The sequence below is a fragment of the Mucilaginibacter corticis genome, from assembly GCF_007558865.1.
GTDB classification, from domain to species: domain Bacteria; phylum Bacteroidota; class Bacteroidia; order Sphingobacteriales; family Sphingobacteriaceae; genus Mucilaginibacter; species Mucilaginibacter corticis.
In genome coordinates, this window is record NZ_VLPK01000004.1 from 288,239 (window position 1) to 345,909 (window position 57,671).

54 protein-coding genes (2 of these 54 running past the window's edge) are annotated in these 57,671 nt (G+C 42.4%); 22 read left to right on the forward strand and 32 right to left on the reverse strand.

Annotation, left to right across the window (positions count from 1 at the left end):
- Positions 1-1,241: the 3' portion of a PAS domain-containing sensor histidine kinase gene (locus FO440_RS19915; RefSeq protein ID WP_144250054.1), read on the forward strand. 418 nt of this gene lie to the left of the window's left edge; only the last 1,241 of its 1,659 coding nucleotides appear in the window; its start codon lies beyond the left edge, outside the window; it ends in the stop codon at positions 1,239-1,241.
- Positions 1,242-1,313: 72 nt separating this feature from the next.
- On the opposite strand, the gene FO440_RS19920 is transcribed toward FO440_RS19915, so the two are convergent.
- The 6 genes from FO440_RS19920 to FO440_RS19940 all read right to left on the reverse strand — a co-directional run bounded on the left by FO440_RS19920 (position 1,314) and on the right by FO440_RS19940 (position 7,432).
- Positions 1,314-4,343, reverse strand: coding sequence for a glycosyltransferase family 117 protein (locus FO440_RS19920; protein ID WP_144250055.1), 3,030 nt, complete (start codon positions 4,341-4,343; stop codon positions 1,314-1,316).
- A gap of 256 nt (positions 4,344-4,599) precedes the next feature.
- Complete coding sequence (locus tag FO440_RS19925) at positions 4,600-4,812, reverse strand: hypothetical protein (protein ID WP_144250056.1); 213 nt, start codon at positions 4,810-4,812, stop codon at positions 4,600-4,602.
- A 44-nt stretch (positions 4,813-4,856) separates the two neighbouring features.
- Positions 4,857-6,122, reverse strand: coding sequence for a metallophosphoesterase (locus tag FO440_RS19930; protein WP_144250057.1), 1,266 nt, complete (start codon positions 6,120-6,122; stop codon positions 4,857-4,859).
- 112 nt (positions 6,123-6,234) lie between these two features.
- Entirely contained in the window at positions 6,235-6,402 is a 168-nt protein-coding gene (locus FO440_RS24550; protein WP_186292728.1) for a hypothetical protein, read from the reverse strand.
- 51 nt (positions 6,403-6,453) lie between these two features.
- On the reverse strand, positions 6,454-7,092 hold the full coding sequence (locus tag FO440_RS19935; protein ID WP_144250058.1) for a Pr6Pr family membrane protein: 639 nt from the start codon (positions 7,090-7,092) through the stop codon (positions 6,454-6,456).
- Between the two features lies 1 nt (position 7,093).
- Positions 7,094-7,432 carry an MmcQ/YjbR family DNA-binding protein gene (locus FO440_RS19940; RefSeq protein WP_144250059.1) on the reverse strand — a complete coding sequence of 113 codons (339 nt, stop codon included), beginning with the start codon at positions 7,430-7,432 and terminating at the stop codon, positions 7,094-7,096.
- Positions 7,433-7,530: 98 nt separating this feature from the next.
- On the opposite strand from FO440_RS19940, the gene FO440_RS19945 reads away from it, so the two are divergent.
- Positions 7,531-8,304: an enoyl-CoA hydratase/isomerase family protein gene (locus tag FO440_RS19945; protein WP_144250060.1), complete on the forward strand. Its 774-nt coding sequence runs from the start codon at positions 7,531-7,533 to the stop codon at positions 8,302-8,304.
- 38 nt (positions 8,305-8,342) lie between these two features.
- On the opposite strand, the gene FO440_RS19950 is transcribed toward FO440_RS19945, so the two are convergent.
- From FO440_RS19950 to FO440_RS19980, 7 genes are all read right to left on the reverse strand, one after another.
- Positions 8,343-8,618 (reverse strand): hypothetical protein, encoded by a 276-nt coding sequence (locus FO440_RS19950; protein ID WP_144250061.1) that lies wholly within the window; start codon positions 8,616-8,618, stop codon positions 8,343-8,345.
- A gap of 233 nt (positions 8,619-8,851) precedes the next feature.
- The gene (locus FO440_RS19955) at positions 8,852-9,049 is read right to left on the reverse strand and encodes a hypothetical protein (RefSeq protein ID WP_144250062.1); all 198 of its coding nucleotides are present in this window, start codon (positions 9,047-9,049) and stop codon (positions 8,852-8,854) included.
- Positions 9,050-9,292: 243 nt separating this feature from the next.
- Positions 9,293-10,132, reverse strand: coding sequence for an endonuclease/exonuclease/phosphatase family protein (locus FO440_RS19960; protein WP_144250063.1), 840 nt, complete (start codon positions 10,130-10,132; stop codon positions 9,293-9,295).
- 278 nt (positions 10,133-10,410) lie between these two features.
- Positions 10,411-10,704: a chaperone modulator CbpM gene (locus FO440_RS19965; protein ID WP_144250064.1), complete on the reverse strand. Its 294-nt coding sequence runs from the start codon at positions 10,702-10,704 to the stop codon at positions 10,411-10,413.
- Positions 10,705-10,721: 17 nt separating this feature from the next.
- Positions 10,722-11,615 (reverse strand): DnaJ C-terminal domain-containing protein, encoded by an 894-nt coding sequence (locus FO440_RS19970; protein WP_144250065.1) that lies wholly within the window; start codon positions 11,613-11,615, stop codon positions 10,722-10,724.
- A 190-nt stretch (positions 11,616-11,805) separates the two neighbouring features.
- Positions 11,806-12,027 carry a PspC domain-containing protein gene (locus tag FO440_RS19975; protein WP_144250066.1) on the reverse strand — a complete coding sequence of 74 codons (222 nt, stop codon included), beginning with the start codon at positions 12,025-12,027 and terminating at the stop codon, positions 11,806-11,808.
- 5 nt (positions 12,028-12,032) lie between these two features.
- On the reverse strand, positions 12,033-13,319 hold the full coding sequence (locus tag FO440_RS19980) for a DUF2851 family protein (RefSeq protein ID WP_144250067.1): 1,287 nt from the start codon (positions 13,317-13,319) through the stop codon (positions 12,033-12,035).
- Between the two features lie 175 nt (positions 13,320-13,494).
- Here FO440_RS19980 and FO440_RS19985 point away from each other — a divergent pair, with 175 nt between their 5' ends.
- Positions 13,495-14,778 (forward strand): MFS transporter, encoded by a 1,284-nt coding sequence (locus FO440_RS19985; protein WP_144250068.1) that lies wholly within the window; start codon positions 13,495-13,497, stop codon positions 14,776-14,778.
- A gap of 234 nt (positions 14,779-15,012) precedes the next feature.
- On the opposite strand, the gene FO440_RS19990 is transcribed toward FO440_RS19985, so the two are convergent.
- From FO440_RS19990 to FO440_RS20015, 6 genes are all read right to left on the reverse strand, one after another.
- Positions 15,013-15,714, reverse strand: a complete 702-nt coding sequence (locus FO440_RS19990) for a DUF1345 domain-containing protein (RefSeq protein WP_144250069.1) — start codon at positions 15,712-15,714, stop codon at positions 15,013-15,015.
- A gap of 81 nt (positions 15,715-15,795) precedes the next feature.
- Entirely contained in the window at positions 15,796-15,996 is a 201-nt protein-coding gene (locus FO440_RS19995) for a YwbE family protein (protein WP_144250070.1), read from the reverse strand.
- A 4-nt stretch (positions 15,997-16,000) separates the two neighbouring features.
- Positions 16,001-17,335: an argininosuccinate lyase gene (argH, locus tag FO440_RS20000; protein WP_144250071.1), complete on the reverse strand. Its 1,335-nt coding sequence runs from the start codon at positions 17,333-17,335 to the stop codon at positions 16,001-16,003.
- Between the two features lie 60 nt (positions 17,336-17,395).
- The gene (locus tag FO440_RS20005) at positions 17,396-19,525 is read right to left on the reverse strand and encodes a hypothetical protein (protein WP_144250072.1); all 2,130 of its coding nucleotides are present in this window, start codon (positions 19,523-19,525) and stop codon (positions 17,396-17,398) included.
- A gap of 171 nt (positions 19,526-19,696) precedes the next feature.
- On the reverse strand, positions 19,697-20,761 hold the full coding sequence (locus FO440_RS20010) for a M20 family metallo-hydrolase (RefSeq protein ID WP_144250073.1): 1,065 nt from the start codon (positions 20,759-20,761) through the stop codon (positions 19,697-19,699).
- Between the two features lie 164 nt (positions 20,762-20,925).
- Positions 20,926-21,843, reverse strand: coding sequence for a DUF72 domain-containing protein (locus tag FO440_RS20015; protein WP_144250074.1), 918 nt, complete (start codon positions 21,841-21,843; stop codon positions 20,926-20,928).
- A 98-nt stretch (positions 21,844-21,941) separates the two neighbouring features.
- On the opposite strand from FO440_RS20015, the gene FO440_RS20020 reads away from it, so the two are divergent.
- On the forward strand, positions 21,942-22,889 hold the full coding sequence (locus FO440_RS20020; protein WP_144250075.1) for a bifunctional helix-turn-helix transcriptional regulator/GNAT family N-acetyltransferase: 948 nt from the start codon (positions 21,942-21,944) through the stop codon (positions 22,887-22,889).
- Between the two features lie 98 nt (positions 22,890-22,987).
- On the opposite strand, the gene FO440_RS20025 is transcribed toward FO440_RS20020, so the two are convergent.
- The 3 genes from FO440_RS20025 to FO440_RS20035 form a co-directional block, all read right to left on the reverse strand.
- On the reverse strand, positions 22,988-23,752 hold the full coding sequence (locus FO440_RS20025; protein ID WP_144250076.1) for an SDR family oxidoreductase: 765 nt from the start codon (positions 23,750-23,752) through the stop codon (positions 22,988-22,990).
- A gap of 92 nt (positions 23,753-23,844) precedes the next feature.
- The gene (locus tag FO440_RS20030; protein WP_144250077.1) at positions 23,845-24,240 is read right to left on the reverse strand and encodes a helix-turn-helix domain-containing protein; all 396 of its coding nucleotides are present in this window, start codon (positions 24,238-24,240) and stop codon (positions 23,845-23,847) included.
- Positions 24,241-24,252: 12 nt separating this feature from the next.
- Complete coding sequence (locus tag FO440_RS20035) at positions 24,253-25,872, reverse strand: amidase (RefSeq protein WP_144250078.1); 1,620 nt, start codon at positions 25,870-25,872, stop codon at positions 24,253-24,255.
- 166 nt (positions 25,873-26,038) lie between these two features.
- Between FO440_RS20035 and FO440_RS20040 the strand changes: the two genes are divergently transcribed.
- Positions 26,039-26,461 (forward strand): hypothetical protein, encoded by a 423-nt coding sequence (locus FO440_RS20040; protein ID WP_144250079.1) that lies wholly within the window; start codon positions 26,039-26,041, stop codon positions 26,459-26,461.
- Positions 26,462-26,463: 2 nt separating this feature from the next.
- Here the strand turns inward: FO440_RS20040 and FO440_RS20045 are convergent, their stop codons facing one another.
- The 5 genes from FO440_RS20045 to FO440_RS20065 all read right to left on the reverse strand — a co-directional run bounded on the left by FO440_RS20045 (position 26,464) and on the right by FO440_RS20065 (position 30,765).
- Positions 26,464-26,883 carry a BLUF domain-containing protein gene (locus FO440_RS20045; RefSeq protein WP_144250080.1) on the reverse strand — a complete coding sequence of 140 codons (420 nt, stop codon included), beginning with the start codon at positions 26,881-26,883 and terminating at the stop codon, positions 26,464-26,466.
- Between the two features lie 94 nt (positions 26,884-26,977).
- Positions 26,978-27,739, reverse strand: a complete 762-nt coding sequence (locus FO440_RS20050; protein WP_144250081.1) for an MBL fold metallo-hydrolase — start codon at positions 27,737-27,739, stop codon at positions 26,978-26,980.
- Positions 27,736-28,008 (reverse strand): hypothetical protein, encoded by a 273-nt coding sequence (locus FO440_RS20055; protein ID WP_144250082.1) that lies wholly within the window; start codon positions 28,006-28,008, stop codon positions 27,736-27,738. The genes FO440_RS20050 and FO440_RS20055 overlap by 4 nt, the downstream gene beginning before the upstream one ends.
- Positions 28,009-28,252: 244 nt before the next feature.
- Positions 28,253-29,017: a toxin-antitoxin system YwqK family antitoxin gene (locus FO440_RS20060; RefSeq protein WP_144250083.1), complete on the reverse strand. Its 765-nt coding sequence runs from the start codon at positions 29,015-29,017 to the stop codon at positions 28,253-28,255.
- Positions 29,018-29,094: 77 nt separating this feature from the next.
- Positions 29,095-30,765, reverse strand: coding sequence for an alpha-amylase family protein (locus FO440_RS20065; RefSeq protein ID WP_144250084.1), 1,671 nt, complete (start codon positions 30,763-30,765; stop codon positions 29,095-29,097).
- A gap of 261 nt (positions 30,766-31,026) precedes the next feature.
- On the opposite strand from FO440_RS20065, the gene FO440_RS20070 reads away from it, so the two are divergent.
- From FO440_RS20070 to FO440_RS20080, 3 genes are all read left to right on the forward strand, one after another.
- Positions 31,027-32,511 (forward strand): xylulokinase, encoded by a 1,485-nt coding sequence (locus FO440_RS20070; RefSeq protein WP_144250085.1) that lies wholly within the window; start codon positions 31,027-31,029, stop codon positions 32,509-32,511.
- 29 nt (positions 32,512-32,540) lie between these two features.
- On the forward strand, positions 32,541-33,872 hold the full coding sequence (gene xylA / locus FO440_RS20075) for a xylose isomerase (RefSeq protein ID WP_144250086.1): 1,332 nt from the start codon (positions 32,541-32,543) through the stop codon (positions 33,870-33,872).
- A gap of 405 nt (positions 33,873-34,277) precedes the next feature.
- On the forward strand, positions 34,278-35,093 hold the full coding sequence (locus FO440_RS20080; protein ID WP_144250087.1) for an LCP family protein: 816 nt from the start codon (positions 34,278-34,280) through the stop codon (positions 35,091-35,093).
- A gap of 32 nt (positions 35,094-35,125) precedes the next feature.
- Here FO440_RS20080 and FO440_RS20085 read toward each other — a convergent pair whose 3' ends face one another.
- On the reverse strand, positions 35,126-35,599 hold the full coding sequence (locus FO440_RS20085) for a hypothetical protein (RefSeq protein WP_144250088.1): 474 nt from the start codon (positions 35,597-35,599) through the stop codon (positions 35,126-35,128).
- 135 nt (positions 35,600-35,734) lie between these two features.
- Here FO440_RS20085 and FO440_RS20090 point away from each other — a divergent pair, with 135 nt between their 5' ends.
- From FO440_RS20090 to FO440_RS20100, 3 genes are all read left to right on the forward strand, one after another.
- Positions 35,735-37,174: a phytoene desaturase family protein gene (locus FO440_RS20090; protein ID WP_144250089.1), complete on the forward strand. Its 1,440-nt coding sequence runs from the start codon at positions 35,735-35,737 to the stop codon at positions 37,172-37,174.
- 161 nt (positions 37,175-37,335) lie between these two features.
- Positions 37,336-38,439 carry a hypothetical protein gene (locus tag FO440_RS20095; protein WP_186292729.1) on the forward strand — a complete coding sequence of 368 codons (1,104 nt, stop codon included), beginning with the start codon at positions 37,336-37,338 and terminating at the stop codon, positions 38,437-38,439.
- On the forward strand, positions 38,436-38,645 hold the full coding sequence (locus tag FO440_RS20100; RefSeq protein WP_144250091.1) for a hypothetical protein: 210 nt from the start codon (positions 38,436-38,438) through the stop codon (positions 38,643-38,645). Before FO440_RS20095 ends, FO440_RS20100 begins: the two co-directional genes overlap by 4 nt.
- A 101-nt stretch (positions 38,646-38,746) precedes the next feature.
- Here FO440_RS20100 and FO440_RS20105 read toward each other — a convergent pair whose 3' ends face one another.
- The 3 genes from FO440_RS20105 to FO440_RS24925 form a co-directional block, all read right to left on the reverse strand.
- Positions 38,747-41,434 (reverse strand): family 78 glycoside hydrolase catalytic domain, encoded by a 2,688-nt coding sequence (locus FO440_RS20105; RefSeq protein WP_144250092.1) that lies wholly within the window; start codon positions 41,432-41,434, stop codon positions 38,747-38,749.
- An 86-nt stretch (positions 41,435-41,520) separates the two neighbouring features.
- Entirely contained in the window at positions 41,521-41,802 is a 282-nt protein-coding gene (locus FO440_RS24920; RefSeq protein ID WP_246104279.1) for a YdeI/OmpD-associated family protein, read from the reverse strand.
- Positions 41,775-42,002, reverse strand: a complete 228-nt coding sequence (locus FO440_RS24925; RefSeq protein WP_246104280.1) for a DUF1905 domain-containing protein — start codon at positions 42,000-42,002, stop codon at positions 41,775-41,777. The genes FO440_RS24920 and FO440_RS24925 overlap by 28 nt, the downstream gene beginning before the upstream one ends.
- Before the next feature lie 513 nt (positions 42,003-42,515).
- Here FO440_RS24925 and FO440_RS20115 point away from each other — a divergent pair.
- Complete coding sequence (locus FO440_RS20115; RefSeq protein ID WP_144250093.1) at positions 42,516-45,143, forward strand: outer membrane beta-barrel protein; 2,628 nt, start codon at positions 42,516-42,518, stop codon at positions 45,141-45,143.
- Positions 45,144-45,439: 296 nt separating this feature from the next.
- Here the strand turns inward: FO440_RS20115 and FO440_RS20120 are convergent, their stop codons facing one another.
- The gene (locus tag FO440_RS20120) at positions 45,440-46,222 is read right to left on the reverse strand and encodes an RMD1 family protein (protein WP_144250094.1); all 783 of its coding nucleotides are present in this window, start codon (positions 46,220-46,222) and stop codon (positions 45,440-45,442) included.
- Between the two features lie 396 nt (positions 46,223-46,618).
- On the opposite strand from FO440_RS20120, the gene FO440_RS20125 reads away from it, so the two are divergent.
- The 10 genes from FO440_RS20125 to FO440_RS20170 form a co-directional block, all read left to right on the forward strand.
- Positions 46,619-46,804, forward strand: a complete 186-nt coding sequence (locus tag FO440_RS20125) for a hypothetical protein (RefSeq protein ID WP_144250095.1) — start codon at positions 46,619-46,621, stop codon at positions 46,802-46,804.
- Positions 46,782-46,979 carry a hypothetical protein gene (locus FO440_RS20130; RefSeq protein ID WP_144250096.1) on the forward strand — a complete coding sequence of 66 codons (198 nt, stop codon included), beginning with the start codon at positions 46,782-46,784 and terminating at the stop codon, positions 46,977-46,979. The genes FO440_RS20125 and FO440_RS20130 overlap by 23 nt, the downstream gene beginning before the upstream one ends.
- Complete coding sequence (locus tag FO440_RS20135; protein WP_246104281.1) at positions 46,963-47,931, forward strand: sterol desaturase family protein; 969 nt, start codon at positions 46,963-46,965, stop codon at positions 47,929-47,931. Before FO440_RS20130 ends, FO440_RS20135 begins: the two co-directional genes overlap by 17 nt.
- A 122-nt stretch (positions 47,932-48,053) precedes the next feature.
- Positions 48,054-49,226, forward strand: coding sequence for a formylglycine-generating enzyme family protein (locus tag FO440_RS20140; RefSeq protein ID WP_144250097.1), 1,173 nt, complete (start codon positions 48,054-48,056; stop codon positions 49,224-49,226).
- Between the two features lie 458 nt (positions 49,227-49,684).
- The gene (locus tag FO440_RS20145; protein ID WP_144250098.1) at positions 49,685-52,828 is read left to right on the forward strand and encodes a SusC/RagA family TonB-linked outer membrane protein; all 3,144 of its coding nucleotides are present in this window, start codon (positions 49,685-49,687) and stop codon (positions 52,826-52,828) included.
- Between the two features lie 28 nt (positions 52,829-52,856).
- Positions 52,857-54,452: a RagB/SusD family nutrient uptake outer membrane protein gene (locus FO440_RS20150; RefSeq protein ID WP_144250099.1), complete on the forward strand. Its 1,596-nt coding sequence runs from the start codon at positions 52,857-52,859 to the stop codon at positions 54,450-54,452.
- A 15-nt stretch (positions 54,453-54,467) separates the two neighbouring features.
- Positions 54,468-54,944 carry a hypothetical protein gene (locus FO440_RS20155; protein WP_144250100.1) on the forward strand — a complete coding sequence of 159 codons (477 nt, stop codon included), beginning with the start codon at positions 54,468-54,470 and terminating at the stop codon, positions 54,942-54,944.
- A gap of 37 nt (positions 54,945-54,981) precedes the next feature.
- On the forward strand, positions 54,982-56,829 hold the full coding sequence (locus tag FO440_RS20160; protein ID WP_144250101.1) for an arylsulfatase: 1,848 nt from the start codon (positions 54,982-54,984) through the stop codon (positions 56,827-56,829).
- Positions 56,830-56,858: 29 nt separating this feature from the next.
- Positions 56,859-57,599 carry a rhodanese-like domain-containing protein gene (locus tag FO440_RS20165; protein WP_144250102.1) on the forward strand — a complete coding sequence of 247 codons (741 nt, stop codon included), beginning with the start codon at positions 56,859-56,861 and terminating at the stop codon, positions 57,597-57,599.
- A 62-nt stretch (positions 57,600-57,661) separates the two neighbouring features.
- Positions 57,662-57,671: the start of an arylsulfatase gene (locus FO440_RS20170; RefSeq protein WP_144250103.1), read on the forward strand. 1,571 nt of this gene lie beyond the right edge of the window; 10 of the gene's 1,581 nt are visible here — the first part of the coding sequence; the start codon lies at positions 57,662-57,664; its stop codon lies off the right edge, out of view.

Consider the following 57,671-nt stretch of genomic DNA (forward strand, 5'->3'; position numbering starts at 1 on the left):
CGGTAAGTTGCCTTTTATCATGCAATACACTTGAGCTGGACGAAGGCCTTGCGCTTAGCCTGATCCTTACCGATCTTACCACACAAAAAGATGCCGAGCGAGAGCTTAAGGTACGTAATGAGCAACTGGCCGAGGCACAAAGCGCTACAGAAAAATTAAACGACGAGCTTGAGGATACGGTACGTGACAGGACCGTAGATCTCTTGATTAGCCGTGAGCACTTTAAACTGCTGGCCAACAATATCCCGCAAATGACCTGGACACACCTGCCTGATGGTAAGGTTAATTTTTATAACCAACGGTGGTATGATTATACCGGGCTTGTTTTAGAAGAAGAAGGGTATAACAGGGAGCAAATTATCCATCCCGAAGATTACCCGTTAACAATGGAAAAATTTACTGCGTCATTAAAAACGGGTGGTGTATTTGAGGTAGAGAACCGTTATTTGCGTGCCGACGGAGTTTACCGATGGCATTTAAACCGCGCTGTACCGTTACGGGATGAAACCGGTAAAATACAGTTTTGGGTTGGTACTGCTACGGATATTGAGGAGCAGAAACAACAAATGGAAAAAAAGGATGAGTTTATAGGCATAGCCAGCCATGAACTAAAAACGCCTTTAACCAGCTTAAAAGGATACCTGCAGCTGATCAGTCATAAAAAAGATGAATTGCCGGGCGGTGTTAAACAATATATCGATAAAGCTATCATGTCATTAAACAAACTGCAACGGTTGGTTAATGATTTGCTTGATGTAAGCAAGATCCAGGCCGGCAGGTTAGAGTACGGTTTGCAACCGGTTAATTTAACCGAAGCTGTAATTACGTGGACAGAAAATGCAAGACACGTTTATCCTAATTATAATTTTGAATGCAATGTAGCCGATGGCCTGCTGATTAACGGTAATGATGAGCGGCTTGAACAGGTTTTAATGAACCTGATCAGTAACGCGGTAAAATACTCGCCTGCAAATAATCATGTGATAATTACCGCATCAAAACTCAACAACGATGTGCGTGTTGCAGTAACCGATCATGGTATTGGTTTATCGCCAGAACAAAGGGAGCGTATCTTTGAGCGCTTTTATCGGGTAGAGGATAAAAAATATATGTCCAGCGGGTTAGGTATGGGTTTATACATTTCTAAAGAGATCATTGCTAATCACCACGGCGGAATCGGCGTTTACAGCGAATTGGGCAAAGGATCCACCTTTTATTTTGACTTGCCTTTAGCAGGATAATAAACGGTAAAAACAGCATAAAAAAGGCGATCCATTAGGATCGCCTTTTTTGTTTCCTTATTATTTGCTTTACTATTTGTTGCTAAACAGCGGGGCAAACTTGGTGCTGTAATCTTTAATTTCTGCTTCAAGCTTGTTGTATAACGCTGTTTGATGATAGGTCTTGGCATCATCAGACAGGGAATAAATTAACTGGATGCCGCTTTGTACATCGCGCGAGCTAAACATATTGGTGTTGTTTTGCAACTGGTAATAGCAGTAATCTAATTGGTCTTTAACAAAGTCGTTGATGCTATTAGTGTACTTGGTAGCCAGCTTAATATCATTCAGTTTATAAGCCGCGTGCGCCATGAAGAATTTGCTGCCGGTAATACGCATATCAACAGACAGATCCGGCAATACTTCTTCATATTTATGCAGCACATTTAAAGCAAGATCGTTATGTCCCTCGTCTATCAGGGTTTGTATCAGGTCAAGGAAAGTGGTTATCATAACCGGGTAGAACATCGTAGTCGACTCATGGTCAAGATATTTTGCAGTTTTGATCTGGCCAAATTTAAACTTGTTCATCAGGTTGTTATACATTACCATGCTGTTAACTTTTTCTGACTGATCTTTAGCAGCAGTATCAACTTTTAACGGCATCAGGTGGTACACAAATCCTTCTTTGTATAAGTAAGGCTGTAAGCCTATCAGGTTTTCATTACCAACGGTTATGGCAAAACATATAGGCCTTTTCCAGTTGTTGTGTGCCAATATATCCAGCATCGCCAGGTTATCTTTCATGATGTAGTTTGAAGTGAATTTCCACTTCATGGTATCAGCTATTAAGCTTACTTTACTTGCAGGTACCACGTTGTTTTTTATCACATCGTCATGATTAACCGTGATCTTGAAGTTTTTGGTAGGCAAATAATTGCTTGACTCGCCGCTTTGGTAAGTTACCATAGTACGCGGATCATCTGACGAAATAAAGTCAAATACGTCTTTTACTTCAACAGAACCGGGGATCTTAGCGTCTTTGTAGAATATACCGTCACGCACGCCATCCTTGTATTTATCAAAAGGCATGGTAATAGGCAAAGCATCAGCATCATTCATTTTGCGCTGCATCTGGCGGATATACCAATCGCCTGTAAATAAGCTCAGGTTAACTATCCGCACGTCAGGGCGTATATTTTCAACTTCCTGGTCATACCACACACAATAGGTGTCATTATCGCCATACGTAAATAAAATAGCGTTTGGCGGGCACGACATCAGGTAGTTATAAGCCATATCGTGCGCCATCATTTTTGTCGAGCGGTCATGCGCTTTCCATTCTTCTGCGGCCAATACCGTAGGCACAGTAAGCAGGCAGATAAGTGTTGCGGTGTACGCAGCTGTTTTAGCGTTTATTTTCTTTCTTAATATTTCTGCCAGTGCAATAACGCCCAAACCTATCCATATAGCAAAGGCATAGAACGAACCTACATAGGAGTAATCTCTTTCACGCGGTTGTACCGACGGCTGGTTAACATACACCACAATAGCCAGACCGGTGAAGAACCACAGTAAAGCCACGATCAAAGCATCTCGCTTTTTCTGTTGGAAATGATACCATAAACCCAATAAGCCTAATATTAATGGTAATGCAAATAATGGGGTATAGGTGCGGTCGTTAAGCAAAGTTTTAGGCAGGTGTTTGGTGCCGTCTAAAATACCGGTGGTCCAGTCGCCGTCGGCATAGCCTTTAAAGCCGCCTGTTTGCTGCTGCCCATCCATATCATTCACACGGCCTGCAAAATTCCACAAGAAGTACCTTATGTACATCTGATAGCTTTGCCAGCTTAAAAAGAATTTAATGTTATCTACAAAGGTAGGCGCGTCAGTCTCGCCCATTTGCAGCCATTGGCGGTAAAATTGCGGGTCCTGGCCTTCGGTACTATACACACGCGGGAAAAAGGTGGTATGGTCATACACATAATTTTGCTTTTTACCGGTTATTTCATACTTGGTAGCGCCTTTACGATATAAAGTAGCACCATCTGTCTGGTCAATAACTTTCGCGTCAAAATAAGGGCCTGTTAACAACGGTGTTTCGCCATATTGGATCCGGTTTAAATAACCGTTTAAGGTAAACGCGTTGTCAGGGTGCGAGTTATCAAGATTAGTATTAGCGGTTGCGCGGATAGGGATATAAACGAATGAGCTGTAACCAAAATAGATGAACGCTACGCATAAAAACGCCAGGTTTAATACAGGTTTACTGCTTTTAATACTGTAAACAATACCCCCAACCAAAAAGCCGATCAATAGCAGGAAGAAGAATATCGAGCCCGTTCCAAAGCCCATTCCCAGTGTATTTACAAAGAATAAGTCGAAGTAAGCAGATAGCTGTATGGTCCACTGGCGGATGCCGAACTGTACCAATACCAGTATTACCAAACTCACTAAAAATGCCAGTAAAGCGCTTTTAACGGTAATTGTTTTAGCCCTGCGGAAATAGTAAACCAACGATATAGCCGGTATAGTTAATAAGTTAAGCAAGTGAATACCTATTGATAAACCAATTACGTAGGCTATAAATATCAGCCATTTGTCGGCTCCGGGTTCGTCGGCGTGAGCGTCCCATTTCAGGATTGCCCAGAACACGATAGACGTACATAAGGCAGATAAAGCGAATACGATGGTTTCTACAGCCGAGAACCAGAAAGTATCTGTATAAGTAAATGCCAAAGCGCCAACCAAACCGGCACCCATGATCAGTATGGTGCGTGTTTTATCGTTTTCATCCTCGGTTGCGGGTACCAGCTTCTTAGCCAAAGCGGTAATAGTCCAGAATAAAAACATAATGGTAGCGCCACTTGCCAGTGCCGAACCCATATTGGTGAAATAAGGTACTTTGGCATTGTTGCCGAATGAAAGCAGGGAGAAAAATTTACCCAGCATTGCAAACAATGGATAACCCGGTTGGTGTGCTACCTGTAACCTGAAAGCGCACGAAATAAATTCGCCGCAATCCCAAAAACTTACGGAAGGCTCTAAAGTTAAAATATAGGTGATAGAAGCTATAACAAAGCAAAGCCAGCCTAAAAGGTTATTGATTTTTTTGTATTGCATGGATATTAGTAAAATTTATTCAACCAGTAAATATCAGTATTTTATATATGATTTTTAAAATACCGATAGTGCATTAACATCTTTTAACATTAAATGATCATCAAAATATCATTTGCCGCAAAGATGATAAAATTACTTTAAGGTTTATAACCTATTAAAAACCTTTGTTGAAACTTTAAGCAGGTGTGTAAAAAAGAAACGGATACCTCAGAAAAAAGATATCCGTTTCATGAAACAGCGAGTGAAAATTATGTTGTCAGATCCTGATGATCCTGGTTTCCTTTTTTTGCGCTTCTTCTTTATGAGGCGCCAGCATTGGTAATAATTTTATAATGCTTATCAATGTGCCGCCAATCAGTGCTATAGCCTTAAAACCAAAATGTACAAAAGGTTTCATTACTTCCCAGTTATGTTTCCAGGTGCCTGCACGGTTTTGTGTGGTGTTATATTTTACTGGGTGATTTGCCATGGTTTTGTTTATTTAAACAAAACAAGCTATAATCGGGCCAATTATTAGGCTACTTTCTTTTTGAGAGTTATTACCGTAATTTCCGGCCAGATGCCTAACCTGCCCGAGAAAGCCAGGAAACCAAAGCCGCGGTTTACGTACAGGTAGCGGTCCTGCTCATTAGCCAAGCCGGCCCAGTCGAGATAGCGGTATTGCACCGGGCTCCACCTGAAACCCGCTGTTTCAACCCCAAATTGCGCACCATGGGTATGGCCCGAAAGTGTTAAATGGATATTCGCCGGGTTATGACGCACCTGCTCTTCCCAGTGAGTAGGATCATGCGATAACAATATTTTGAAAGCTTTGGGATCGACACCTTTAAGCGCCTTGTCAAGATCGCCCACCTTAATAAACCCACGCCCCCAGTTTTGTACGCCTATCAACGAGATCTTCTGGCCGTTCTTTTCCAGCTCCAGGTTTTCATCCAACAGCAAACGGTAACCCAGATCTTTATGGTGTTGCTTTAGCTTATCCAGATTTGCGGCTTTTTCAGCCTCGCTGTCCCATTGTATGTAATCGCCATAGTCGTGGTTGCCCAGGATAGAGAACTGCCCGTATGGCGCACGTAGCTTGCTGAAATTGGGAATAAACTTTTCTATCTCCCAGGCAGCATTATTTACCAGGTCGCCGGTAAAGACAAACAGGTCGCTTTTTTGTGATTGCGCCAAGTCTATACCGCGTTGCATGGCATCCACATTGTCAAAACTGCCTGAATGGATGTCTGATAGCTGTGTAATGGTAAACCCGTCAAAAGCATCGGGCAGATCGGTATAATATATGGTTTGGCGGTGCACTTTGTAATCATACTTACCCCTGAACATGGCATAGAAAAAGCCGAAGAAAGGAAAGGCCGCTATCAACACCGCCAGCTCGCTGATAAACTTGCGCCGCGACGGAAAGTAACCCTGGCTAACAGAATCCTTATGCTTATTTATCGCGTTAACTATCCCGACTGCCCCGCGGCCCAGATCGCCCAGTAACAGTACCAATACAAAAAACAGCTTGGTAATAAAAAAGGTAAGAAACAGGCTCAACATCCACTCGTGGAAAGGTGTCATTCCCTTGGCGGTACTAAAACTGCCAAACCCTATCAGGAAAAGTGCTGTAACGCCAATAGATATAATGAGATAGCCGTATATAACGGCCCACCGCGCGCGTTGCGATTGCCAGTCGTTGGTCAATGTTTTAAGGCCGGCAAAAACGTACCAGTCAAATAATAACGTTATGCCTGCAATTACCAGAAAAATAGTCAGGAAGCCGCCTCTGTGCATTTATGATTGAATTAAAATTGCAATTTATAAAAGGAAAGATAATTGGTAAGTAAAAATTTAGGCCCTATATCAAATGCAAAACCCCGTTAAATTTAACAGGGTTTTGTAATGATTAGTGATTATCGTAGTGGTGATCGTCGTGATGGTCATCATGGTGATCATTATGCCAGTTTGGATCATTCCTGTGCATCCGGCGTTCGCGGTACTCAACTGAGCAACTTGAAAGAGCTACCGAGGTAAATAATAACAGGGTAACCAGTTTTATTACATGCTTTTTCATGGTATCTGAGATTTATATACCATATATTATAAAGACCGTGCCAAACCGCAATTATGTTTGTTTTTTAGAAAGCCGGCTTATACCGATATATATCAGCCCGATAGCCAAAAACGTCAATAGTAAAAAGAAAAAGTTAACCGCTATTTGCCCGAGGTTAAGCTTTGTGCCGTCAATAAAACTATATGGATAATACCCTGTGATAACCCCGCGGGCAATAATGAAGATAAAATAGATAAGCGGATATATCAGCCAGCTAAACGCCTTGCTCCATGCTAACTTACCTTTGTCGACAAATATCAGCCAGAATAAAACAAAGAGGGGCGGGCTTAGGGTATGCAATATCTCATCGCAGAATTTGAATAACCCGTGTTGCGTGTGTTGCCTGCGCAGTACAATTTGGTACACTAAACATACAATGGTAATGTACAGTGTCAAGGCGCTTAATACGGATAGCTTTGAAAAAAAACTTCCCCATTTTGATGCCGGCCAAAGCAGTAATACGGTAAGCGCCAATGCTATCAGCAGGTTGTTTTGTATGGTAAAGTAACTTAGTAATTGTACAATAGCCCCGCCAAAAGTTCGGCCCTGCGACATATATTTTTCTGTGGAGATATAAAATTGAACACATAAGCCAATCCAGGTCATTATTGCCAGTATGGCCATGTAAATAGCTTTGGTGTTATTTTTCATATTATTTCTTTGGCGATCTTTTCTTGGGCTTGTCCATTACCGCTTGCCAGCCCTGAGTGATGGCGTCCTGCAGCATGTCTTCGCGCATTTTATTTAACTCAAATAATGTGCAGCCCTGCAGGCCCCATTTGTTGGGTACAGGATAAATAATGGCCGGATCAAAAGCGCAAAATACCGACTGGTCGATAAGCGAAAGCTTTACCATCATCCGCTCATCTGTTACCCACAAAGTTGCAAAAGTGCGGCCGTTAGCCCTGAAGGCGGGGCGGCCAACGTGGTCATACTCTTCCGTCCCCGGCAGGGATAAAGCAAATTGTCTGGCGGTTTCTATGGTTACCATATAATTGATTACCAGCTAAATTATTAAATTATACCATTTAAAATTGCAGGTAAGTTAAATACTTCTGATATTGTTTAAATCTACATAATACCAATACTATGCCCGATAACCAGGACGGAAATATAAGCCTTACGTACTCAGACGCAGGAGTTGCCACCATCAGTTTTTACCACCCGGCCCAAAACTCGTTGCCTGCTGTGTTGCTGGATGCTTTGGCGAAAAAGATCGATCAGGCGGGCCAAAATAGCCAAACCAGGGTTATCATTTTAAAAAGTGAAGGCGACCGTACCTTTTGCGCCGGCGCCAGTTTTGATGAGTTATTACAGATCAAAGATAAAGAGGCTGGCAAAACGTTTTTTTCAGGATTTGCCCGGGTGATCAATGCCTGCCGCAAATCGCCAAAAATTATTATTGCCCGCGTGCAAGGCAAGGCTGTAGGTGGGGGAGTCGGGCTTGCTGCTGCCGTCGATTATTGCCTGGCTACGGGGACGGCATCTATAAAGCTGAGCGAACTGGCGATCGGTATCGGCCCGTTTGTGATCTCACCGGCGGTAACGCGCAAAATAGGCTTAGCCGCGTTTTCGCAGCTGACCATCCGTACGACAGATTTTCAAACCGCGCAATGGGCGAAAGAAAAAGGCTTGTATAACGAGGTTTATAACACCGCCACCGAAATGGACGAAGCACTTGACGCACTATCGCAAAAACTGGCCGCTTATCACCAGGATGCGCTGACCGGCTTGAAGCAAATATTGTGGGAAGGCACAGCTAACTGGGATGAGCTTTTAGAAGAGCGTGCAGCCTTAAGCGGTGAACTTGTTCTGTCAGAATTTACGCAGCAGGCCTTGCAGGATTTTTTGAATAAGAAATAATTAAACAAGAAACCCCGCAATTGCGGGGTTTCTTGTTTTTAATGCCTGTAATATCTTGGATGATAGTAAGCATGGCGATAATATGGTCTGCCATAATATCCACGGTGATAATAAACCGGGCGATAAGCCGGCCTAACGATTACATGCCTGTAAACTACCGGGCGTTCGTAATATACTTCGTGATATACCGGTGGTGGGGCTACGTACACCGGCGGCGGTGTACCAATGCTTACACCAATATGTACCTGTGCGCTTGCAGCCTGGAAACCGCAGGCTAATATGAGTGTTGCTATTGCTAATTTTATAGTTTTCATAATCATAATATTTAATAACCTGTTTTGTTATTGCTGATAATAAGACAATAGCCATGCCACAGGGTTTAACTATTTTGCAGATTATGATGTAATTGATTGATAATTAGCTTTAAAAAATAATAGTGAGGATTTGCGGTTTATTGATGGAAAAGTGTGTAATAACAAATACATAAAGCATGATTTCTGTAAATAATATGCCACAAAAAAGCCCCGCATAGCGGGGCTTTTTCTTATTAGTAATGTCTTCTAACTATTACCTCTCTGTGATGGTGCCTATAGTAATTGTGCCTGTATGGGCGGTGTGCCACGATCACCTCGCGGTGAACAGGGTGGTGTACAACTACTACTCTGCGTGGCGGCGGAGGCGGTGTACCAATGTGAACACCTACTCTTACTTGTGCGTGTGCTGCCTGGAATGTAAAGGCTAACATTAATGCTGCTATTGTCAGTTTTAAAGCTTTCATGATAATTATATATAAACAGTTTTATTGTTGCTGTTCATGTAATTAAGACAATAGCCGTGCCAGTAGGTTTAATAGAGTGCGGATTTGCCGGGTATTGCTATTATTAATAGCGCATAATTGCAAGCATTATAGGTAGTTAGCAATTGTAACGAATATGATAGACTTACCAAGCCTTTAAGACTTGGTAAATCTGTTTAAATAAATGTCTGCTTAATGCTCCATTATTGCCACCACCGGGTAATGATCTGAAGGCAGCCTGCCGTTGAACGAGTTGGTTAATATGGCATAGCGTTTAACGTTAAAATCTTTGGTCACAAAAATATGGTCTATCCGGCTGTCGGTTTTGGTATTGATGTCAAAAGCATTAAATGAACCATTGGTGGCCAGCTTTACCGGGGCAAGGTGATAACAATCCTGCAAAACGCCGGTGCTTAGTACTTCTTTATAACTCTCATTATACTGGTCAACGTTAAAATCGCCGGTGAAAATGGTGGCGCTGTTGCCGGCCATTTCTTTTATTTTCTTCAACACCAGTGTCGCGCTTTGTTTACGGGCTACAACGCCTATGTGGTCCATGTGCAGATTAAAAAAGTAAAATTTGAAGCCCGTTTTTATTTCTTCAAACTGGGCCCAGGTACAAATACGTGGCAATACTGCATCCCAACCCTTGTTTGGCCGGTCTGTGATGGTCGACAGCCAGAAATTACCCTGTTTTAAGATCTTAAACCGTGATGTTTTATAAAAAATAGCCGAATGCTCACCGGCTTCTTTGCCGTCGTCGCGGCCTATGCCTATCCATTTGTATCCCGGCAGGCTATCGGCCAGGTTATTCAGCATGTGGAAAAGCCCTTCCTGGGTGCCAAAGATATCCAGGTCATTAAACTTAACTATTTTAGCAATCACCGGGTAACGTAAACGCCAGCCGTTGCCTTTAACAGAGTCTTCCTGGTTATCATACCGCAGGTTATAAGTGGCTATGTTAAATTGCTGTCCATAACTTTTGGCGCTTAATATAAAGCACGCAATGGCGATGTAAATAATTTTTTTCATAGATCTATTTTGGTGCGATAAATATATAAAAACCTTATTTATTATCTGTTTGATGACGAAAGGCTTAATAAAGAGATAATGTAGATAAGTCGAAATTTAAGTTTTGGTGACGCAATTTCCGATAGCTATCGGAATGATATTGTTACATTTTGTTTTACCGATTTTTATCAAAATGCTAATTTTAAGAGCACTAACTCAAAATCTTGTTTCACATGTTTCATCTGTTACACACTCGCGTGAAACAAGCGCCCTCAATTGCTTTCCCAAAATGTATTGGTTCAATCCCCGTGCGATTTAAGCTCATTTTTTAACAGGCGCATTTCTTCCTGGATATCTTCCATGCGTTTTAATAAATGCGTAATGGCTTCAATACCTGCAACGTTAATATCAAGCTCATTATGCAGCCTGATCATACGTTCAAGTTTATATACATCGTCGTCGGCAATGTATGGGGTTTCGTTAACAACGGTAATTTGTATCAGACCTGCTTCCTGCAGGTCGGCAATGAAAGAGCTTTCTAATTGATGATAAATGCAGAAATCGGTTGCTGTTATTAAATGCTTTGTGCTCATAACAATTTAATTTATGCTCATGACCGGGCCAGTTCTTCAAATAGTTTCTTTTGTTTATCGGTAAGGTTTACAGGTAATTGCAAGTCGTAGGTGATATACAAATCGCCAAACTCGCCATCTTTTTTGTACACCGGCAAACCCTTGCCTTTAAGTTTAACCTTGGTGCCATTCTGGGTTTCGGGCTTTACCTTCACTTTTACCTTGCCGTTTAAAGTATCGGCAGTAATTTCGCCGCCTAATATGGCGGTGTAAATGTCAAGCTTGGCATTGCTGTAAAGATCGGCGCCTTTTCTTTTAAACTTAGGGTCGTCGGCTACAAAAATTTTAATGTAAAGATCGCCGGCCGGCCCGTTATTACCGCCTGCGCCACCATGGCCTTTAATTTTTATGGATTGCCCGTTCTCAACCCCCGCGGGTATAGTAATGCGGATGTTCTTTCCGTTTACGGCAAGCGTTTGTTTATGAGTTTCGCCGGCCTCTTTTAAATTAAGGTGTAGTTCGGTACTGTAATCCTGACCGCGGTACCTGGCCTGACGCGCCTGGCCGGCTGCGCCGCCAAACATCGACCTGAAAAAATCAGAAAAATCACTGCCGCCGTCAAATCCTTCAAAATCAAACGACTGCCCGCCACCCCCATAGCTGCGCTGACGACCTTGCTGCTGGCGAGCCTGCTCATAAGCCTCGCCATGCTGCCAGTTCTCGCCATATTGATCGTACTTTTTACGCTTTTCAGGGTCGCTTAAAACCTCGTTAGCCTCATTCAGCTGCTGGAACTTTTTCTTTGCTTCCTCGTCGTTAGGGTTAAGATCCGGGTGATATTTACGGGCAAGTTTACGATAGGCAGCTTTAATATCTTTTTCGGTAGCTGTTTTGGTAACGCCTAAAATCTGGTAGTAATCAATAAATGCCATGGTAATATGCTTGTAACGACGTTGTAAGTACGTTTATAATAAACTTCAAAAATAAGAGATTGGTTTTAATTTAAAGATATACGGGCTGTCATTTCGATACGAGGAACGAGTGAGAAACCTTATACAAGCGATCAGTTGTATTACGTTTAAAATTTCTCGCGATGCTAAAGGAAATGACAGTTACTAAATTCTAAAAATCCGAAGCCCGGGTGCGGCAGCGTTTAATGTAGTTACGCAGATCAAGTACTATACCCGCAAAAAAGTAAACTATCAGCGGGAAACCTACCGAAAGGAATGAGGTGTAGATAAAGAAAAGCCTGATCTTTGAAATAGAAATATTAAAGCGCTCGCCTAAGTAGGTGCAAACCCCGAAAGAGTACCGTTCAAAAAAGGTGAGCAATCTTTGTAGCATATTTTTCAGGCTAACTTTAGTATCTTATTACCAACGCTGCATTGCAGGCATTTCTTATAATTACAATAATAGTTTTTTAATTCCAATAATGCCTGCGTTTCAAACGCTGAATTTGCTTTTACGCCCAGGTCATTAAAATCAGCAATGATATTATTGTGTTCGCCGGGCAAGTTCTCCAGTAATTTTAAGCTGCGGTCAATAAAATACTGCTGCTGGTTGTACTTGCCATAACTAAACAAAAATAAGGCTAAAGTGTTTAATAACAAAAGATCGGCAGATGCAGGACCCATGTTTTTCGACGTGGGTTTTGAGGGCTTATCAAACTGGTAATGTTCGTCCCAATAAGCGTTTACCTTAATATCTGTAAACAGCTTTTGCAGGCTTTTAACATCTTTAATGTCCAATATTTTTGAAAATAGGTGATTTGAGTTTACCACCAATGCCGCAAACTGCGCCAGCCTCACTGTAGGGAAATTTAAAGGGCGCATCCGCATAAACTTCCACAGGTGGTTATCAATTGGTGTAAGGCTAAACTTCTTTCTTAAAAACTCGTATTCGGTTTTTAATTTCTTCGGATATTCATCTGTAAAGTCGCCGCTTAAAAACCCTGCTTGGCCAAATATCAGCGTCTCAATTTGCAACGGGTTGTTTTTATGCTTGGCGAGGATATTTTGCGGCAATGATTTTGCCATCAGCTCAAAAGGTACAGCGTTTGTTTTAAACCCGAAGTTGGCAGCCAAAAACTGGTAAAAGGTTTCTTCCCAATCGCCGCGGTTAACTTCGAGCGCGGCGATCACGGCGGTCGACTTCTTTTCTAACCGCTCTATCAATATGCGGGTAAACCAGGTTCGTAAGGTAAAATCATCCAGCTTGCCAATGCTTGCTTCGCAGGGGATAACTGTTTGGTTACCATAAATTAGTTTATGATAGCGGTTATACAGTTCATCCGGGATACGTTCCTTTAGCTCGAGCGTAGGGATGTGGCGGCCGTTTGCTAATGTAACAGGCTCGTCGTCGCGGTAAACCACGTGCAGGATCACGTTGTTGTAAGCCTTGTCGTTGGTATGGTTATGCTTTGCCCAGTCGGACGATAAAAGGTGCAACTCTACGTTGCCTGCCCAGGTGGTATCGCCAATTTTTATGCGGGCGTTACCAAAGTCAGGCCCCGAATCGGTATTGTGCATCCCGGCCGATTGGATCTCAATATTTTCACCGCCGGTAGTTTGCAAATTGTCCCTGTCAAACAGGCGGAACTTCCAGATATAATGCAAAAAGTCTTCGGTAAAAAGCATGAATAAAGATATAAAAAATGTTCATTTCGATTTCAGGAAAGAGTGAGAAATCTTGTACATAGAGAAATGTAGTCTACCTGTATCTGTATAGATTTCTCCCGTTGGTCGAAATGACATTTTTATTTAATCACATTCTGCTATATTTAAAAATCCTATAAAACATAAACAACCAATTATGCATCAACAAAATACCACCCACCGCATCAAATCCATCATAGGTGGCTCGTTAGGCAATTTGGTTGAGTGGTATGACTGGTACGTATACACTGCTTTTTCACTTTATTTTTCTGCAGCGTTTTTTCCTAAAAGCAGCGAGGTGGTGCAGTTGCTCAATACCTCAGGCATATTTGCTATAGGGTTTTTAATGCGGCCAATTGGTGGCTGGTTATTTGGTACCTATGCCGACAGGAACGGACGTAAAACCGCGCTTACCTTATCGGTAACGCTAATGAGCGTAGGCTCATTGCTTATTGCCATTATCCCGGGTTACAAGCAGATAGGCATTGCCGCCCCGGTTATTTTATTACTGGCCCGCATGATACAGGGACTAAGCGTAGGCGGCGAGTATGGTACAAGCGCTACTTATTTAAGCGAAATAGCTACGCAAAAACACCGCGGGTTTTATTCAAGCTTTCAGTATGTAACCCTTATTGCCGGGCAGTTGATAGCCCTGGGCGTATTGATATTACTGCAACGTGTTTTTTTAACCGAAGCACAATTACACTCCTGGGGCTGGCGAATACCGTTTGGGGTGGGAGCAGTATTAGCCGTTACGGTAATGTACCTGCGGCGTAGTTTGCAGGAGTCGGTAACGGTAGCCCAGGACGAAAAAGCACGTTCGTCGCGCGGTACGTTAAAAGCATTGGCACAACACCCCAAGGCGGTATTAACAGTATTTGGCTTAACGTTAGGCGGCACGGTGGCATTTTATACTTTCACAACCTATATGCAAAAGTTTTTGGTGATCACATCCGGGTTTTCAAAAGCTACGGCGACGCTTTTGTCGACACTAACTTTAATTGTATTTATGTTGCTGCAACCGTTATTCGGTTTACTGTCAGACAAGATCGGCCGCAAACCATTGCTCATCGGTTTTGGTATCTGCGGCTCGCTGGCTACCGTACCCATACTTGTACTGTTGGGTAATACAAAAGATGTGTGGACGGCTTTCGGACTGATCATGTGCGCATTGATCATTGTAAGCGGCTATACTTCCATAAACGCAGTAGTAAAGGCCGAATTGTTCCCGGCCAATGTGCGCGCTTTAGGCGTAGGTTTCCCGTACGGTGTAGCAGTATCTTTATTTGGCGGCACAGCCGAACCACTGGCCCTATCCTTTAAAAGTGCCGGCCACCAGGAATGGTTTTACTGGTATGTTACCGGTTGCATTTTGGTATCGCTCATTATTTATGCAACGATGAGAGATACAAGGAAACACTCAAAGATAGAGGCCTCTTAAAGTTTTGAATAAGGTGATTCACACTTAGTGATTCACTCCTTTAAAAAGGATCAAAGATGACTGTTTTTGAGTTGTTTGATTATCAATAAGATAAATAGATTTAAACTATAAAAAACCTGACTTTTAGTGGTGATTCAAAGTGATTCACTCAATTTGTTAAGTTGTTTATTTACAATAAATTGAGTTAAAAAGGTGATTCATATTATAAATTGAATCACTTGCACGTTCAAAACGCTATATCATACTCGACACGATATTGATGCTCAAAGCAACGATAGCGGTGTTGAATGCAAACGATATGAGCCCGTGCATCCATGCCAGGCGGCGAATATGCCTGTCAGAGATCTCGACGTCTGATACCTGGAAAGTCATACCGATCACAAACGAGAAGTACACAAAGTCAAGGTAATCAGGTTCCTTTTCTTCGGGGAATTCAAGGCCGCCTACGGGTGTTTTCTGGCCATCGTCGGTATCGGTATCATAATACATATGCGCGTAGCGCATGGTAAACAGCGTATGCACCAGCCACCACGATACGATAACCGATGTCATGGCAAGCACGATATGCCCCGACACGTCAGCCTCGGGCAAACCTTTTGATGATTTGAGTAAAAAGAGTATGGCACCCAGGCTGATCACCGATGCCGCTATAACAAACAGGAATATCAATAAACGGCTCGAATCTTGAAGTTTGGCTATTTTGCGGATCTCACGCGGGTGGGCATTCAGTATGATGACCCAGTCCATTACAATCACAGCAAGGGCGAACGCCACCCAAGTGATCAATGAAACCGCCGGCCAGGTAAAGTGTGTACGTGCAATCAAAAAAGCTATCAGCGCCACACCAAACGAGATATAAACCCTAAAGTTCGCGTCGAATTTAAAGAAGGCGTTATTGGGTAGTCCGATGATCTTAGGTAATGTTTTCCTGGCCATTTTGGGGTAGTGTCGTTGCTATAAATTTAAAGCATTCAGCTTTATGCATTCTGCTTTTAGCTTAAATAATGGCAATATACGCTATTCCTCTTCAATAATCTCGGCGACGCGGCCTATTTGCCCATCTTCTAATCTCACTTTAATCCCCCGTGAGTGAAACGCCGAACTGGTTAGCAAATCTTTTACAAACCCACGCGTTAACTTGCCGCTGCGCTGGTCTTTTTTCAGGATGATATCAACCTCAAGGCCTGGATAGATGTCTTTTCTGTTTTGTCCGTTCATAGGTCTATTTTACCAACTTAGCTACAGCCCATGCTACCGCATCAAACTTAAAGCTGCCTATTAGTCGGGTCATGTTGTCAACAATAAATTCATTACCCAGGTTACCAATGCTGCCCTCGTGGGTATGGTTGACAGTTTTGTCAGGATTAAACTCGCCTTTTTCAATAGCCAGGCCAACTTGTTTGTAGGCGTCGCGGAAAGGTGTGCCGCTTAACACCATTCGGTTAACTTCTTCCACGCTAAATAGGTAGGCATATTTAGGGTCGTTTAAAATATCCTGGTTTACGGTAATGTTTTGCAACATAAACGTTGCCATATGCAGACAGTTTTTTAATTCTGTAAACGCCGGAAACAACAGTTCTTTTAACAATTGCAGTTCACGGTGATAACCAGATGGCAGGTTGGTGGTCATCATGGCGACATCGTTAGGTAATGCCTGTAAACGGTTGCATTTGCCACGCATAATCTCCCAAACGTCAGGGTTCTTTTTATGCGGCATAATGCTGCTGCCGGTAGTTAGGGTATCCGGGTAACTCACAAACGCGAAGTTTTGGCTCAGGTATAATGCCTGGTCCATTGCCATTTTTGCCAGTGTAGCGGCAATAGATGATAGTGCCTGGGCAATGATACGTTCTGTTTTGCCACGGCCCATTTGCGCGTAAACTACATTATAGTTCAGGCTCTCAAAACCTAACAATTCGGTAGTCATGGTACGGTTTAACGGGAACGAAGAGCCATATCCCGCAGCCGAACCTAATGGGTTTTTATTGGTGATCTTATAAGCAGCCAACACAAGTTCCAAATCGTCGGCAAGGCTTTCGGCATAAGCGCCAAACCATAACCCGAACGATGACGGCATCGCCACCTGTAAATGGGTATAGCCTGGCAATAAAGTGTCTTTATGTTTTTCGCTTAACTCAATAAGCTGGTTAAAAAGCTTTTCTGTTTCTTCAACAACCTGCTGCAACTCATGCCTGAAAAACAGTTTCAGGTCAACCAGAACCTGGTCGTTACGTGAGCGGCCGCTATGGATCTTTTTACCTGCATCGCCTATACGCTGGGTAAGTAGCATTTCAACCTGCGAGTGCACATCTTCTACTCCCGGCTCAATGGTGAAATTACCTTTTTCAATATCGGTATAAATGTTCTTAAGCTCACGTTGCACCAGTTCAAGGTCCCCGGCGCTCATCAAGCCTATGCTTTGCAGCATTTGCGTATGCGCCAACGAACCCAATACATCAAATGCTGCCATTTGTGCATCAAATTCGGTATCTCGGCCAACGGTAAAATTCTCTACCAGTTCATTAACATTTGTGGTTTTTTGCCAAAGCTTGCTCATGCTGCAAATATGAGAAATATTTACTGATGAGACATAACGGATGTATAAGCTTTAGCAAGATTACAAGGCCCGTTTAAGTCCTTCCCATTTTATCACCCATTGACCATCTTTCGGAAAACCGGGAGCGTTGCCGGCAGGCGCGCCATCCCAACCTGCGGCCATCATAGCGACAGCGTATAACAACCCGCCATCGCCGGGAAAATAGGGGAACGGACCGCCGCCGCCTACTAAACCATGCTCTTCCAGGTCAAAGCTTTTATAGTTGAGCAGGTATTCTATCGCTTTATCGCCGTGGCCCAAACGTGCGGCGCACATGGCCAGCATCGGGAAATCCCAGCCCCAGGTACGGTCAAAGCGCCAGGTTTGGCCAACTTTGGTAAATGTTTTTTCCATCGTCGGGATGTCAACACCATCACCGGGCAGTAAGCCGTAAGCCCCTGTCAATGCCGGGTGCTCAAAATTGTATTTGGTCCACATATCGGTTATGTTCTCCCATGATTCATACAGGCCATCTTTTACAGGTAATTTCGAGAGTTTGGCCAATACCTCGGCATATTTTGGGTTAGCAGGCATTTTTAAACGCTCACGCCATTTTTGGGCAAGTTTTAAACCGGTACGCCAATAACTTAATTCGAAAGTAGGATTATAGCAAGTTCTTGGGTTGGCATTTTCTGAAACTACTTGCAAGGGATATCCTAATATATAGCGATCTTGTTCTTTATTATAATAAGGGTACGATGCCATAAAATCGGCAGTTTGAATAACTACATCGCGCCATTTTACTAAGGTTTCTTTTGTTGGATTTGTGCGATAAGCTAATTCCGCAAAGAATATGGGATGCGGTTCCTGCCAGATCAGCAAAGGATTTATTTCATTAGGCCATTCCCAATGCTCATTATCGCCCACGGTTTTGGGCCAGCGCGCGCCCTCGTAGCCTTGCCGTTTAGCTCTTTCCTGCGACGTTTTTAAATTAGACGGATAAACCCGCATAGCTCTGTCCATCAAAGGTAAGCGGCCCCACAAAGCGTAATGCGCGTCGTGCCACCATATCATCTCGAAATGATATTTGCCAAACCAGCCGTTATTTACTAATCCGCTTTCCTGGGGTGGTGTTGAACCTGCTTCATTAACCGCCATAATATATTGCGATAATATTATGCGCCTTTCCAATTCTTTCCATCGCGGGTCTTTACTGGCCGACAGATCAATAGCACCGCCTGTTTGCCAAAAGTTAAGCCAATGGTTTTGGCTGGCTGCTTTAACCTGGGCATAAGTTGGTTGAAGGGTTGTTATTGGTTTTTTTGAAAACGATAATACAATATCTACAGCACTTTTGCCTGTAGGCATTAATTCATAGCGATGCAGTTTGGTGTTTTTTATAGCAGCATTTGTCCATTTTAGCGCTGCGTCGAATTTGGTGTCATCTAAAGTGCGATGAAATATGGCGTTGTTAGATTTAATAACGGCTTGTGTTTGGTGCTTATCCGGACTATTAAAATCAGCGCCATTATCAAACTGACCGTGCGAGGCGTAAGGGAATTCTAAGAAAACGCCCACCTGTCCGTTATTCAAATCCGGGGCTTCTATATGTACCGCTATGCCATCCTGGTTAGGGTTGCCAATAGTGGTTACTTTTATCGCCTTTCCGTCAACTTCAAAAGTGCTGGTTGCAATGCCCGTCCACAGATCCAGCTTTTGAACCGGGTTTTGCAGATCATTTATCGATACTACAGAACCGTCTTTTTTCTTTAATATCAATCCTAAACGGCCAAGATTTATCCGTTGCGGGTTGGATATCATCCAATCAGTTAATGCCGGTTGGTCAGGGTTTTGAATGTCATAGCGCACCATATGGCCCTGGGTATCCCATTCCTGTCCCTTAAAATCGGCAGGTGTCTGGCCATTTGGTTCAGCAAATTTATGCCAGCCCCAATCAGACATAGTATTGGCATTATCTTTACCAAATGTTTGCAAGCCCGTTATATCAAACCCAAAGGCAAAGTGCCCGTTACCAACTTGGGTAGGCCCATTTAAGTTTCTGTCGGTGATATTCAGGTTATGCCTTGTTACTAAAGCCTTGCGGTCTATTTTGCCTGTCGGTTGCGCGCTTGCCATCGATCCTGAAAAGATCAGTAATAAAAACAATGCAGTTATTTTTGCAGTCGGAGGTGTTTGATTTTTTATCGTCATAAATGAGAGATTAGTTAAAGACACAGGGCTTTAACTTTTACAGTAAACTTAACAGGTTTATAAACCACTAACCTAAAAATAAATTAAGGCGTAGCTGTCCTGTACTGTCTTATGCTCACATAAATTATGACTAAAACAATAGAACTAAACTTAAAAGAAAAGGAGTATGATTTACACAATCTGCTCCAGCATCTTCACATATAACTCAATACCTTCGCGGATCTCGTCTACGTAAACAAATTCATCAGCGCTATGTGAGCGTGCCGAATCGCCGGGGCCTACTTTGATGGATTGAATATCTAAAAGCGATTGATCTGATGTGGTAGGGGAGCCATAGGTGGTTCTGCCCAGTGCGATACCAGCCTGAACTATAGGATGCTGCCTATCAATTGATGATGGTTTTAAGCGGATAGAACGCGGAGTTACATCGCAACTAACATGCTGACGGATGATTTCCAGTACCTCTTCATTTCGGTAAGCATCAGTCACCCGTACATCAACCGTAAAAGTACAGCTTGCGGGCACCACATTATGCTGCGAGCCGGCATTGATAATGGTAACCGACATTTTGATAGGCCCGAAAACATCACTCTCTTTAGGGAACTTAAACGTGCGGAACCATTCGATATCCTTCATGGCCTTGTAGATGGCGTTGTCGCCTTCTTCGCGGGCGGCATGGCCGGCTTTGCCGTGGGCGACGCAATCCAATACCATTAATCCGCGTTCGGCAACGGCTAACTGCATCAGGGTAGGTTCGCCCACAATACCAAAATCAAGCTGTCCCAATTCAGGGATGATCAGCTCTAAGCCATTAACGCCAGAGATCTCTTCTTCGGCAGTAGTAGCTAAACAGAAATTATATTTGAGATCGGTCTTATCGTAAAAGTAAAGAAATACCGCTATCAGCGATACCAAACAACCACCTGCATCATTACTGCCCAGTCCATATAGCTTACCCTCTTCTGTAATGGCATCAAACGGATCGCGGGTGTAACCCGAGTTTGGTTTAACCGTATCATGGTGCGAATTAAGCAAAATAGTAGGCTTATCGGCATCAAAATGCTTGTTCCACGCCCAAAGGTTGTTCATTTTACGGTGCGGTGTAATGCCGTGGGTTTTAAGAAAATTTTCGATCAGGTCAGCCGTACGGTCTTCTTCTTTACTGAAGGATGGGATAGAAATAAGTTGCTGCAGAAGCTGTACAGCCTGTTGGTATAGAGTGTTTGTATCGGTCATAGTTTAGTAGATGCGCAACTGTTACGCTTTACGGCACAAAAGTAAGCAATTTTGTTATTGCGAGTAACGAGGCAACCGCCACTTTAAAAATCAATCACCAACACTCACCACGATTGCCGCGTCTCGCTCACAACGGTTGTAAGACGTTGCAGAGCGGCAATGGTTTAACCAAATAATCCTTTATCCCTGTCAATAAATTTAGGCCGGTGCAGATTAAGCCCGAGTTTTTGATTTAATTGCTCTGATACATAGTCTGCCAGTTCGGGCGAATAACGCTCATCATGCTGGTGCATAAAGAACCAAACGCTTTGCAGGCCCATATCGCGCCATTGTTTTATGCGGTCAACCCATTCGTCAACCCGCAGGTAATCTGTTTTATCAAGGCTGTTGCCTACAAAGCGAATAAAAGCATGCGGTGTGGGTAAGTTCATGTGTACACAATCGCGCCTGCCTGATGCATCTGTTATCACTGCACCTATATTTAACTCTTTAAACAGGTTGAACACGGTTTGGCGTACCTCATCATTAGCATACCACTCTTTATGGCGCAGTTCTACAAAAACCGGGATATCTTTTGGTAATTGCTCCAGGTATGCTTTTAACTCAGGATAACTTTTTGGCGTGAAATTGTCGCTTAGCTGCAAAAACAGGGGGCCCAGTTTATCGCCGAAGGCCATGATGCCCTCATAAAAGGTAGTAGTTATTTCTTCGGCGTTTTTAAGCCGGCGGATATGGCTAATGCTTTGCGAGAACTTAGGGCAAAACTTAAAACCCGGACTTTCCGCAGCTTTATCCTTCCATTTACCAATGGTTGATGCAGGGTAGAGGTTGTAAAACGTTGCGTTAAGCTCAATGCAATCAAAATGCTTAACATATTCGTCTAAAAAGTTGGCATCCTTGGTTTTTGGCGGATAGATCTTACCCACCCATTCTTTACGTCCCCACTTGGCGCAGCCTACATGCACCTGTAAAGGCGAGCCGTTTTTTGCGGCGCTTAACGTCTTAACGGTCAATTCCGGATCGGGCGGTAGGGTAAAGTCTATCGTTGCTAATTCTTCGGGGGTAACGCGGCCAAATTCCATGTTGTAAATGTTTGCGGCAAGTTAAAATTTACGCGTGATGTTTGGATAAAATAATTTATAATTACATTTGCGTAAGTACTTACGCAAATAATAACACAATGAATTTTTATAATCAAATTGGCAAAATGGCTTTAGGCTCAAGGCTTCGCGCTTTAAGCAACAACATAACTAACGATGCGGCGGACATTTATAAATTATATGATATTGAAATGCAACCTCGCTGGTTCCCGGTGTTTTATGTTTTATCAAAAACAGACGAAAGCTCCATCACCGCTATAGCTAAAGAGATTGGGCAGACACACCCGTCTGTTAGCCAAGTAGTGCGCGAGATGGTTAAGCACGGATTTGCCATAGAAAAAAAGAGTAAAGAAGATCAGCGTAAAAATTATGTAGCGTTATCGGCAAAGGGCAAAGATGCCGCGGTTAAGATCCAGGCGCAATACCAGGATGTTGAGGCTGCCATAGATGGCGCGTTTAAAGAAAGCCAGTATGATCTATGGAAAGCTATTGAAGAGTGGGAATATTTATTGGAACAAAAAAGCCTTTTTAAGCGTGTGCAGGATGAACGCAAAAAGCGCGAAAGTGGAAATGTAACCATTATTGATTATTCGCCGGAATATCAGTCGGCTTTCAGGGAATTAAATGTAGAGTGGATAAGCCAATACTTCTCCATGGAAGAAAGCGATTACAAAGCGCTTGATCACCCTAACGAATATATTATAGACAAAGGTGGATACATCTTCATCGCCCTGTATGAAGGCGATGCCTTGGGCACCTGCGCCCTGATCAAGATGGATGATCATAAATACGAGCTGGCTAAGATGGCAGTATCGCCAAAGGCACAAGGTAAAAATATAGGTACTTTACTGGGCCAGGCAGCTATAGCTAAATGCAAAGCCTTGGGTGCCGATACCATTTACCTTGAAAGTAATACCATACTTAAACCGGCAATAAATTTATACCGCAAGCTGGGTTTCGAAAAAATAACCGGCACACCATCGCCTTATGCAAGGTGCAATATCCAGATGGAATTGAAAATTGTATAAAATAAAATAATGTAGAGACACAATACTTTGTGTCTCCTTTAATAACGCCGCATAAAAAAAGAGGCACAAAGTATTGTGCCTCTACAATTTGGTGGGGGTTACAAAAACATACCGCCTGATGCTTCGATACGTTGCGCGTTGATCCAGCGGGCATCTTCGGTACATAAAAATGCTATTACGCCGCCAATATCATCAGGCACGCCTACACGGCCAAGTGAGGTAATGCTGTTCATGTAATCATGCAATTGCGGGTGCTGCTCGAAAGCGCGTTTGGTGAAATCTGTTTCTATGATACCCGGCGCAACCGTATTTGCCGCAATCTTTCTTGCACCAAGCTCTTTAGCCAGGTATTTGGTGAATACTTCTATAGCGCCTTTCATTGATGCGTAAGCCGCGTAACCCGGCGTAGCAAATCGGGTAAGCCCGGTTGAGATATTGATGATACGGCCGCCATCAGCAATAAGTGGTAGACTTTTTTGAGTTAAAAAGTAAACACCTTTAAAGTGGATATTAAAGAGGTTATCAAAATCCTCCTCAGTGGTTTGTGCGAATGGTGAGGCCGCGTCAATACCGGCGTTGTTTACCAAAAAGTCAAATTGATCTTTGCCGAATTTATCTTTCAGCGTAGCTGATAATTGCGTTATAAATCCGTCAAATGATTTGGTGATGCCGGTATCCAGTTGCAGTGCCGCCGCTTTAACGCCGGTTGCTTCAATTTCGGCAACTACGGCCTCTGCTTCTTCTTTTTTACTGCGATAGGTAATTATTACATCAAAACCTTTTGCGGCAATTTTATATGCCGCGTTTTTGCCAAGGCCCCTGCTGCCGCCGGTAACCAATGCTATTTTATTTTTCTGTTCCATTTTTCTTTATGATTGATGGTACAAAGTTGCAGCCCATCAGCCCATAAATTATGGTTAACAGTTCAGATAAAATGGTGACAGTTTCAGTATTTTTAATGTGCGTATGCCTGCATCAGCATATGCTCGCGGTATTGTTTGGGTGTTACACCCTCAAACCTTTTAAAAAATTTGGTAAAGTTTGACGGGTCGAAAGTAAGTTTAAACGCTATTTGCGCTATCGACTGGTCGTTATCCTTCAGCATATCTCGTGCAATAACCATTATCTTTTCTTCAAAGAAAAAGCAGGGTGCTTTGCCGGTAGTTAGTTTAATGGTGTTGCTTAAATGGGTAGGGTGGATGTGTAAAATTTCGGCAAAATCCCGTATCTCAAACATATCAGGCAGATCGTTCTTTAACAGATCGTCCAGGTGCTTGTCAATTTCCTTCAAAAAATCAGCAGTTATTTCATGCTGACGCGCAAGGATCTTTTTTGGTATGGGTGCTGCCATTGCAAAACAAATTTAAGACAATAAATCTACCTTAAACTTTGGTGGGGTTCTTTTTTTTGATGCCTGCTCATAAGCGTAGGCCAGTTTGATTAATTCAGGCTCGCTGAAAGCTGTGCCGAAGAACGACAGGCCCATCGGTAATTCGTTCCAGGCACCCATAGGTACCGTAATGTGCGGGTAACCTGCCATCGCCGCAGGCGAAGAGAATGAAAAACCGTTATCGTAGTCGCCGTTAACCAGGTCAATGCAAATAGCAAAACCATTGGTTGGGCCTATAATGGCATCCAGTTTGTTTTTTTGCAGGATGTTATTGATAGCGGCGCGTGTGCCTGTATGCGATAGCTGCAAGGCGTCCGTATATTCTTTACTGGAAAGGCTGCCTTTTTGCTGGGCCTGATCCATGATCTCCTGCTTAAAATAAGGCATTGCTTTACCGGCATTCTTCCTGTTAAAGTCTATCACATCCTGTAATGACTTTACCTTGGCGTTGCTGTCACTTAGGTATTTATTCAGGCCGTCTTTAAATTCATAAAGCAGCACGGTAAACTCGGCCTTGCCGGCATCTTTCAGGTCTTTTAAAAGTTCTATTTCTATAACTTCGGCACCCTGGCTTTTTAAGGTTTCAATAGCGGCTTTCAGCAGAGCCTGCATTTCTTCATTGCCTTTAAAAGCATCTTTTTCAACACCGAGGCGCTTGCCTTTTAAGCCGTTTTTGTCAAGAAATAGTGTGTAATCTTTTTGTGCCTTGTCTTTACCGGCCAGCGTGTAGGTATCCTGCGCGTCAACACCCGTAAGGGCGCCTAATAATATTGCCGCGTCTTTAACCGTGCGTGCCATAGGCCCGGCGGTATCCTGTGTAGCAGAAATTGGTATAATGCCCGATCTGCTTAATAAACCGATGGTAGGCTTTATACCCACCAAACCATTAACCGACGATGGCGAAACCACCGACCCATCCGTTTCCGTTCCGATAGCGACTGCACAAAGATTAGCTGATGCCGCCGCGCCCGACCCTGCGCTTGACCCGCTGGGATTCCTGTCTAAAATGTAAGGCCCTTTGGTTTGCCCGCCGCGACTGCTCCATCCGCTCGTTGAGTGTGTCGACCTGAAATTGGCCCACTCGCTTAAATTGGTCTTACCCAAAATAACCGCGCCTGCCTTGCGTAGCTGGCGTATAATGAATGCATCCTGCTTGGCGAAATTGTCTGCCAGGGCTAATGAGCCGGCAGTGGTATGCATATTGTCGCCGGTATTAATGTTGTCTTTTATCAAAACAGGTATGCCATGCATAGGGCCACGCACCTTTCCGTTTTTACGCTCTTTATCCATGGCAAAGGCCATGTTCATGGCATCTTTATTTACCTCGATAACCGCGTTTAATTTAGGACCTGCTTTATCAATTGCCGCTATTCGGTCAAGATATAATTGTGTGATGGATTGCGATGTATATTCGCCGCTTTTCATTTTCTGTTGAAGCGTATCAATAGTTACTTCGTTTAAGGCAAAGTCATCTTTTGCATTTTCGGTACTTTCATTTTTGTCTGCCGGCAATTTGTTGCATGATGTCGCGGCAGTGACAGATAAAGCCAAACCGGCTATCGACCCGGTTTTGATGAAATTTCGCCTTTGCATAATTAATGAGTTAGGTACTAAAATTAATAAAAAATGTTTCTGTTTTAGGTATAATTTCACCATATTGCTATTGCCGTTAAACCTTTCGCAACAAACACAGTTTAATATAAAATTGCAGGGGTTATTTATGGCATTAGGGTACACCAGGTTTTCTTTTTTAATATGGATGTTACCCCTAGTATTGTTAAGCGCCTGCAATAGCCATAAAAAAGTTTACACCAGCAATTGCGACCAAAATATTGTTTTTATACACGTTGACTACGCCCACCTGATGGATAGCTTGAAATACTACGATCAGAAATATGTGGAAGTATCGGGCCGTTACACATCTGGCAAAGAGCAATCTGCTTTGTTTAGCGATAGCCTTTATATCATACAACCTGCAAAAGCTTTTTGGGTAAATTTCAGCACCGACTGCCCGCTGTATCTATCAGGCACACATATTGGTTTTTTTGACTTAGACGAAGGTGGTTTTACCAAGATCAACGACAAAAAAATTAAGATCCGAGGTAAAATAGACCTGCATAACCACGGCTATCAAAAGCAATACAAGGGTTGTATTGATCACGTAAGCTTTATTGAGCTTTGATGTTAAGCCAGGATATTGTTGTTTTCTGCAAAGATTTTTAGAACGTTTATAGCCGGATATTCTTCATTTAACTTTGAAGGCCCTGTTTTTGAATCATTCATATAACCTTCCATTTTTTCTACAAAATCTTTGTTTGCTAATGAATAGGCCATGTCCAGCCCCGGGAATGTCCTGGTATCATGTTCACCTTCAACTATAACTACTACTTTTTTGTGGCGGGTATCTGCTGCAATTCTTTTAAAGGTTTCTGCAACGTCTGTTTTGCTTCCTTCTATTATTTGCATGAAAATGCCATCTGAATATAAAAGCAGACCAGTCACGTTATTTGCAGCATTATTTTTTCTGCCTGGAATAACAATGTCATTGAGTTCATCTTCGGTAAATAGCTTGGTTGCTAAACTTATAAATATTAAATAATGCATTTCACAGGATTTTACAACTGAACGGCAAAGCTAACAATACGTTGTTTAAGAGCCTACACCCAATTGGAGTATTGGCAAATAATGCAGCGGGTAATTAAATAGTTAACTGCAGGCCATCGTAAGCCAATTTAATGCCCGGCGGCAGTTCGGCAGCTACATCTGCATGTTTGCCCAGGCGATGGCTGATGTGGGTAAAATAGGTGGTTTCTGCACCAATCTCCCGCGCGAACGCGATGGCCTCATCCAATGTAAAGTGCGAGATATGGTTTTCTTTTTGCAGCGCGTTGATCACCAGGATCTTTGATCCCAGTATTTTTTGTTTTTCGGTATCTGATATGGTCTTCGCATCGGTTACATAAGTAAAATCATTTATGCGATAACCCAGTACCGGCAGTTTATAATGCAATACTTCGATTGGGATAAAATGGATGCTGCCGATATCAAATGGTTCAAGATCTATAGGATGAATATTCACCTGTGGTATGCCCGGATATTTGAACTCGGCAAATACATAAGGAAACTCGCGCATCAGCGCTGCCTGAACCCGCGAATCGGCGTAGATATTCATGGGCTGCTGTTGCTTAAAATTAAAAGCCCGGATATCGTCCATGCCGGCAATATGGTCTTTATGCTCATGGGTATAAACAACGGCGTCTAAATGCTGTACGTCGGCACGCAGCATCTGGTACCTGAAATCGGGCCCGGTATCAATTACAACTGTTTTATCATCGGCCTCGATAAGGATGGAAGATCGTAACCTTTTGTCGTGTTTGTCCACAGATTTACAAACCGCGCAATTGCACGCAATAACAGGTACACCCTGCGAGGTTCCGGTGCCAAGGAAGGTGACTGTCACAGTTGTAATTTGGTTTGTTTAAGTTGTTGTAAAAAGGTAATCTGTTTATCATCAAGCAGGTTATGGTCTATCTCAAGCTCGCGTATCAGTTCGGCCAGCGACAGGATCTTGCTCTCTAAATTTGAGAAACGGTTAACTACAATAATTTTGCTATTTAACAGCATGCATGCCCCGGTTTTAAAGTTACCTTTTTCATAACGCACCTTGTAGCCTGCTGTTTTAAGCAGTATCTCCAGTTTTTCAAGCGTATGCGTAGTAAGCGTTAACATTAACCAAAAGTAAGCATAATGCAGAAAGGAAAAAGGGTTAAGGTTAAAATAGGAGTAAGGAAGTCGCTTTTAAAACACGAGGCTCCGATGGAAGTCTTAATAATAGAAGTCTTAATATTTACTGTTGATGATAGCTATAAACAGGCAGTTCCTCCGTAGTTGTAATATTTCTTTGCGGGTTAGAACGACAATTGAAGACGTCTCTAAATATTAATTTTACGTTGATATTTTGGATGGTCAAAAATTAGTTCCTTGAGTATGTGTAAGGTCGTTGTTCTTTTTTAACCAGGGTACCATCATTACCACTAAGTTCTACAATGTTTATGTGTGTTTTCTCACTATCAAGAAATGTAATTGCCCAACAATATTTGTCCTTTTCTAAAAACTTTTGAATATATGTAGGTCGGCTACTGTAGTCTCTTTCTAACGGGATATTATTTTTGTCACAATAGTTTAAGACATCCGTGATGGTAAACCTAAAATCTTTATCACGGTCAATTGTTTTCAGCAATGAGCCGTCTTCATTATAATAATACCATATACCAAAATCAAATCTAAAGCTACTTTTCCCTCCCTTAACTTTTATTTTACCGCTAGGATAATACCATTTATAAATTCCAAAGGTCAAACTCGCATCTGTTAAATAATCATTTCCAGAAAACTCTTCCGTTGTTGGATTTGCGGATGCTGCACTTGAATTTGGGCTAAACATCCCTTTACTTATCGAATTATAGCCTCCAAATCTTTTATTTTTATGAGCTTCAATTATAACCGATTCTTTTTTTAAAAAATGTCTGATAATGGTATCATTACCCTTAACAATCGTATCAATTTCCGACTTCCTAAACCCTGCAGTATCAATTGATTCCGGTTGAGGCGATATGTCAGGCAATGTCCAATTATAGTGAGCTGTTTTTATATGTTTTTGCGCCATAACAACAGGGCATAAAATTACAACGCAAACAAATAACACAAATCCAAATATTAAAAGGTTCACAGATGTTTTCATGGGATAAAGATTAGTTAACTAAAGTTAGATAAAAATCCTATCATTTATAATTGACCCTCGGTACTCCACAATAAACCTTATGCCCAGTCAAACTCCACTATTTTGCCATTCATTCGCCATTTTTTTGGTTGGATATTTTCCATCCAGTCTAACGGCTCGGCCAGCGGCTGCACTTTTGCCGCCTGGGCAAATGCCGTTTTTATGGCTGCTTTTTGCGCCTCGCCGGTAGCTTCAGGTTGTGCCGATATAAATAATGGCGCGCCGCTTTGGGCCAGCAGATCCAGCCATTGTTTGTTGCGGCCCCAGGCTATTTTAGTGGTTAGGCCCACGCAATCGCCATCCACCGCGTAAAAGCGGTTATGTTGCGGCAGGCGAAAAGCCAGCGTGTTGATACCCATTTTACGGGTGCGTTCCCATTCGTTACCGCTGGTATCATCGCCAATACGGCACATTTCAAAAATGCCCGCGCTTAAATGGCTCATGGTGTTGCAACCAATAATATAAATGCCATCGCCTGCTGCTTCTCGGATATTGCGGTAAAGGTCAAGAATGATCTCGGCAGTGGTTTTAGTGCGGTCGTTAAAGTTCCAGCCCGGCGCGGTAATGCTGTCTTTCATATCAAAACCCCAACGGCCGGTAATATCATAGGTGCTAAAGTCGTGCTTTACCATTTCATAGCCCCATTGCTTATAAACTTCAAAATTGTGTTTAATGCGCTCAATGTTTTCAGGTATGGTTGGGTCAAGCACCGGGTTTTTCGGGTCGTCCCTGCCGGGGATCTTTGGTGCCAGTAAGCCGGCCTTTTCATCATGCCGCGCACAAAGCGGGCGCATCCACAAGCCGGAGCGCATGCCCAGTTTCTTTATCTCGTCGCCCAGCAGGTGCATGTCCTTGAATTTATCGTTGGGCTTTGAAAAATCATCGTTCCAGCCGCCATCGCCCGGCAAATAAGGCGAGTAGGTGGCCCAGCCCGCGTCAATTACAGAAAATGGTTTGTTATTGGTATCGGTTACCAGTTCGCTCATGGTAGCGGTGGTATTCTTTATCAGGTCGAAGTTATTGTTGCCGTAAGCAAAATACCAGTCGTTAATACCATAAATGGGTTGTTTGGGTAAGCGTGGTTTCTCGCACATCAGGCCGCAAAAACGGTGGTCCACCTGGAATGGACTTTCGCCCGGTTTACTTTGCATGGTAATTACATCGGCAGCGTGTAAAGTACGGTTGCCCAGCAATACGCCGTTACCACCCGAATGCGTATCTAAGGTAAGCTCTAATCCTTTATCGCTTAAACCCCACCAGCAAATGGTGTTTGCGCCGGTTTTCACGCCAAAGCAGGCGGTTTGTTTTGTATCACTGATCAATACATACCAGGGGTTTTTAACACCGGTGGTATTTGTTTTCCATTGCAGGTCGCCGTATGACCGTTCCCAGTGGTCACCCAGATACATGGCCTTTGCAGGCATATTGTGCGCCCATTTTAGCCGCACAGCATTTAATTGCTGCGTTGGCGATGTTACATAAATTCCTTTGGCGTTACCATTTGCTTTTACAACAACTTCAATATCCTTATGACTAAACTTAGCGCCGTTGGTGCCTGTAAGTTTGAACCATTCATCGCCGCTTTGCGCCCAAACTTCGGCAGGCAGGCCCATGGCGGTTGTTTGTGCCGATGTAGCATAAGTTAACCTGCTTAATAATAAAGCAACTGCAGATGTTGAGGATAGTTGAAGAAAATGCCGTCTTTGCATAATTAAATGGTTGTTTTTGGTTCGATCGAATGGGGATTCTACAGGCTTTTAGCCGGCCCGCTAACATACAAGAATAATAGCATTTTACTAAATAATATTGGCATTTGGGCCGATTTTTAAGCAAGAAAATGGTAAAGAAACAAGTGTTGGAAAAATATAATATCGAACGATAGATTTTACTTATTAAAAAAATTAATTTGCGCTTGCAATCAATAACCAATTGTAAAAAGTACACTTTAATTCAACCATCTGATAAACAGTATGTTATTATTAGGAATTGACATAGGTACATCGTCGGTAAAAGTATCTGTTGTGGATGCTTCGAGCCAAAAAACGGTAGCCTCGGCACAATACCCCGACACGGAGTCGCCAATTACTTCATTGCACCCCGGATGGGCAGAGCAATCGCCGGATATGTGGTGGCAGCAGGCCCAACAGGCCATCGCTTTATGCAATAGCAGCAAGAAGTATAACCCGCAGGATATAGCCGCTATCGGCATAGCTTACCAGATGCATGGATTGGTGCTGGTTGACAAAGATCAGAAGCTGCTGCGCGATAGCATTATCTGGTGCGACAGCCGCGCGGTTGAGATAGGCGAGCAGGCCTTTGACACCATAGGCCATGAAGAGTGTTTATCGCACCTGCTAAATTCACCCGGTAACTTCACTGCAAGCAAACTGGCATGGGTAAAGAAGAATGAACCTGCCATATATGAGCAAATAGATAAGATCATGCTTCCCGGCGATTACATAGCCATGAAATTAAGCGGCGAGATCACTACGTCGATCTCGGCCTTGTCTGAAGGTGTTTTCTTTGATTTTATAAACAACAGCATATCCAAAGCAATAATTGACCACTACGGGTTTAGTGAGAGCTTGTTCCCGCCGGTGCAACCTGTGTTTTCAAACCATGGCGGAGTTTTAGCTTCAGTCGCTGCGGAGTTAGGTTTAAAAGCCGGTATCTCGATAGCCTATAAGGCAGGCGATCAGCCCAATAACGCTTTATCTTTGAATGTATTTAACCCCGGCGAAGTTGCAGCCACTGCCGGAACATCGGGGGTGATCTATGGCGTGAGTGATGAGCTGACATACGATCCGCAATCGCGTGTGAATACCTTTGCGCACGTTAATTATACCGAACAACAAAAGAGCCTGGGCGTGCTACTGTGCATTAATGGCACCGGTAGCCTGTACCGCTGGACAAAGAACCTTTTTGGTTCGGCGGTGAGCTATAACCAGATGAACCAGGAGGCCACAAAAGTACCTTTGGGCAGCGACGGTCTGCGCATATTGCCATTTGGCAACGGTGCAGAACGGATGCTGAACAACCAACTGGTAGGCGTGCATTTTCATAACATTGATTTGAACCTGCATACGCAGGCACATATATTCAGGGCCGTGCAGGAGGGGATAGCATCTGCCTTTCGTTACGGTGTGGACATAATGCGCGAGAACGGCATGAACCCAACCGTGATCCGTGCAGGCAAGGCCAATTTGTTTTTAAGCGACCTTTTCGCGCAAACCTTTGTAAACGCTACCGGCATCCCTGTCGAGTTATACCATAACGATGGCAGCGTTGGGGCGGCATTGGGCGCGGGGATAGGCGCGGGCATATTTACATCGCCTGCCGAAGCCTTTAAGCAAATGCACCCACTGCAACTGATCGAACCAACATCAACAGCTTTTGAACCCGTTTACCAGGAATGGAAAGGGCTGTTGGTTAAACAACTATCTATCACAAATTAAGAACCACAAAATCTATAAAACAAAATGTAATGGCAAAAATAGTAACAGGCGAAACAGAATTTTTTAAAGGTATAGGCCAAATAAAATATGAGGGCCTTGAGTCTGATAATCCCTTAGCTTTCCGCTGGTATGACGCTGATAAGGTTGTAGCCGGCAAAACCATGAAAGACCACCTGCGTTTCGCAGGTGCTTACTGGCACTCGTTTGTAGGTAATGGTGCCGATCCGTTTGGTGAGCCTACCCATATCTTCGAGTGGAACAAAAAGTCAGACCCGGTTGAGCGTGCCAAGGATAAAATGGACGCGGCATTTGAGTTTTTAACCAAAATGAACCTGCCTTACTACTGCTTCCATGATGTGGATGTGGTTGACTATGGCAATGACATTAACGAAAATGACCGCCGTTTACAGGCGTTGGTTGAATATGCCAAACAAAAACAAGCAGAAAGCGGAGTAAAGTTGCTTTGGGGAACCGCCAACATGTTCTCAAACCGCAGGTATATGAACGGCGCTGCTACCAACCCTGATTTTCATGTGTTAACGCACGGCGCGGCGCAGGTTAAAGCTGCTATTGATGCTACCATTGCTTTGGGTGGCGAGAACTACGTTTTTTGGGGTGGTCGCGAAGGTTATATGTCGCTGTTAAACACTGATATGAAACGCGAGCAGGAACACCTTGCTAAGTTCTTACACTCAGCTAAAGACTATGCACGCAAACAAGGCTTTAAAGGTACTTTCTTTATAGAGCCAAAACCTTGCGAACCTACCAAGCACCAGTATGATTATGATTCGGCTACCGTATTTGGCTTTTTGCAGAAATATGGCTTGCTTGACGACTTTAAATTGAACATTGAAGTTAACCACGCTACATTGGCGGGCCATACTTTCCAGCATGAACTACAGGTTGCCGCCGACAGCGGCCTGTTAGGCTCTATCGACGCTAACCGTGGCGATACCCAAAACGGTTGGGATACAGACCAATTCCCGAATGATATCAATGAGATCACTGAAGCTATGATGATCATCCTGCAGGCAGGTGGTTTACAGGGCGGCGGTATTAACTTTGATGCCAAGATCCGTCGTAACTCAACCGACCAGACCGACCTGTTCTATGCACACGTAGGTGGTATGGACATTTTTGCAAGGGCGCTGATCACTGCCGACAACATCCTGCAAAAATCAGAATACAAGAAACTGCGTTCTGACCGTTACGCGTCGTACGATAGCGGTAAAGGTAAAGAGTTTGAAGAAGGCAAGCTATCATTAGAGGACCTGAGAGCTTACGCTATTGAGAATGGTGAGCCTAAAGCGGCCAGCGGCAGACAGGAATACATCGAGAACCTGATTAATCGTTATATATAATCCGTAAGGATTTAGAAGTTAAAGTCCCGGCAGCAATGGCGGGATTTTTTTGTTTAAAACAATAGGTGATCCACTTAAAAATATGGATCACTTGGATCATCTTTTTTGGTAACATGTTGTAAATAAGTATTTTGGTAAAATGGGTGGATCACTTTGGATCACCATTAAAAGTCAGCATAATTGAGTATAATACTTTGTTAAGATGCTGATAATCAAATTTCTCAAAAATGACTATTTTTTGCCTGTTTTCATGGAGTGGATCACCAAAAGTGGATCACCCCAATTTTAACTATCCCGACAATTAGACAAAACCTTTACTAACGCCGTTTCGTATTTATACACTCCGTCAGGATAAATTAAAAACTTGTTTAGATCAATTAACTTTTATTGTTAGTTTTAACCATTATGAAAAGAATACTCACTTTATTGCTATTATTTGCAGCATTATCGTCAAACGCGCAGAACTATTTATTCATTGGGATTGACAGCCGAAGTAAAGAACTGGCAGGTAATGCTGATATGATCATGATCATGACGGTGCATAAAGAAAACCTTAAAATGGCTTCGATCATGAGAGATACTTATGTTAATATTCCGGGTCATGGCATGGACAAAATAAATGCCTCATACAGGTATGGCGGAGCTAAGTTATTGATCAGCACTATTAACAATAATTTTAAGACCAAAATAAGCAGTTATATAGTTGTAGATTTTATTAACGCGGCAAAAGCTGTGGATATGCTTGGCGGTTTGGATATGACCGTTACAGATGAAGAACGCCAGCAGATAAATAATTACGTTAAGGAACAGGTAATGTATAATAACAACAAATATGTTGAATTAACGGATACCGGGAACGTAAAACTAAATGGCGACCAGGTATTAGCTTATACCCGGATCAGGCATACTGCCGGTGGCGACAGAAAACGTACAGAAAGGCAACGTACTGTTTTTAACATGATCATAAAAAAAATGTCGAGTGATAAGGTGAGCATGGGTACTTTAAAAAGTATGTTCTTATTGTTCAATACTAATATTGATTATCACGCGGCTATGGAAACCGCAGGTTACGTATTGCTTGATCCGCATCATAAATGGCCTGAAACCAAAGTATTCCCGGCAGAGGATTACAGCAGGGGATGGATCAAAAATGGTATATGGTATTTAAAGGCCGATCTGCCAACGATGGGTAAGGATATCAACGAGTATATTAAAAATTAAGCTATTGATGTGTTGCTGTTTGACAGTAATATCTACTTACTGTCAAACAGCATTATTTTATCTTTATACTGATCGCCATAAAAAACCAATAGTTGGTACGGGGCTTTATGCATGCCGAAGGCCATTGTATGTAAACCGGCCGGCAGGTTGGTTAATGTTATTCCCCATACAGGTTTACTGTCGATACTGTTAGTAACCCCGGTAAGTTTTTGCATATGCCATTTACCGGTAGCCGAAACTACACCATTGTATTTAAACTCCGCGTCTCCCGCAAAATCCGGAACATTGGTGGCTGTAAATGAGCTATCTGCGTTTAATGTGATGGACGCGTCTTTAAATATCCCTCTTTTCAGTTTATCATTTACGGTTTGTGTTTCAAAATGATAAACGCCTGTAACATCTTTTAACTTGGGTTGTTTATAAGGCAACCTTATAGCGTATGGATCATAATGGCCTACGCAGCCGGACAATAGTAATGCTAACAACAAACAGGAAATAGGTTTCATAGGACGACTAAGCTACAATTTTAATCAATATTTTATATTTATTATTGACGATAGGGGACTTAATTATTTGTTGGCAATAATAACGTTATTTGTAAAGGAGAGAACCGAATAGAAACCTGACAGGTTAACTTGCAAATGAATCTTGAAAAACGTGATTATGACGCTGTTATAGTTGGCTCGGGGCCTAATGGCCTTGCCGCGGCTATTTTGCTGCAACAACAGGGCTTATCCGTTTTGGTAATAGAGGGTAAAGATGTTATTGGCGGCGGGTTAACCACTGCCGAATTAACGCTACCCAGTTTTAAGCATGACGTTTGCTCGGCCATTCACCCTATGGCCCTTGCTTCGCCATTTTTCAGGACATTACCCTTAGCTGATCATGGGTTGGAATACATCTTCCCCGGGCTGGCTGCCGCGCACCCTTTTGACGATGGTACTGCCGCCATCCTTGATCATTCTATCCAAACAACTGCACTGCATTTGGGCGCTGATGAACGGGAATACACTAAAATTATGCAGTCAGTAACCGCTGCCTGGCCGTTAATAGACGAGGATATTTTAGGCCCGCTGCATTTCCCCAAACATCCTTTAGCTTTGGCGGGTTTTGGGCTTAAGGCATTAACCAGTGCAGGCAGCTTTGTTAACCGGTTTAAAACCAAACAGGCCCGTGGCTTATTTGCCGGGATGGCGGCACATTCCATACAGCCGTTAAGCAATTTGAGCACAGCCGCGATCGGTTTGGTGCTGCTGGCTACGGGGCATATGAAAGGTTGGCCCATTCCCAAAGGCGGGTCATCATCCATAGCCAAAGCTTTAAGCAGCTATTTTACGTCGCTGGGCGGCACTATTCAGACCGGATTATACATCACCTCATTAGATCAATTACCATCGGCACACGCCATATTATTTGATATTACACCCAAGCAATTGCTACAAATAGCCGGGCATAAATTCTCTGTCATTTACAAGTGGCAATTAGAGCGTTACCGTTATGGTATGGGGGTATTTAAGGTTGACTGGGCTTTAGACGGCCCGATACCATTTACCGCTGCCGAATGCCGCAAAGCAGGCACCATACATCTGGGGAATACATTTGAAGAAATAGCCGAAGGCGAGATACTTTCAAGTAAAGGAAAGATAGCCGAAACGCCATTTGTGCTATTGGCGCAGCAAAGCTTATTCGACAGTTCAAGAGCGCCACAAGGCAAACAGACCGCATGGGCCTATTGCCACGTACCCAACGACTCAACCCATGACATGACCGCCATTATTGAAAACCAGGTAGAACGTGTTGCCCCGGGTTTTAAGGACCTGATCCTGGCAAAAAACACCATGAACACCGCTCAGGTTGAAACCTATAACCCCAACTACATAGGCGGCGATATTAACGGCGGCATTATTGACCTTGCCCAGCTATTTACGCGGCCCGCCCTGCGCTGGTCGCCATATAAAACATCGGCTAAAGGTTTGTATATCTGTTCCTCATCAACACCTCCCGGTGGTGGCGTACATGGTATGTGTGGTTATAACGCTGCTAAGAGGGCTTTGAAGGATGTTTTTGGGATATTAGTTTGACAGGTATAAGTTATATCTTATATTAGTGATACCTAAACCTAAATGCCTTAATGTACTACCGCCTAATAAAATATAATTTTGAGCAAAGAATAGACGAAGCTGGTATAATGCTTCGCCTTGTATTTGTTTTGACGCTTTTACTATTGATTGGTCAAATATCAATGGCCCAAATAAAAGTCAATATTAGCGATATTAAAAAAAAAGATTTTGTAGACGCCGAAAGTGCCTTAGGTTTTGGCCGTGAAACAAAATTTGAATTGGCTCCTGTCAACAATCAATGGTTGTGCAATCAAACCAAACAGCGCTATAATGCAGCGTATGCCTCGCCTGGCGAAAAGGCTTATTATGAACGCGAAAACTCTGTGCAACAAAAATTTGTCAAGAAAATTGATGAGCAAACTATCGTAGATTTTTTAAAAAGTATAGCAGTAGTTGAGCCTAAATTTTCATCAGCGGCATTAAATATCACTCCACAAACTATTAGTCATTATGCCGATACCAGCAAATTTGCTGACAAAGCAAAAAACAACCTTTCTGCAAAACAGATCCAAATTGTATTGACAGAGGAATTAAAGCCTGAACATATAAAAGAAGCAATAGATTCTTTGCAACATGACTGGTGGACCGACGATTATCCCTATTACAGCATTCATATCATCCTCAAAAATAACGACACAGTTAAAATTGAAACCAATAGACAACCAGGCTATATGTTACCATGGCGGATAAATAAAATAGAAAGCTATGATCTAAATATTAACAAGTTTTTTGTGGCAGTGATGGGTAGTTACAAGCAATCAAATAAAAATCGCCTGGAAGGTGGTTATCTGCTCAGTCAGATCTGGGATTATTGCTATAGAACTTTTGCCGATAATGCCATTATCAGGGATAATTGGCAAAAACTCGATCCTGTATTCTATAATAAACTAAAAGCTAATTTTAAGATAAAAGATCTGCGTGATTACACTACCGATAACGGTAGACAAGTTGAGGGGATATTGCAGCCTAACGTTCTGCCTGAAAAAGCTGTGATAAAGGTGTGGGAAAATTTTGACAGCACCAGGTTTTTAAAAAAATTAATATTATTTACAGATAGCCTGAAGCGGTATTTTAAACAAAGCAATTTTGTATTTGATTATTATAAACAATTTCCGGCAACCCAAATAATTTTCGGATGGTATCAAGAAAGATCGATGAAGTGGTTTACGCCATACGCAAAACTAAATTTGACCAATTTGTTAAAGCCAATCCTGGTATTTCCATGAAAAATATTACTCGCTTTTCGGTTGAGCGATTGAACCATGAAGAATCGCAATGGATATTATTGCCTGATGGTAAATTGGTTTTAATTGTATATTTTAAAAAAGATGTAGCCGGACTAAAAAACAGTCTTTTGCCCGCAACTAATACTATGCGTAAAGAATGCTTTGTAGTTTTTGATAGAAATGGGAATTTGTTATACCAACTTTAATTGTCCTCTAAAATTAATGTTTTGTTAAAATGTCTATTTCCCATTTTTTTAAGTGGCGAAAATATGTCAATTAGACCAATTGGGTATAAGCTACTCGTGCCTTACCTTACTCTAAACTGATACACTCCAGACTTAAATTCAACCACATATTCACCATTCAGTTTTTTAACAAGTATATTCTTCCCGTCAACACCCTTTGCAGATTTATATTCCCCAGGCAAAGTAAATGTAGCTGATGAGTTTGCGGGCACTTCAACCAATACATCCAAACCTCCTTTATCATCTTTTTTCCATTCTGAACGGATCTTCCCGAACAGGCTGTTATAGGATGATTTGCAGTACGTGAGGTCGGCTACCGGTTTTGGTTCGATCGTGAAATGTTTCCAGCCAGTGTTTGCCGGGTCAGGCCTGATGCCGCCAATGGCCGAATAAAACCAGGTTATTACACTGCCAAACATGGGGTGCGAATGCGAGCCACCGCCTTTCCATTCTTCCCATAGGGTGCTGTTTTTGCTGTCCAGCAAATAACCAAATCCCGGGCTGTCTTTTTGATCCATGATCTTGTAAGCGATATCGTCCCTGCCGTTTTGCGAAAGTACTTTCAGCAACAGCGGGGTACCCAATATGCCGGTATCAAAATGATAATTGATCTTGTTTAGATGATCAAGCAAAGCGTTAAAAACAAAGCGGTATTTTTCTTTCGGTACCAGCCCAAAAGCCAGCGCAAATACGTCTGATCCCTGCCTTCCCTGCCAGTAGGTATTGGTTGAAGCGTTGAAATAGGCCTTGTTAAAATTGACTTGTATCTGCCCGGCAAGGATGGCAAATTTAGTTTGGTCCTCGTTTTTACCTAATATTCCGGCAATTTTAGCCATCAGGTCTGCAACGTGATAAAAGTAAGCGGTATTAACCAGCGGCTCGGGGATCTGGATATTGTCGGGTGTACACCAATCGCCCAGGCACCAGCCGTTTGGTTCTTCGTGCGATATCAAGCCGTTTTTATCGGTTCTGGTTTGCAGGTATTCCACCCATTGTTTCATCCCCGCATAGTGATGTTTTAACAATGTAGTATCGCCGTAATAAGTAAAATAAAGCCACGGCATGATCACATATGCCGACCCCCAGGCTGGGCCACCGCCACCGCCGGCAAATGGCGCGGTATGGGTAACAAAGCCGGTCTTTTTATTCCGGGCATCGTCTATGTCATTGATCCATTTGCTGTAAAACTGCGGCATGTTGAAAGATAATAAGGCGCTTTCCATCCCCACCTGCCCATCGCCGGTATAACCCAGCCTTTCGCGGTGAGGGCAGTCGCTACTCAGGCTGCCGTGCAGGTTTGCTTTCTGCGTTTTTAAATAGGCGGTGTATATTTTATTTAGAAACGGGTTCGAGCATTCAAAACTTCCGTTCGGGATCACATCCGTATGCACTTCTTTAACCCAGATTCTCTCGCCGTCAAGCTGTACACCCGGCGATGTCACTTCAATCCGCCTGAAAGCGTGCCAGGTAAAGCGTGGCTCCCATGTTTCTGTGCCATCGCCTTTTAAGGTATAGGTATCTACTTGCCCATAATCTTCGCCTTCTTCGCTGATATACCTGATCTTTATCTTGTCGCCGGCTTTGCCTTTAACCGTTATGGAGGCCCAGCCTGCTACGGTTTCATCTAACTGATAGTGGTAAACGGCATTTTCTGTGCTTGTTAAGACCGGTTTTAAAACACGGGTTACCTTATCAAACGGTGCAGCTTGCGGATGCAACGCGCCAGTGGGTGGCTTCACAAAAATTGCCGTTTGCCATTTGGCGTCATCATAATTGATTTTGTTCCATTCGCCTAAGCTTAGCCGAGCGTCGTAGTTTTCGCCGGTAAAAATACCGTCTTTTAATAGCGAACCGGTGATTGTTTTCCAGCTATTATCAGACGCTATAACTTTGGTCGTTCCATCAGTATAAGTTATTTCTAACTGGAAGATCAGCTTGGGCAGGTCGTACCACATGTGGCCCTCCACGGTCCTGTCGCGCTGGTTGTACCAGCCATTGCCCAGTAAGATCCCTATGGCATTATTGCTTTGGCTGATGTTGTTGGTCACGTCAAAAGTATTGTAAAGCACCCGTTGAGTTGATTGGTCATCATAAGGGTATAACAGCTTTTTAAGCGTCCGCTGATCATAATTGGTAACGGCAGGCGCCAGCACCTGATCGCCTATTTTTTGGCCGTTTAAATACAGTTCATAAAAGCCCAGCCCGCTTATATAAACTGTTGCCTGTTTTATTTTTTTAGTAGCCGTAAATTCCTTACGGAAAAAAGGGGAAGGGTAGGTGATCGCCGAGTCAGGATACAGGTCTTTAAAAGCGCCTATCCATTTTGCGGTCCAGTCGGTTGGTTTCAATAGACCTGTTGCCCATGAAGCAGGCTGGCTCCAGGCCGAGGGCTGATTGTTCTCATCCCAAATCATTACTTTCCAGTAAACTTTTGTTTTTGAACCTAACGGTTTTCCCCGGTAAATAATCTGGGTTGAATTAGTAGAATGAACCACACCACTATCCCAATAATCACCATTATTTTGGGCGAGTAAAGACAGACTGCTGGCCACAATTACCCGGTAAGCCTTTTGACTTTTACCTATATCTGCAGACATCATTTGCCAGTTTAATGCGGGGTGCGGGTTGTCTATCGTTAATGGGTTGGTCAAATAGTCGCATTTAAGCTGCGCGATCTTTACAGGCGGTTTAGACCATGCAATAGTTGAAACAAGCAGCAACAAGATAATGCCGGCAAATATTTTCTTCATTTATAACTGGGTTAGCAGATTTTTGGGCTTAACCAAATAAAGGTAATATCAATTGGCTAACTATCCTTAACTGTCTGTTTTTTAAATTAAGGCTTGTCGCGCCCTATAAACCGGCCTTTTCCCAGGAGGAAATCAATTGCCCGCGCAATGTTCCTGTCCACACTTTCTTCTGATTTTAGCCGGGCGATATACCTCACTATCTCCAACTGTAATGATGGCCGTAAATTATCAAAAATGGCTTTGGCATCTTTGTTCAGGCTTAATGCTTTGATTAATTTAGGGTGATGGGCTATCACACGTTCATTGGGATCAAATTCTATTTTGACTGCGATAGTTTCACCTACCCGTTTAGGCGAGTTTTTAAGCATGGATGATTAATGTACAACCGCCAGATGCCTTTCATTTTCACTAACCGCTGTAAAAACGGTTTGTCGTTAATGGATCCTTTAACCGGGATGGGGCTTTTATCTTTTTGTGCGTCGGCAAAAAGTTGCGCCAATACCACGTCAGGCAGGGTAACATAGGGGTTGATTCTTATGATCTCTATTTCTGCGTTAAAGGATTGCATGGCAGGTTATGATAATGCTTTGTTTAAAAATACTGGTTAAACAAATAGCCCAAAATATATGAGACAGGATAATCCTTCTTTCATTATTCAAGTAAATGCTAAAACTACTTCATGAAAAAATAGAGGGCTGCAACTAACAGTATTTGCATACAAATCACAGCCGAAAGCCGCTTAATACCATTTAAGGCAAATGGGACGAATAGGTATGCCGCCAAAGATAAACCGTATACAACCAGTGTTAATACGGTAACAATTAAAAGATTAGGGCCTTCAGGGTCATTGAATAAGGCAAAAAGCGTTCTGGAGCAAATAATAGACATTACTGCAAGTATCACTAACGGGATCGTCTTTGATTTAAAATACAGATTTTCGACGCTATTACCCATGGTTTATAAGATGAGTATTTTAACAAATATAATGATAATCTCTGAAAGTGAAATTGCAGAATAATGTAACTACGGATAGTCGTCTTTCAAAACATTTTACATATAATTGCATACACCTACTTATTACATGCCTCAAAAATTAATTGTTTTATTTGCTATGTTATTTTGCATGTATGCCGGCAAATTGCATGCGCAAAAAAGCGTTAATGTAAAGGGCAATATTACCGATAGCACCTCTGCCCCGCTTGAAGGAGCAAATATCCGTATTGTTTCATCAACAGATTCTTTCAAGTTAACCAGTGATGCAAAAGGCTTTTTTACATTCCACAGTATTAAACAGCAAAGTTTTCAGCTTAAGGTAAGTTATTTGGGTTATCTGGATTTTGTAAAAAACGTTACAGCGCCCGATAATGGTGACGAGATAAATTTTGGCACTATTATCTTACTTACAGATGCCAAAAACCTGAAAGAGGTGGTAATAAAAAACAAAGCACGGCCCATAGTTTTAAAAAAGGATACGATAGAATATAATGTAGCATCATACCATAAGAGCGACGAGGAGATGGTGCAGGATCTTTTGAAACGACTGCCGGGCTTAACTGTAGACAAGGACGGGAACTTAACATCAGAAGGTAAGCCGGTAACTAAAATACGCGTAAACGGAAAGGATTTTTTTACCGGTAATGTTTCAGAGTTTATAAAACAGCTGCCGGTTGGCATATTATCAAAAGTTCAGATAGTGAATGATTACGGCGACGACGCGGCTTTTACAGGTATAAAAAAGACATCAACCCAAACGTTAAACCTGGTTACTAAGCCGGGTATGGACAATGGCATGTTTGGCAATTTTTCTACCACCGCCGGAACCAACAAACAATTAGGTACAGGTGCATCAGGCAATTACTGGAGGTCAAGCAGGCAAATTTCTGCTTCGGGCGATATAAGGACCGCAAAGAATACTGTGGGTTCAAACACTTATAATAGTATGGGTTTTGGTTATGGCGATGAGCTGGCAAAAAAACTAAATATACGTGCAAATTACAATTATAACAACACAAAGAGCAGTGCCCAAAACAAAACCTTTACCCAAACTGTAAATTCGATAGGGCAAATAGATAACGATGTTAACAGTATTACGGCATCACGCAACAACCAGCACAATCTAAATGCAAATTTAAATTATGTGCCCGACACCATATCATACATCAGTTTTAACGCCAACATAGGTTTAAACAGAACCAACGACACATCATTTTCAAACGCCCAGCAGACGGGTGTTATAAAGCAGGGACTGATCACCGGTAATTCAGGAAACGCAAAATCGCCAAGGGCAAATGCCGGTTTAACAATTGGCCGTAACCTCAACCGGACTAACCGGCTTACTGCAACCCTGCAATATAGTACGGATAATACAAGCTCCAACAACCAGATCAACCGCAATATCCGTTATTATGATACTTTGGGGACTTTTAAAAAAGATTCGACATTTAATAGCATGGTCATAAATACCGCCCATTCGCAAAATGTTTCGATCAACATAATTTACACTAAAATCCTATCAAAAAAAAGCAATATTGACCTTACATATTCATTTAATAAAAACACGCAAAAAACGGTATTGGAAACAGACCTGGTAAAACCGCTTAAAGGTTTAGCCAGGATAGATTCATTGAGCAGTAATTCAAGCAACTCTTTTAGTATTAGTCGTTTAGATCTTAATTATCGATTTTCAGGCCCAAAGCTCAACATGACCGATGGTATTGCCATACAACGCAATGCAATGTCCGGGTTTTACAAGCAAAATGATAAAGTGAGTATTTCAACTTACAACCTGTCGCCTGTTTTTAATGTTTCCTATTCGCCATCGGTAGAAAACCAGTTTAGTATGTCATATTATGGCTTCAGCCAGTCGCCATCGCTTGAGCAACTGCAGCCTGTACGCGACACCCACGATTTGCAAAATGTTATCATCGGCAATCCAGATCTTAAACCATCTTTTAATCATTCAATAAGCAGTAACTACAGGCACAGCAGTCCAAAAGGTCAATTGATATCTTTTTCCCTGAACACATCTTTTTCACAAAATCAAATTATCTCCAATACCAAAATTGAAAAAGACACGCTTAATTCGCTTAAACAAATAACAACCTATTTAAATGCCAGTGGCACAAATAATGTAATGGGTACTTATGAGTGGTCAATCCCCATAAAAATAGGTAAGAATGTGTTAAGTACCAGTTTTTCGGGCATAGTAAATTTGGGCAGGCAAGTGGTATACACCGATAACCTTAAAAGCTTTAATAATACCCGTAATTTATCGCAAAACATTAGGACGATGCTTAACCTTGATAAATTTGGCACCGATATAGTTGTTACGTACATGCAATCTTACAATCATTACACTGTTGGGCAGGGTTTAAATAATACAACATCGCAACTAACCATTAACTGGGGCGGGCGCCTTAACTTTGCCAATACCTGGATAAATGCAAATATTAGTAAAAGTTATATACATGGTTACACCAATATCGGCGCAAATAACCCTTTAATTGCTAATGCATCGGTACAGCAAAGCCTGTTTAAAAACAAATTGTCGCTTAATTTACAGGTAAACGATATTTTTAATCAAAGTAACATGGTAACGCAGCAAGTTTCTGGCAATAGCATTATCAGCAATAAATCCAGTTATATAACCCGTTACATAACTTTCACATGTGTTTACCACATCAGTAAGTTTGGGATATTTAGAAAGTAATAGATGTTATTCTAAGGGACCGTATTAAAACAAGAAAACCGGTGCTCCGTCGCCAAACATCCGCACCGGTGTTATACAAATCTTTCACTGTTAATCATTGCCAAAGGGTATGAATGGGGGCAATTGTATTAATCAATTCTGTAAAAGTTTGAAGAAATTGGTTGTAGCCCAATTTTTGTGTTAGGGGACGAAATTGGATGGTTGTAAAACAACAACTGGCTTATGTGGGAGTACGGTTAGTTGCCGTTTTATAAAGATTTTAGCAGTTGGATATTGTGCTTTTTTTAAATATAGCCTTAACTTAGAATTTTGGTCCAGAAAATATTGAGAACCTCCACGAGGATGAGTATGATGATGATCAATTCTAACCGGTAGCTATTTCTATATTGTAACAGGTCCTTAAAAAGTTCAAGGTTATCTTTTACAATGTTTAATCCTTCCTGTATATCTCTAAATCTTTCCTGCAGGTCAAACGTGCGCTTTAAATCGCTATGAATTTTGGTCAGGTTCTCATCATCCCATGTTTCCGGCGGCGAATCAAAAATGTAGAGATTTTCAGAGATCCGGTTCTTTAGCACCAATGTTTTGCCTATGTATTTTTTTAAGTTAATGCCTGATATGTTGAGTCGTCCTTTAGCTTCTAATATTTGAGTATGATGATTGGTTTCTTCTATCAGTTTGGTTGTTTGTTCTTCATAATAATCAAGCGCTACAGATTGGGATACAGTCAGCATAATTAACCGTAAAACTTCAATGTCTGATCCTGCTATCTCGATAGAATTGAAACCTATCTTATTTTTTGGGGCATTCGTAAGTATTTGAAACTCTTCGGTCAGATTTTGATCAAAAGGGTTTTTACAATAATTAGATATGATCCTTAAAAACTCAGAGCGTTTTATTGCTTCATAATTTAAAAAGCATACAACGCCATATTTAAAAATGTAGATGAACTGTTCGTTATCCGTTTTGTAAAATAATTCGTCCGAATCGCTATAGTACAGATCTGATTTAAAAAAAGATTTAAATGCTTTAATATCAATACTGTCGGCTATTTGATATGATAAGACTTGTTGCAGCATAACAAACTATTTTAAATTGTACAGGCAAAGCATTAATTGGCAGGCACCAACAAACTTTGCCTTAAAGGTATTTAATTGCTGCAAATATTCTTTTAGTTTATGGTGATTGAACACAAATAATAAAATAATCTACTAATTCTATAGAAATTACATTTTTTATTTGAAAAATATATTATGTTTGCATACTCGTAACGGAAAAACAGACAAAACGAAATGGAAAAAGCCCTGACAATTTATACCGGAACTATCCACCCGGAATTAAATGGCAACCAGTATTGTTGTTGCTAAACAACACACCACGTTATATATACGGCAGGCAAACATTTCTGTAGCAGCCTGTCAATCCCGATCAAAACATTTCAGAATCAACATATTTTTAACCAATAAAATATACTTATGACACTCGCTGACGTAACACTCATAGCAAAAAAAATAGGGGTGGGTATAGTAATTACTATCGTACCTTTTGTAATTATTTTTGGCGGTTTGTGGCTTACCCAAACCTTACTCGCCAAAGATCAACAGCCAACTAATGTTCAATCTAAAACAACAACACCTCATGCAACTGGCACCGGAAACTAAACAACGAATAATTAAAAACGTCATATTAAGCCTTTTTATTTACCTGCTGCCCCTGGTACTGATGTTTGGCTCGTTTTATATAACAGGCCAGCGCCCATGGGAAAAGAAACACGTAAAAACTAACACAAAACCATCAACCACTAAAAAGAACGTAAGTAATGACATCAATGATTGATTTTATAGAAAAAGCCGTAAAGAACTTAAACGACTACGGTTTCTCGGTATTAGTATTGATACTGGGCATATTAGAGTTTTCATTCGGACTTTATAAAAAGAAATGGAGTAAAAATGAAAGATGGGTAGACATTGCGTGTTTTACACTGCCAAGATTGGTGGTTAGGCCGGCAGTAGCTTACTTCGGCTTAAAATTTTTACCCTTGATATTACCCGCGTTTAAGAACACGTTTGACTGGGTTCCGTTTTTCTGGGGATGCATTATCATTGCAATCGCCGACGACCTTACCCAATACTGGTACCACAGGCTGCACCATGAGATACCGTGGTTATGGCGCTTTCACCGTACCCACCATTCTGCAAACTATATGGGCATGGCTATGGCCAGCCGTCAAAATGTAATTTATACTATCTTCTTTTCGCAAACATACCTTACTACGGCTTTGGTTTACCTGGGCTTAGGTATACCCGCTGTAATTGTAAAAGGGATAAAAGGTACTATTACCACGCTTGCACATTCAAGTATCCCATGGGATAAACCATTTTACAAATACAAAATTCTGCATCCTTTAGCGTGGGTTTTAGAGCGAACTATATCAACACCGGCTACGCACCACGCGCACCATGCCGCTACAACCGACGATGGGGTTGGTTACTACAAAGGCAACTTTGGCAACATGTTCTTTTTATGGGATATTATATTTGGTACCGCACTTACATCAAGGCAGTATCCTGCATCATATGGTATCTCGCATTATGAAAGCGATCCATGGCATGCACAGTTGTTGTGGCCGATCTTTAAATCGCCGGTAAAGGGCAGCGAACTTGCAGCCGACGGACCGATGGTAAGACTGGACGACCCCGTAACTGAAAACGCGCTGAAAAGCAACCAGGAAGAAAGTGTTCATCAACTTGAACGTAATGAACAACAATTACAGCCTGTAGCGATATAGACTTGATATTACCCATGTTTTATCCTATCCTTCGCCGGTTTTGATATAGCTTTGATCTTTACTTATCTTTGTAAAGATCAAAGCTACCGGTAAAGTGATCGGGTAAAATACATCCCCTTAAAATGAAAACACAATTACTCAGGTTCTCTAATTTACTGTTGATTTCTTTTTCACTGCTCACAGCGGCCTGCCATGAAAAAAGCAAACCGGTTGTAGCAATAGCAACAGGCAAACCTGTTGTGGTTAATACCACTCAAAAACCGGCTATATGCTGCGAATCAAACATACCTAACAGGTATGCACCCTCATTCCAGGTAAAGAATGTCAGTTTGCCCAGCGTTCCGGTAAAACCGGCAGCTAATCATGATAAAATGGTTTGGATCCCGGCAGGTACTTTTCAGATGGGTGGCGATAATAAACAGGCGCAACCTGACGAATATCCCAAGCATAAAGTAACTGTCAATGGCTTTTGGATGGATGCCACTGAAGTAACCAATGAACAATTTGCACGTTTTGTAATAGCTACAGACTATGTAACCACTGCCGAAAAAAAGCCCGATTGGGAAGTGCTTAAAAAACAAGTACCACCAGGCACACCCAAGCCGCCTGATAGTGTATTGGTTGCCGCCTCGTTAGTGTTTGTACCTGCAAAAACCAAGATAGAACTGAACGATTATGCGCAATGGTGGAGTTGGAAAAAAGGTGCCAACTGGCGGCATCCGCAAGGGCCGGGCAGTAATATAAAAGGAAAAGAAAAATACCCGGTTGTACATGTGTCTTATTACGATGCGCTTGCCTATTGCAAATGGGCACATAAACGTTTACCTACCGAAGCCGAGTGGGAATGGGCAGCACGAGGGGGATTGAACAATAATATATATCCCTGGGGTAACGAACCCGTAAATACCGGTAAACCCAAAGCCAATACCTGGGATGGGGCGTTCCCATATAAGAACACACTTAATGATAAATTTTACTTTACAGCACCTGTAAGCTCATTTGCACCTAATGGTTATAAATTATATGATATGGCCGGTAACGTATGGGAGTGGTGTGCCGATTATTATAACTATAAATATTACAGCACGCTTAATCCGCAGGGCGTAAGTAACCCGCAAGGGCCTTCAAAATCGTATGATCCTGATGAGCCTTTGGTTACCAAACGCGTTGTGCGCGGGGGCTCTTTTTTATGTAATGACAGCTATTGCTCAGGCTACAGGGTAGCCCGCAGGATGAAAACCAGCGAGGATAGCGGCATGGAACACCTGGGTTTTAGGTGCGTGCAAAATAATTAATTAATATTCACTTATTTTTTCAAATAAAGTTTGCACAGAGTCAATTAATTAACTATAATTGCAACTTAATCTATAGGATTAGTAGACAATAAAATATAAAACGTGAAAACACACGCTACCCACCCAATAAACATGAAAATAATGGCGCTTTATTTTAACGGCGCTGCACACATGTCATACTGTTGTTGTTATTAATTGTCAGCTGGTATCAGCGTTTTAAACCCTGCGGCCTTTAGTGGGCAGGAAGATCTCTAAAACTTTATGTAACTCAAATCATCGTCCCCCCCTAAAGGTGATGCTGCTTAATACAACAGGAGGCAATATGAAAAAATAAATACATACCCTACAATAAATAAGGGAAAAAGCATTTGCTCTTTCCCCATCACTTAAAACAACGAAACAGGTCTCAATTGGCGTTGCTCCTGTTTCAATTATGTCATTTTAAACAAATCAAAGTTATGCAAAATATTGCAAAATTTGACTGGGCCTATACTTTGCCCCCGGTTAAACCCATCTTTACACCCGTAAAGATCTTATTACTGCTGTTGCTCTTCCTGCCTTTTATTTCATTTGGACAAGAAAGCGAGGCAACTGTTAATTCAAAGCTTTTTGGCCGTGTTTTAGACGCGACAACTAAAGAACCGCTTCCCGGTGCTACAGTTAAAATTGAAGGAACCACACACGCGGTATCAACCGACCTACAGGGTAAATTTAATTTTGTTACCGCGCAAAAATTCCCTTACAAGCTGATCATAACGTACATCGGTTACGAGCAGCAAGAGCTTGAAGTTGACGGCAGCCCTGTGGAGATTTTGTTAAAAGAAGCCGGCGGACAGTTAAACGACGTAGTGGTTGTAGGTTACGGTACGCAAAAACGTAAAGACATCACTGGTTCTGTGGCATCAGTACCGGTAATAGCGCTGCAGCAACCTGCAGCCTCGCTTGACAAGGCTTTACAGGGAACCATCTCGGGTATACAGGTTACGCAAGCTACCGGCCAGCCGGGCGCGGGTGTTACCGTTCAGATCCGTGGTGTAAACTCTGTTAACGCTGTTGCCGAGCCTTTGTACGTTATTGATGGTTTCCCAACCTCTAACAGCAATTCGCTTACCGATGCAGGTGTTACCAACGGGCCAAAGATCAATCCGCTATCTTTTATTAATAATGCCGATATAGAAAGCATTGAGGTTTTAAAGGATGCGTCAGCAACCGCTATTTATGGTACACGTGGTGCCAACGGCGTAATTATTATCACCACAAAAAAGGGAAAGTCGGGCGTATCGTCAATAAATTATGATGGCAGCATAGGCTGGCAAAACGTTACCAAAAAAATATCGCTTTTAAATACCGACCAATGGGAGTCTCTAAGAAATGATGCTTTGGTTAACAGTGGTAAAACCGCACAAACAGATGCTGTACTAAACCCATACAATGTTAATACTGACTGGCAGGGGGCAGCATTCAGACAGGCTATGTCAGAAAATCACAGCCTTTCTATTTTGTCAGGTACAGATAGAACTCGTATTGCATTTTCAGGTAATTACCTTAAACAGGACGGTATATTGAACAACACTAACTTTAAGCGTATTTCAGGTCGTTTAAATGTTGAACACAATTACAATGATAACCTAAAGCTTACTGCCTTTGTTACAGGCGCACATACCGAAGCGCAGGTAGCCCCGCAAGGTGTTGTTCCGGCTATACTTTTAATGACACCAACTACCCCGATTTATAATGCCGACGGAACTTTCTTTTTAAAGAATATTTATGAAGGTGTGTATGGTAACCCTATTAACACCCTTTACAATCAGCTCAATCAAACCACTACCAACCGCATATTAGGTAATTTTGCTGCCGATTACAAAATTTCTAAAGACCTTACAGCAAGAGTATTATTTGGTGTAGACATTATTGATAACAAGCAGAACCGCTATCTTCCTTCTACCGTTTATGAGGGGTCAGGCTTTGGCGGTATTGGCGAAGTGGGCAGTTTATTTTCAACCAACTGGCTAAATGAAAATACCCTGACTTACAAAAAACAGATCGGCAAAAATTCGATCAATGTTTTGACGGGATTTACTCAACAAGCATTTAAAGGCGAAGGCGCAATTGCCGGCTCGTACGGATTTGTGAGCGACTATAGCGCGTACAACAATTTAGGTTCTGGTAACAATACATCTATAAACACAAGCGGTTTTGCAGTAGCACCTTCGTCATCATTAAATTCCTGGGCGCTTAAATCATACTTAGCAAGGGTAAACTATGGTTATGATGACAGGTATCTGGTAACCCTTACCTTACGCACAGACGGTTCATCTAAGTTTGCCCCGGGCCATCAGTGGGCATCATTCCCGTCAGCTGCGTTTGCCTGGAATGCTTCAAGCGAGGATTTTGTTAAGGATATTAACTGGCTTAGCCAGTTAAAGCTGCGCGTTAGCGCGGGTAGCACCGGTAACAGTGATATCCCTGCTTACCAATCATACTCGCAATTAGGTTCTTACCGTTATAATTTTGGTAATACCACTGTTATAGGATTTGCACCTAATAGTTTATATAACCCTAACCTAACCTGGGAAAAAACAGCACAGTACGACTTAGGTTTGGACTTCGGTATATTAAAAAACCGTATCAGTTTTGTAGCCGATGTTTACTACAAAAAAACCACTAATCTGCTTTTATACCTGCCATTACCTGCAACAAGCGGTTTGACAATTATTACCAACACTGCTATTACCAACCCGCAACAGTATGAAAACGTAGGTGCTGTAGAGAACAAGGGTTTTGAGTTTAATATCAACTCGCATAACCTTGTTGGCGCTTTTCAATGGAATACCAACCTGGTGTTTGCTCTTAACCGCAACAAGGTACTTAGCCTTGGCGGTAACGGTGTAAATCAATTTATACCTGATTCATCATTGCCATCTATCTTAAAGGTAGGCCAGCCAATAGGATCATTCATCGGATACAAAACCAATGGCCTAATCAAAGCAGGAGAAACAGCTTTAACTCCTGCTGCAAACACCTCACCAGGCGGCCAGGCTTATGTTGATTTTAACGGCGACGGAAAAATTACCCAGGCGGCAGATAGGACTATATTGGGCAACGCGCAACCTAAATTTACAGGTGGCATAACCAATACCTTTAATTATAAAGGCGTTGACCTATCCGTATTTCTGCAAACCTCATACGGAAACAAAATATATAACCAACAAAGAGCTGTGCTTGAGTTGGGTACAGGTTATACCAATGCAACAACCACTTTGTTGAACAGATGGACCCCTACAAACACCAATACTGATGTACATAGCGCATTCCAGGATCCGGCTGCTACTATTTCTGACCGTTTTGTTGAGGACGGATCATATCTGAGGTTAAAGAACCTGACCATAGGTTACACCTTCCCGCAATCACTTGTAAAAAAGGCTACTATCAAGAAAGTACGTGTGTACCTAAGCGGAGAAAATTTACTTACCTGGACAAAATACACCGGTTACGATCCTGAAGTAAGCAGCAACGAACAATCGTCAATAACATTAGGAGTTGATAACGGCGCTTACCCTAACAGCAAAACTGTTGTGGCAGGGGTTTCCTTATCGCTTTAATTTTTAAATCAGTACAAATTTTTCGATCATGAAAAAAGTAAAATACCTTATATTATTAGCAAGCCTTGGGGCTGCTTCATGCGCCAAGCTTGGAGAAAACCCTAAGTCATTTATACCTGCCAGCCAGTTTTACAAAACCCAAGCTGATGCTGTTGCGGCGGTAACCGCGGTGTATTCGTTACTAAACGCCGGATCAAATACCATACAGACACCTTATAATACTTTGTTTAACACGGGCATGGATTTTATGGCTGATGATGAAGCTCCCGGACCGGGTGCAACCAATGCCGATGTTCGCTCGCAAGCTGTATTGGGGCATGCTTCATCCGGTTTGCGCATCTTACAGATTTGGCAGCAGCACTATGCGGCTATAAAAAAAGCCAATATTGCTATTGATACCATACCATCCATCAAATTTGACGCCACATTAAATAAACGTTTAATTGCCGAGTCTAAATTTTTACGCGCACTATTTTATTTTAACCTGGTGCGTTTATATGGCGATGTGCCTTTGGTATTGCATGATCAAACGTCTATTAAACTGTCAGATTTGCAAGTACCGCGTACTGCATCGGCCACTGTTTACGCGCAAATTGAAAAGGATCTTACCGAGGCGACTGCCGATTTACCCACCTCATATTCAGGTGCTGACGTTGGCCGTGCAACCTCGGGTGCCGCGCAATCTATTTTGGCAAAGGTTTATCTTACCGAGCGTAAATGGCAACAGGCCGCTACAACAGCTTTAGGTGTAATCAATGGCCCTTATGGCTATGACCTGTTTACTAATTACGCTGATGCATTTCTGCCGGCTACAAAGAACGGCAAAGAGCATATTTTCTCAGCTCAATTTAAATCAAACTCTCAAGGTCAGGGTAATAACCAGGCTCCGCGTTCTGTACTTACCGGTATCCCGGGTATTACAGCATCGTATGCAGACCAGGTAACATTTTACACAGTGCCCGATGTCTCAAAACCTGATGGCAAAGATCACTTCTTTAGTGTATATAAATTGTACCCTGCACAGGATAAGCGTAAAGGCGAAACCTTCGTAACCCGTTTCTTAAGCCCGTCAAATGGTAAATATTACGGTAAGTTAAACGACCCGTCTATCCCGCTTGATTCAGTTCCATTTTTTAATAAATATTGGGATCCAAGTGTTGTGGGTAACCTGTCAGAGTCAAGTGCGAACGTATCAATTATCCGTTTTTCGGATGTGCTACTGATCCACGCCGAGGCAGAAAACGAACTGAACGGTCCTACGCCCGCGGCTTATACTTCATTAAACAGGGTAAGACAGCGTGCCGGCTTATCTGCATTGCCTGATGCGGTATCAGGTACATTAACTCAAAATCAGTTAAGAAAAGAAATATACCTTGAGCGCCGTCTTGAGTTTGTATTTGAATACCAGCGTTGGTTTGACCTGATCAGGGAGCGCGACGATAATGACAACGGTATATTGGAATCCAGTTTATTGACGGTAGGTAAAACTAACGTTTCAAAGGGTACAATAAGTTCTATCATTATTAACGGTAAGCCGGTGTCAAATAAATTCTACCTGTTCCCTATCCCTCAGCAGGAAATTGACAACAGTAACGGCAAGCTTGTACAAAATCCTGGCTGGTAAAAACAACAAGATCATATGAAAAAGCTAAGCATTTTATTGATAGGCATAATCGGGCTATTGGGTTCCGTTTATGCGCAGAAGAGTGTAATAAATTCAGGTTCGCACCAAATTGACCCTAAGGTAAAAGTTGAAGTAATTAAAGTATTAGACCAATACCTGGCCGCTTTTAATGCCCGTGACCTTGACGCGTGGGAGCGTACCTACCAGTTTCCGCATTACAGACTGGCAGGTGGCAAAGTTACCGTCCTTGAAAAAGCAGGGCTGCGTGATCCTAAGAAAGTTTTTGGCGAGCTACAAAAACAAGGCTGGGATCATAGCAAATGGGATCACCGCAACATTGTACAGGCATCAGCAGATAAGGTACACGTGGATACCGAGTTTACCCGTTATCGTGCCGATGGCAGCGTAATTGGCCATTATGAATCGCTCTATATTCTTACCAAAGAAAATGGAAAATGGGGCATAAAATTCAGATCGAGCTACGCAGATTAATAACTAAGTCGAAAAAATACTAAAAACATTACTTATCATGATAAACTTAAAAAAACATCGCAACAAAATAAGGCTGTTCCTAACAGTGATTGGGGTAAGCGGCCTGCAAAGCGTAAACGCGCAAAATGCCCAGCCATACCAGGGTGTTGTTGGCAAAACCCTTAACGACTCGAAAGAATGGTGGCCTGAAACCGTAAAAGCACCTAAAGGCGCACCAAACGTAGTATGGATCATCCTGGACGACGTTGGCTTTGGCGCTACCAGTACTTTTGGCGGCATCATCAAAACCCCAAACTTTGATACATTGGCTAATAATGGCTTGCGTTACACCAATTTTCATACCGCGGGTATTTGCGCGCCTACACGGTCGGCATTATTAACCGGGCGTAACCACCATTACGTACATGAGGGCGGATTTTCGCACGTGAATATGTCGGCAGGGTTTCCGGGATATGACGGGCGCATTCCATCAGACAAGGGCACCATTGCCGAGATTCTGCGCGAGAACGGCTACAATACATTTGCCGTTGGTAAATACGGTTTAACACCTGACGAAGAGGCCACGGATGCCGGCCCGTTTGACCATTGGCCAACCGGAAAGGGCTTTGACCATTTCTTCGGATTTTTAGGCTCAGCTACCGATCAGTATAAGCCTGATCTGGTTGAAGATAATGCGCACGTTACCCCGGACGGTCGTCATTTAAATGAGCAGATCACTGATAAAGCCATTAGCTATATCACAAGGCAGCATAAAGTAGCGCCTGACAAACCTTTCTTCCTGTACTATGCGCCGGGCGCAACCCACTCGCCGCACCAGGTTGCTAAAGAATGGAGCGATCTGTACAAAGGCCAGTTTGATTCGGGCTGGGATGATTTCAGGGAAAAAGTAATAGCCAATCAAAAACGCCTGGGCATTATACCGGCTAACGCTAAACTGCCTGATCGTAATACCCGTATCCCTGCATGGAAATCATTATCGCCTAATGAAAGAAAACTTTACGCCCGCTTTATGGAAGTTTATGCCGGTTACCTGACCTATACAGATCATGAAGTAGGTCGTCTGGTAAATTACTTAAAACAAAGCGGACAGTTAGACAATACTTTGGTATTTGTAATACTTGGCGATAACGGAGCAAGTAAAGAGGGGACGCTTCACGGTGTGATCAAACCTAAAACAAACTCGGCTAAATTGGTAACAGAAGGCGCTTACCTTAAAACAAATTTAGAGGATATTGATGATATTGGTACGCCACAGGCATCAACCAACTATCCGCTGGGCTGGGCACAGGCTGCCAACACGCCGTTTAAATACTGGAAACAAGATGCCAACTCAGAAGGCGGCACCCGCAACCCGCTAATCGTTTATTATCCAAAAGGGATAAAGGATAAAGGTACCATCCGTACACAATACGGTCATGTTATTGATGTATTGCCAACCACGCTTGAATATCTGCATATCCAACTGCCTGAATCTATAAGAGGCATTAAACAGGATACTTTACAGGGTACCTCATTGGTTTATTCTTTCGATAACGCCAACGCGCCGTCAAAACATACTCTGCAGCATTATTACATTTTTGGCTCGCGGTCTATTTACAGCAATGGCTGGAAAGCAGAGGCCGCCCACCATCCGGATAACGTAGAGCTGGGCGATTTTACAGTTGGACAGACAGTACCCGACAAAAGCTTTGACGACGATGTATGGGAACTGTATAACCTGAACGACGACTTTAATGAGCGCATTGACCTGGCTAAAAAATATCCTGAGAAATTAAAGGAATTGAAGGCTGTGTTTGATGCACAAGCTAAAAAGAACCACCTGTACCCATTTATCGACTGGTATGATGTATATCATTTAAGGATCCATCAGAATTATAAAAAATAGATTTTATGAAACGGTTAACAATTAGACCCATGAAAGCTGTGAAAATAAATTTATTAGCCCTGCTTGTTGTGGCAAGTGGGGTAGTTAAGGCACAAACTATTGTGGTTAAACCGGGCGAGCTATCTGTAAAAGAGGTAGCTGCCCAAATTAACACGCAAAAGAATCCGCAGATACTTGATGCCCGCAGTAATGAGGAGTACGCGCAGCACCATATCCCCGGGGCAGTTAGCGCAGATGCTAACGCTCCGGGTCATGAAGCGGTGTTTAACAGCCTGTCAAAAGATGAACCGACATACATCTACGCTATTGGGGCTGCCCGAAGTACCATAGTGGCTAACGAGTTGCGCAAAGAGGGATTTAAAAAGGTTTATGTAGTAGCTGGTGGTTTGTCAAGTTGGGTAGGATCAGGGTACCCGGTAACAACCACTAAACAGGCAAATACTTTATCAAAAAATCAGTATGCTGCGCTTAGTGGTTCATCGCCGTTAGTGCTGATAGATTTTGCATCACGGTATTGCCCAACTTGCAAAAAGCTGATCCCTACTTTAGATTCATTGAAGGCTGATAAAAGCTTCAAACCAAAAATAATAACGATTGAGGAATATGACAACCCGGTATTGGCGCATCAATTAGGCATTTACGTATTACCCACGCTGATACTTTACAAAGACAACAAAGAGGTATGGCGCAAATCAGGCCTTTCATCAGCCCGGCAAATTGCCGATGTGGCTAACGACCCAAACAAGTTTAAACCGGCAAGTACAAAATAAATTGATACCCTTTTCTCACGTGGCTATGCCCGGGAGATTTTTCATTTCTGATCTACCATAACATGTTTAAAC

Bases quoted from the DNA above. Each gene is read 5' to 3' on its own strand.
- FO440_RS19960 (WP_144250063.1), bottom strand. From the start codon at position 10,132: ATGAAAAAAATTATTTACATCGCCATTGCGTGCTTTATATTAAGCGCC.
- FO440_RS20080 (WP_144250087.1), top strand. From the start codon at position 34,278: ATGAAAAGAATACTCACTTTATTGCTATTATTTGCAGCATTATCGTCA.
- FO440_RS20055 (WP_144250082.1), bottom strand. From the start codon at position 28,008: ATGTTAACGCTTACTACGCATACGCTTGAAAAACTGGAGATACTGCTT.
- FO440_RS20105 (WP_144250092.1), bottom strand. From the start codon at position 41,434: ATGAAGAAAATATTTGCCGGCATTATCTTGTTGCTGCTTGTTTCAACT.
- FO440_RS19940 (WP_144250059.1), bottom strand. From the start codon at position 7,432: ATGGTAACCATAGAAACCGCCAGACAATTTGCTTTATCCCTGCCGGGG.
- FO440_RS20025 (WP_144250076.1), bottom strand. From the start codon at position 23,752: ATGGAACAGAAAAATAAAATAGCATTGGTTACCGGCGGCAGCAGGGGC.
- FO440_RS20095 (WP_186292729.1), top strand. From the start codon at position 37,336: ATGGCCCAAATAAAAGTCAATATTAGCGATATTAAAAAAAAAGATTTT.
- FO440_RS20040 (WP_144250079.1), top strand. From the start codon at position 26,039: ATGTTACCCCTAGTATTGTTAAGCGCCTGCAATAGCCATAAAAAAGTT.
- FO440_RS20115 (WP_144250093.1), top strand. From the start codon at position 42,516: ATGCCTCAAAAATTAATTGTTTTATTTGCTATGTTATTTTGCATGTAT.
- FO440_RS19975 (WP_144250066.1), bottom strand. From the start codon at position 12,027: ATGCTACAAAGATTGCTCACCTTTTTTGAACGGTACTCTTTCGGGGTT.
- FO440_RS20060 (WP_144250083.1), bottom strand. From the start codon at position 29,017: ATGAAAACATCTGTGAACCTTTTAATATTTGGATTTGTGTTATTTGTT.
- FO440_RS19995 (WP_144250070.1), bottom strand. From the start codon at position 15,996: ATGAACGGACAAAACAGAAAAGACATCTATCCAGGCCTTGAGGTTGAT.
- FO440_RS19970 (WP_144250065.1), bottom strand. From the start codon at position 11,615: ATGGCATTTATTGATTACTACCAGATTTTAGGCGTTACCAAAACAGCT.
- FO440_RS20035 (WP_144250078.1), bottom strand. From the start codon at position 25,872: ATGCAAAGGCGAAATTTCATCAAAACCGGGTCGATAGCCGGTTTGGCT.
- argH (WP_144250071.1), bottom strand. From the start codon at position 17,335: ATGAGCAAGCTTTGGCAAAAAACCACAAATGTTAATGAACTGGTAGAG.
- FO440_RS20065 (WP_144250084.1), bottom strand. From the start codon at position 30,765: ATGCAAAGACGGCATTTTCTTCAACTATCCTCAACATCTGCAGTTGCT.
- FO440_RS19925 (WP_144250056.1), bottom strand. From the start codon at position 4,812: ATGGCAAATCACCCAGTAAAATATAACACCACACAAAACCGTGCAGGC.
- FO440_RS20155 (WP_144250100.1), top strand. From the start codon at position 54,468: ATGAAAAAGCTAAGCATTTTATTGATAGGCATAATCGGGCTATTGGGT.
- FO440_RS19945 (WP_144250060.1), top strand. From the start codon at position 7,531: ATGCCCGATAACCAGGACGGAAATATAAGCCTTACGTACTCAGACGCA.
- FO440_RS20130 (WP_144250096.1), top strand. From the start codon at position 46,782: ATGCAACTGGCACCGGAAACTAAACAACGAATAATTAAAAACGTCATA.
- FO440_RS20160 (WP_144250101.1), top strand. From the start codon at position 54,982: ATGATAAACTTAAAAAAACATCGCAACAAAATAAGGCTGTTCCTAACA.
- FO440_RS20090 (WP_144250089.1), top strand. From the start codon at position 35,735: ATGAATCTTGAAAAACGTGATTATGACGCTGTTATAGTTGGCTCGGGG.
- FO440_RS19955 (WP_144250062.1), bottom strand. From the start codon at position 9,049: ATGTTAGCCTTTACATTCCAGGCAGCACACGCACAAGTAAGAGTAGGT.
- FO440_RS19950 (WP_144250061.1), bottom strand. From the start codon at position 8,618: ATGAAAACTATAAAATTAGCAATAGCAACACTCATATTAGCCTGCGGT.
- FO440_RS20010 (WP_144250073.1), bottom strand. From the start codon at position 20,761: ATGACCGATACAAACACTCTATACCAACAGGCTGTACAGCTTCTGCAG.
- FO440_RS20020 (WP_144250075.1), top strand. From the start codon at position 21,942: ATGAATTTTTATAATCAAATTGGCAAAATGGCTTTAGGCTCAAGGCTT.
- FO440_RS20070 (WP_144250085.1), top strand. From the start codon at position 31,027: ATGTTATTATTAGGAATTGACATAGGTACATCGTCGGTAAAAGTATCT.
- FO440_RS19990 (WP_144250069.1), bottom strand. From the start codon at position 15,714: ATGGCCAGGAAAACATTACCTAAGATCATCGGACTACCCAATAACGCC.
- FO440_RS19965 (WP_144250064.1), bottom strand. From the start codon at position 10,704: ATGAGCACAAAGCATTTAATAACAGCAACCGATTTCTGCATTTATCAT.
- FO440_RS20100 (WP_144250091.1), top strand. From the start codon at position 38,436: ATGAAAAATATTACTCGCTTTTCGGTTGAGCGATTGAACCATGAAGAA.
- FO440_RS20165 (WP_144250102.1), top strand. From the start codon at position 56,859: ATGAAAGCTGTGAAAATAAATTTATTAGCCCTGCTTGTTGTGGCAAGT.
- FO440_RS20135 (WP_246104281.1), top strand. From the start codon at position 46,963: ATGACATCAATGATTGATTTTATAGAAAAAGCCGTAAAGAACTTAAAC.
- FO440_RS20120 (WP_144250094.1), bottom strand. From the start codon at position 46,222: ATGCTGCAACAAGTCTTATCATATCAAATAGCCGACAGTATTGATATT.
- FO440_RS19920 (WP_144250055.1), bottom strand. From the start codon at position 4,343: ATGCAATACAAAAAAATCAATAACCTTTTAGGCTGGCTTTGCTTTGTT.
- FO440_RS20140 (WP_144250097.1), top strand. From the start codon at position 48,054: ATGAAAACACAATTACTCAGGTTCTCTAATTTACTGTTGATTTCTTTT.
- FO440_RS20045 (WP_144250080.1), bottom strand. From the start codon at position 26,883: ATGCATTATTTAATATTTATAAGTTTAGCAACCAAGCTATTTACCGAA.
- FO440_RS24920 (WP_246104279.1), bottom strand. From the start codon at position 41,802: ATGCTTAAAAACTCGCCTAAACGGGTAGGTGAAACTATCGCAGTCAAA.
- FO440_RS20005 (WP_144250072.1), bottom strand. From the start codon at position 19,525: ATGACGATAAAAAATCAAACACCTCCGACTGCAAAAATAACTGCATTG.
- FO440_RS20145 (WP_144250098.1), top strand. From the start codon at position 49,685: ATGCAAAATATTGCAAAATTTGACTGGGCCTATACTTTGCCCCCGGTT.
- FO440_RS19980 (WP_144250067.1), bottom strand. From the start codon at position 13,319: ATGCTTTTTACCGAAGACTTTTTGCATTATATCTGGAAGTTCCGCCTG.
- FO440_RS19935 (WP_144250058.1), bottom strand. From the start codon at position 7,092: ATGAAAAATAACACCAAAGCTATTTACATGGCCATACTGGCAATAATG.
- FO440_RS20015 (WP_144250074.1), bottom strand. From the start codon at position 21,843: ATGGAATTTGGCCGCGTTACCCCCGAAGAATTAGCAACGATAGACTTT.
- FO440_RS24925 (WP_246104280.1), bottom strand. From the start codon at position 42,002: ATGCAATCCTTTAACGCAGAAATAGAGATCATAAGAATCAACCCCTAT.
- FO440_RS20150 (WP_144250099.1), top strand. From the start codon at position 52,857: ATGAAAAAAGTAAAATACCTTATATTATTAGCAAGCCTTGGGGCTGCT.
- FO440_RS20125 (WP_144250095.1), top strand. From the start codon at position 46,619: ATGACACTCGCTGACGTAACACTCATAGCAAAAAAAATAGGGGTGGGT.
- FO440_RS20030 (WP_144250077.1), bottom strand. From the start codon at position 24,240: ATGGCAGCACCCATACCAAAAAAGATCCTTGCGCGTCAGCATGAAATA.
- FO440_RS20085 (WP_144250088.1), bottom strand. From the start codon at position 35,599: ATGAAACCTATTTCCTGTTTGTTGTTAGCATTACTATTGTCCGGCTGC.
- FO440_RS19930 (WP_144250057.1), bottom strand. From the start codon at position 6,122: ATGCACAGAGGCGGCTTCCTGACTATTTTTCTGGTAATTGCAGGCATA.
- FO440_RS19985 (WP_144250068.1), top strand. From the start codon at position 13,495: ATGCATCAACAAAATACCACCCACCGCATCAAATCCATCATAGGTGGC.
- FO440_RS24550 (WP_186292728.1), bottom strand. From the start codon at position 6,402: ATGAAAAAGCATGTAATAAAACTGGTTACCCTGTTATTATTTACCTCG.
- xylA (WP_144250086.1), top strand. From the start codon at position 32,541: ATGGCAAAAATAGTAACAGGCGAAACAGAATTTTTTAAAGGTATAGGC.